This window comes from Streptomyces sp. NPDC006691 (assembly GCF_042869955.1).
Lineage (GTDB): Bacteria > Actinomycetota > Actinomycetes > Streptomycetales > Streptomycetaceae > Streptomyces.
Genome location: NZ_JBIAGW010000011.1, coordinates 57,672 through 113,258, shown reverse-complemented (window position 1 = coordinate 113,258; position 55,587 = coordinate 57,672). Strand labels below are relative to the sequence as shown.

Genomic DNA, 55,587 nt, shown 5'->3' with positions numbered 1-55,587 from the left:
GATGCCGGTCTGCACCTCGTCCAGGACGAGCAGCGTGCCGGTGGCACGGGTGATCTCGCGGGCCGCCTCCAGGTATCCCGGCGGCGGGACGACAACACCGATCTCGCCCTGGATGGGCTCGATGACGACGAGGGCGGTCTCCTCGGTGACGGCCGCCCGCAGCGCCTCGACGTCCCCGAACGGTACGTGGGTGACATCGCCGGGCAGCGGCAGGAACGGCGTCCGCTTGCCCTCCTGGCCGGTGAGGGCGAGCGCGCCCATCGTCCGGCCGTGGAAGCCGCCGTGGGTGGCGACCATGTGGGTGCGGCCGGTGAGGCGGCCGATCTTGAAGGCGGCCTCGTTGGCCTCGGCCCCGGAGTTGGAGAAGAAGACCCGGCCCGGCCGGTCGAAGAGCTGGACGAGCCGCTCGGCGAGCGCCACCGGCGGCTCCGCCACGAACAGGTTCGAGACGTGGCCGAGCGAGGCGATCTGCTGGGACACGGCCTGCACGACGGCCGGGTGGGCGTGTCCGAGCGCGTTGACCGCGACGCCGCCCACGAAGTCGGTGTACGCGGTGCCGTCCGCGTCCCACACCGTCGCGCCCGCGCCGCGCACCAACGACAGCTTCGGCGTGCCGTAGTTGTCCGTCATGACCTGCTGCCAGCGCTGTGCGAGCTCCTGGTTGGTCACCGCGCTCCCCCTTGTCCGTCGCTTGTGTCGGGTCCGTCGGGCACGACCATGGTGCCGATGCCTTCGTCGGTGAAGATTTCCAGCAGGATCGAGTGCGGGACCCGTCCGTCGATCACGCGCGCGGTGTTCACCCCGTTGCGCACGGCGAACAGGCAGCCCTCCATCTTGGGGACCATGCCGCTGGAGAGCTCGGGCAGCAGCGTCTCCAGCTGACTGGCCGTCAGTCGGCTGATCACGTCGTCGCTGTGGGGCCAGTCCTCGTACAGCCCCTCGACGTCGGTCAGGACCATCAGGGTCTCGGCACCCAGCGCAGCCGCAAGTGCCGCAGCCGCCGTATCAGCATTGACGTTGTAGACATGTCCGTCGTCCTGGGAGCGGGCGATCGAGGAGATGACCGGGATCCGGCCGTCGTCCAGGAGCGCCTTGATGGCGCCCGGATCGATCGCGGTGATCTGGCCGACCCGGCCGATGTCGACCAGTTCGCCGTCGATCTCGGGGCGGTGCTGGGTGGCGGTGATGGTGTGGGCGTCCTCGCCCGTCATGCCGACGGCGAGCGGCCCGTGCTGGTTGAGCAGCCCGACGAGTTCGCGCTGCACCTGCCCGGCGAGCACCATGCGGACCACGTCCATGGCCTCGGGCGTGGTGACCCGGAGCCCGGCCTTGAACTCGCTGACCAGGCCGTGCCGGTCGAGCTGCTTGCTGATCTGCGGTCCGCCGCCGTGCACGACGACGGGCTTGAGCCCGGACTGCCGCAGGAACACCACGTCCTGCGCGAACGCGGCCTTCAGGCCCTCGTCGACCATGGCGTTGCCGCCGAACTTGATGACGACGGTCCTGCCGTGGTGCCGGGTCAGCCAGGGCAGCGCCTCGATGAGGATCTGCGCCTTGGGCAGGGCGGTGTGCTTACGCGTGCTCATGAGCTGTACGCGCTGTTCTCGTGGACGTACTCGGCGGTGAGGTCGTTGGCCCAGATGACGACGGGCCCGGCGGTGCCGGCCGAGAGGTCGGCGGTGATCCTGACCTCGCGGTAGCGCATGTCGACGAGGTCGCGGTCCTCGCCGACGCAGCCGTTCTTGCAGACCCAGACGTCGTTGATGGCGACGTTGAGGCGGTCCGGGTCGAAGGCTGCCTTCGTGGTGCCGATGGCGGACAGGACCCGGCCCCAGTTGGGGTCCTCGCCGTGGATGGCGCACTTGAGGAGGTTGTTCCGGGCGATGGAACGTCCGACCTCGACGGCGTCGTCCTCGCTCGCGGCGTTCACGACCTCGATGCGGATGTCCTTGGAAGCGCCCTCGGCGTCCCCGATGAGCTGGCGTGCCAGGTCGTCGCAGACGGCCCGGACGGCCTCGGCGAACTCCCCCTGTTCCGGGGCCACTCGGGAGGCGCCGGAGGCGAGGAGCAGCACGGTGTCGTTGGTCGACATGCAGCCGTCGGAGTCGACCCGGTCGAAGGTCTGCCGCGTTGCGTCGCGCAGCGCCTTGTCGAGGGTGGCGGCGTCGAGGTCCGCGTCGGTGGTGAGCACGACGAGCATGGTGGCGAGCCCGGGGGCGAGCATTCCGGCACCCTTGGCCATGCCCCCCACGGTCCAGCCGTCCCGGGTGACCACGCTGGTCTTGTGCACGGTGTCGGTGGTCTTGATGGCGATGGCGGCCTTCTCGCCGCCGTGCGGGGAGAGTTCGGCCGCCGCCCGCTCGATGCCCGGAAGCAGCCTGTCCATCGGCAGGGTCACACCGATCAGACCGGTGGATGCCACGGCGACCTCGCCCGCGCTGTGCCCTTCGAGCACCTCGGCGACCTTCTCGGCCGTGGCGTGGGTGTCCTGGAAGCCCTGGGGGCCCGTACAGGCGTTGGCGCCACCGGAGTTGAGGACCACGGCGCTCACCTCGCCGCCCTTGAGGACCTGCTCGGACCACAGGACCGGCGCGGCCTTGACGCGGTTGGAGGTGAAGACGCCCGCGGCGGCGCGGCGGGGCCCGGTGTTGACCACGAGGGCCAGGTCCGGGTTGCCGTTCTGCTTGATCCCGGCGGCGATGCCCGCCGCCGTGAATCCCTTGGCTGCCGTCACACTCACGGCGCAACTCCCATCGTGGAAAGGCCCGTCGACTCGTCGAGTCCGAGGGCGATGTTCATGCTCTGCACCGCGCCGCCGGCGGTGCCCTTGGTGAGGTTGTCGATGGCGCTGACGGCGATGACGCGCCGCGCGCTCTCGTCGTAGGCCACCTGTACGTGAACGGAGTTGGACCCGTACACGGAGGCGGTGGCCGGCCACTGCCCGGCGGGGAGCAGATGGACGAACGGCTCGTCGGCGAAGGCCTTCTCGTAGGCGGCCCGCACGCTCTCGGCGCTCACGCCGGCCTTGGCCCTGGCGGAGCAGGTGGCGAGGATGCCTCGGGACATCGGCGCGAGGGTGGGCGTGAAGGACACGGTGACGTCCTCGCCGGCCACGGCGCTCAGGTTCTGGATCATCTCGGGGGTGTGCCGGTGCCCGCCGCCGACGCCGTACGGCGACATCGAGCCCATCACCTCGCTGCCCAGCAGATGCGGCTTGAGCGCCTTGCCCGCGCCGGAGGTGCCGGTGGCGGCGACGATCACGGCGTCCGGCTCGACGAGTCCGTCCCCGTACGCGGGGAAGAGCGCGAGGGAGACGGCCGTCGGGTAGCAGCCCGGCACCGCGATCCGCCGCGTCGACTCCAACGCGGCGCGCGCGCCCGGCAGTTCGGGCAGCCCGTAGGGCCAGGACCCGGCGTGCGCCGAGCCGTAGAACCGCTCCCAGTCGGCGGCGTCACGCAGCCGGAAGTCGGCCCCCATGTCGACGACCAGGACGTCGTCGCCGAGCTGCTCGGCGACGGCCGCGGACTGACCGTGCGGCAACGCGAGAAAGACGACGTCGTGCCCCGCGAGCACCTCGGCCGTGGTGGCCTCCAGCACCCGCCCGGCCAGCGGGACGAGATGCGGCTGAAGCGCCCCGAGCGGCTGCCCGGCGTTGGAGTTCGCGGTCAGCGCCCCGACCTCGACCCCCGGGTGCCCGAGCAGCAGACGCAGCAGCTCCCCGCCCGCATACCCACTGGCCCCCGCCACTGCCGCTCGTACCGCTGCCATCGTTCCTCCTCGGTGATGGCATGACTATACGCAGTCATGCAGTGTTATGCAAAGGGTTCCCTGGCCCGATCGCCTCGCGGCTGCGACTGGGCGCGTCGGCCGGCCCCGAGGGCTCCCCTCGCTCCGGCGGGTCATGACGGCGGTCCGGGCCGTTTTCCCGTCCTCCGCGGCGCGGCCGATGATTTCCCGGCTCCCGGCCGGTCCAAGCTCGTGACACCTCAGGAAGGGACACCGCCATGCCGGAGCTTCTCGTCGACTTCATCACCTCCCTCGACGGCTACGCGTCAGGGGAGGGGTGGCCCGGGTTCTGGGGCCTCGAAGGCCCGGAGTACCTCGCATGGCTCGGGGAGCAGCCCGAGGCCACCTATCTGATGGGAGCGAACACCTACCGCCTGATGTCGGGCTTCGCCGGAGGCGAAGTACCCAGTGGCCAGGACGAGTTCAGGCCCGAGGAGGAGGCGTCCGTCGACGAGCTCACACGAGCCTCCAAGATGGTGTTCTCCTCCTCCCTCAAGGAGCCACCGGCCTGGGCCAACACCACGATCGTCCGCGGCGACGCCGTCGAGGCGGTCCGTGCCCTGAAGTCGAGCGGCTCGGGGCTCCTCAGCACGATCGGCAGCCTCAGCCTCTGCCGGTCCCTGCTGCGAGCCGGACTCGTCGACCGCTTCCGGGTCGTGATGTTCCCGGTGATCACCGGGGCCACGGGGGAAGAGCGCATCTACGACGGCTATCCGGACGTCGCCCTGGAGATGATCGAGCACCGCACCTTCGACGGCCGCACCCAACTGGTCGAGTACAAGCCCCGCGTTCTGGACCACCCTCCGCTCGGCGCCCCCGCGTGACGGCGTCCCGCCCGTCGGACGCCACCAGGCCCGCACAGCGGCGGCGGGCCCCGGCCGGCGGCGACCGGCGTCAGGGTGCCCGAGGTGCGGGGCCGGCGGCGGGCTAGGATCCGGGCCATGGCGCTGACCGTGAACGACGTGGACCGGTTCGAGGCCGCCCGGCCCCGGCTCCAGGCCATCGGCTACCGGATGCTCGGGTCCGCGAGCGAGGCCGAGGACGTGGTGCAGGAGACGTTTCTGCGCTGGCAGGCGTCCGACGTGGAACGCATCGAGGTGCCCGAGGCCTGGCTGACCAAGGTGCTCACCCGGCTCTGCCTCAACCAGCTCACCTCGGCCCGCGCCCGCCGCGAGACCTACGTGGGCCAGTGGCTGCCCGAGCCGCTGCTCGACGGGGACCCGATGCTCGGCCCCGCCGACACCGCCGAACAGCGCGAATCGGTGTCGTACGCGGTGCTCACGCTGCTGGAGCGGCTCTCCCCCAACGAGCGGGCGGTGTACGTCCTGCGGGAGGCGTTCGGCTACGCGCACCGCGAGATCGCCGAGATGCTCGACCTCACCGCGGCCGCCAGTCAGCAGATCTTCCACCGGGCCAAGAAGCACGTGTCCGAGGGCACGGCCCGGACCGAGATCGACGAGGCCGCGGCGCGGCGGGTGGTCGAGGAGTTCCTGGCCGCCGCGGCCAGCGGACGGACCGAGCCGCTGGTGCGGCTGCTCACCGCGGACGCCACCTCGATCGGCGACGGCGGCGGCAAGGTCCCGGCCCGTACCCGCGCCTTCGAGGGGGCGCTCGCGGTCGCGACGTTCATGCGGGGCCTGTTCAAGCCCGGCAAGGCCAAGCGGGCCCTGGTCGGCGGCACGGCCGAGATCCACACCGCGAACGCCAACGGGGCGCCCGCCGTCGTGGCCGTCGTGGACGGACGGGTCGTCGGCGTCATGTCCCTGGAGATCGGCGCCGAGGGCATCGTGGCGTTCCGCAGCCAGGCCAACCCCGACAAGCTGGAGCGCGCGACCCGGCAGTGGGCGGCCACCGAGCACGGGGAGCCGTTGCTCCGCGCCTTCTGACCCGTGTGACCCGCTTCACATCCCGCGCCTGTCAGGAAACGGCGGGCCGCCCGGTTCAAGGGGCGACACCGCGCGAGACAGGAGCAGGGATATGCAGCACCGCATCATCGTCCTCGGAGCCGGATACGCCGGAGCCATCGCCGCCGGACGGCTCGCCGGGCGGCTGTACCGCGAAGACGTCGCCATCACCCTCGTCAACGCCGAACCCGACTTCGTCGAGCGCGTCCGGCTCCATCAGCTCGCGACCGGCCAGGAACTCAGGCCCCGCCCCCTCGGCGAGATGTTCGCGGGCACCGGAGTCACGGTGCGGCTCGCCAAGGTCACCGGCGTCGACGTCGACCGGAGGACCGTCAGCGTCGTGGACACGAACGGCGTGGACACGAACGGCGTGGATGAGAACGGCGCGGCCGAGGACCTCCCGTACGACACCCTCGTGTACGCCCTCGGCAGCGGCTGGACCGACCACGGCGTCCCCGGCGCGGCCGAGCACGCCCACGCGATCGCCGGTCGCGCCGGGGCGCTGCGGCTGCGCGACCGGCTCGCCCGCCTCGGGGCCGGTCAGCCGGTGGTCGTGGTCGGCGGCGGCCTCACCGGGGTGGAGGCGGTCACCGAGATCGCCGAGGCCCGCCCGGACCTCGATGTCGCCCTCGTCGCCCGCGGCGGCCTCGGCGACTGGCTCTCGCCCAAGGGCCGGGCCCATCTGCGCAAGGTCTTCGCCACCCTCGGCATCACCACCCACGAGAACGCGGCCGTCACCGGCGTCGCGGCAGACCAGGTCACCACCGCCGACGGCAGCACGATCCCGGCCGCGGCCACCGTGTGGACGACCGGCTTCGCCGTCCACGCCATCCCGGGGGCATCCGCCCTGGAGACCGGCGCCGACGGCCGGATCGCGGTCGACGCGACCATGCGCTCGCTCTCGCACCCCGACGTGTACGCCGTCGGCGACGCGGCGGTGGCAGCGGGCCCCGGCGGCAAGCCGCTGCGGATGTCGTGCGCGTCCGGTACCCCCATGGCCTGGCAGGCAGCCGACGCGATCGCGGCCCGTCTGACCGGCGGCAAGCTGCCGGACGTGCCGTTGCGCTACTTCAACCAGTGCGTCTCGCTGGGCCGCAGGGAGGGCCTGATCCAGTACGTGACCGCCGACGACCGGGCCGTGCGCGGGGTCCTGACCGGGCGGTTCGCCGCCCTGTACAAGGAGGTGGTCTGCAAGGGCGCGGCCTGGAGCGTCGCCAACCCGCTGCTCGGGATGCCGGCCCGGCGCCGCCATGTGGTGGCGCGGACGGCCGGGACAGCCCCCACGGCGGAGTCGGCGGGCGCCGCCACCAGGGCCTCGGTCTGAGCGGCGGGAGCCGTGGGCCGGCGCCCCTACCCCGCCCCCAGCTCCGCCAGCCTCCGCTCCAGGAACGCCTGTTCCGCAGCGTTTCCCGTCCGGGCGAGCGCCTCCTCGTAAGCACGTGCCGCCTCCTCGAACCGGCCGAGTCGGCGCAGCAGGTCCGCGCGGGTGGCGTGGAGGAGGTGGTACTGCGCGAGGTCGAGCGCGTCGACGAGGGCGAGGGCCTCGGCCGGGCCCTCGGTCTCGGCCACGGCGATCGCCCGGTTGAGGGCCACGACCGGCGTCGGCGCGAGGGCGAGCAGCTGGTCGTACAGCTGCCGGATCTGGTGCCAGTCCGTCTCGTCCGCCGTCGCGGCGTCGCTGTGCACGGCGTTGATCGCGGCCAGGATCTGGTACGGACCCGGCCGGCCGCCGCGCAGACAGCGACGCACCAACTCCTGCCCCCGCACGATGAGTTCGTGGTCCCAGCGGGTGCGGTCCTGGTCCGCGAGGAGGACCAGCTCGCCCGCCGGGCCCGACCTCGCGGCCCGGCGCGACGCGGTGAGCAGCATCAGCGCGAGGAGCCCGAGCGGCTCCGGCTCGTCCGGCATCAGCTCGACCAGCAGCCCGCCGAGCCGCAGGGCCTCCGCGCACAGGTCGTCACGTACGAGCAGGTCGCCCGAACTGGCCGCGTACCCCTCGTTGAAGATCAGGTGGACGACGGCGAGCACCGCGCGGAGCCGGTCCGGGAGATCCGCCTCGCGCGGGATCCGGTAGGGGATGCGGGCCTCGCGGATCTTGCCCTTGGCCCGCACCAGACGCTGGGCCATCGTCGGCTCGGGCACCAGGAAGGCCCGGGCGATCTCCGCGGTGCTCAGGCCGCCCAACAGCCGCAGCGTCAGGGCGACTTGGGCGGCGGGGGCGAGTGAGGGATGGCAGCAGGTGAAGACCAGGCGGAGCCGGTCGTCGTGCACGGGGCCCTCCTCGGCGGGCTCGTCGGTCGCGTACAGGCGCTCGCGCCGGGCGGCCTCGGCCTGCCGGTCCGCGCGGGTCGACTCCCGGCGCAGCCGGTCCACGGCCCGGTTGCGGGCGGTGGTGATGATCCAGCCGGCCGGGCTCGGCGGCACTCCGTCGGCGGCCCACCGCACCAGCGCGGTCGCGAACGCGTCCTGCACGGCCTCCTCGGCGAGGTCGATGTCCCCGAGCACCCGGGCCAGTACGGCGACCGCCCGGCCGTACTCGGCGCGAAAGACCCGCTCGACCTCGTCGCTCCCCGGTGCGCCCGGCCCCGTCCGCCTCACTCCTGGACTTCTCCGTAGAAGGGCCGCACCTCGATGGGCAGCGTCGTCGCGCGCACCGCCTTGCGGCCCCACTCCAGGGCCGCGTCCAGATCGGGCGCCTTCACGATGCACAGCCCGCCGAGGTACTCCTTGCTCTCGATGTACGGCCCGTCGGTGGTGAGCACATCGCCGTTCTGCTCGCGCAGCACCGTGGCCGTGGACGGTGCCGCGAGGCCGCCGGCGAAGACCCAGGCCCCGGCGTCCTTGAGCTCCTGGTGGAAAGCCTGGAGGTTGCCGGTGATCCTGGCCATCTCGTCGGCGTTCGGCGGGGTCCCCCCGCTCGGCGTGACCACGCTGAGCAGGTAGTGCGGGGCGTTCGTCATGACGTTCTCCTCGGACGGTGGCGGCCCCGGCGGGGCGGCCCTCACCATCTATACGAACGGGAACCGGCCGGATCGACACGGATCGCGGACGCGCGCCGAAGTTTTTCCGTCGCGCCCGGCGTCGGATGGCGTACGGTCCCGAGGACCGTGCGGTGGGACAGCGGAGCGGGGAGGACGTACGTGGGCGAGAACAAGCGCCTGATGCTGGCCGGCGAGTGGTACCTGCCCGACGACCCGGAGCTCCGCGCCGACTCCGAGCGCCGCGTCCGGCTGTGCGCGGCCTACGACGCGGCGGCCACCGCCCCGGCCGCCGAGCGGCACGCGATCCTCGCCGAGCTGCTCGGCAGGGTCGACGCGTCCGTCCATGTGCGGGCACCGTTCCGGTGCGACTTCGGCTACAACATCAGCATCGGCGCGGGAACGTTCGTGAACTTCGGCGCGGTCTTCCTCGACACCGGCGCCATCACCGTCGGGGCCGACGTCCAGATCGGTCCGAACGTCCAACTGCTCACGCCCACGCACGAGTTGGACGCCGAGCGGCGACGGGCGGGGTGGGAGAGGGCGCTCCCCGTGGCCATCGGGGACAACGTGTGGCTGGGCGGCGGGGTGATCGTCTGCCCCGGGGTGGGCATCGGCGCGAACACGGTGGTGGGCGCGGGTGCCGTCGTCACCCGGAACCTGCCGCCGGGCGTGCTCGCGGTCGGCAACCCGGCCCGGGTCGTCCGCGAGCTGACCTGAGCCGGGGCCGCGGCGCGGGGTCTACTGCACGCCGAGGGCCATCCACTTGTCCGCGGTCTCCAGGGTGCGGAAGCCGATCTTCTCGTAGACCCCGTGGGCGTCCGCGGTGGCGAGCAGGATCCTGCGCAGCCCGGCCGGCTCCAGGTGGTCGCGTACGGCGGTGACGAGGGCCGTGCCGAGACCCTTGCCGCGCACGGCGGGGTCCACGTACACATCGCAGAGCCAGGCGAAGGTGGCATGGTCGGTGACGATCCGCGCATAGGCCACCTGCTCGCCCGAACCGGCTTCGTAGGCACCGAAGTTGAGGGATCCGGCGATGGCGGCGTCCTGCTTCTCGCGGGTGCGGCCGAGCGCCCAGTACGCGTCCGTGGAGAGCCAGTGGTGGACCCGGGCGGCGTCGAGGCGGGCGGGGTCGCTGGAGATCGTGTAGTCGCGGAAGATCACTTCACTCATGCCGGGAGCCTCGCAGGCGGCGGGCCGGTTGTCAGTTACCCAGCACACCGTCCAGGGCGGTGCGCAGCCGGCGCACGGCCTCGGAGATCTCCGCACCGCCGGTCACGCCCGCGAAGCTGAGGCGCAGATGCGCGGCCGGGGGCTCGGCACTGAAGTAGGGGCGGCCCGGGGCGACGGCGACGCCCGCGCGCAGCGCGGCGGACACGACGGCGGTCTCGGAGGCGCCATCGGGCAGCCGGAGCCAGAGGTGGTAGCCGCCGGACGGGACGTGGGGCAGGGCGAGTTCGGGGAGCCCGTGCAGCACGGCGGCGGCGAGGGACTGCCGGCGCGCGGTCAACTCGGCCGACACGGCGCGCAGATGACGGCCCCAGGCCGGGGAGCCGACGAGTTCGAGGGCGGTCTCCTGGAGGGGGCGCGGCACGAAGAACGAGTCGACGACCTGGATGGCGCGCAGGCGTTCCAGGACCGGGCCGCGGGCGGCGAGCGCACCGACGCGCAGGCTCGGCGAGGTCGCCTTGGTGAGCGACGAGACGTGCACGACGACGCCGTCGGGGTCGTCGGCGGCGAGCGGGGCGGGCAGGGGGCCCGCGTCCTCGTGCGCGAGCCTGCGGGCGAAGTCGTCCTCGACGACGAACGCGCCGTGGGCGTGCGCGATGCGGACCACCTCGCGGCCCCGGTCCGGGGACAGGAGGGCGCCGGTCGGGTTCTGGAAGAGCGGCTGGCAGATGAGGACGCGGGCGCCGGTGGCGGCGAAGGCGCGGGAGAGGAGCTCGGGGCGGATGCCGTCGGGGTCGACCGGGACGGGGACGGGCCGCAGGCCCGAGGCCCGGGCGATGGCCAGCAGGCCGGGGTAGGTGGGCGACTCGACGAGCACGGGTGCCCCGGGCGCGGCGAGCGCGCGCAGGGCCGTGGTCAGGGCGGTCTGACCGCCCGCCGTGATCAGGACGTCGGCGGCGGTGACCGCGCCGCCGACCTCGCGGGCGAACCAGGCGCGCAGTTCGGTGAGCCCGTCGACGGGCGGCCGGCTCCACACACCGGGGCGGCGGCCGGCCCGGCCGAGCGCGGCGGCCATGGCCCGCTCGGGCTGGAGGCCGGCGTCGAGGTAGCCGCCGCTGAGGTCGATGACGCCGGTCGCCGGGATGCCGAGGGTGGCCATGACACCGCTCGCGTCGACGGCACGCGGGGCCGGCTCGGTGGCCCCGTCGGCGCTGAGCGACACCTCCTGCCAGGAGGTGTCGCCGGCGCGCGGGGTGACCTGACGCGGCTCGGCACGGTAGGCACCGGCGCCGGGCCGGGTGACCACGAGCCCCTCGGCGACGAGCTGGGCGAGCGCGCGCGAGACCGTCACCGGGGACACCCGGTACCGCTCGACGAGCACCCGGCTCGACGGCAACTTCCCACCCACCGAGTAGCGGTTGAGCTCGCTCCGCAGGGATTCCGCCAGTTCAGCCACACTGCTACGCTCATGCATGACAGCACAGGATAGCGCTACTCCACTCGGCTCGATAGCGGTCGGCACGGATGACGGCAACGGGGACGCGGCGGGAGTCGCGGGCGGGGCCGCCGCGGACGCCGGCAGGGGTGCGGACCTCGGGACCGTCGCCGTCGAGGTCCGGGACGCGGGGCAGAGCGGCACCCCCACCTCCCTCCCCCGCGGCGCGCTGCTCGCCGCGCTCGGCGTCGTCTCCTTCTCGCTCACCTTTCCCGGCACCGCCTGGGGACTTGAGAGTTTCGGGCCCTGGTCGCTCGTGTGCCTGCGGATCGCGCTGTCCGCGCTGATCGCGGGTGGGCTGCTCGCCGGGCGGCGGGTGCCGCTGCCCGCTCGGGCGCACTGGGCCGGGCTCGCCGTGGTCGCGGGTGGTTCCCTCGTCGGGTTCCCGCTGCTCACCACCCTCGCCCTGGAGACCTCGACGACCTCGCACGCCGCCGTGGTGATCGGGCTGCTTCCGCTGGCCACCGCGGCCCTCGGCGCGGTGCGCACCGGGCGCCGGCCCTCCCCCGCGTTCTGGGCGGCCTCGCTCGCCGGGGCCGCCGTGGTCGCCGTCTTCACCGTGCAGCAGAGCGGCGGGGCGCTGTCCTCGGGCGACATCTGTCTGTTCGCGGCGCTGCTCGTCTGCGCCGCCGCGTATGTGGAGGGCGGCCGGCTCGCCGCGGTGATGCCGGGCTGGCAGGTGGTCGCCTGGTCGCTGGTCCTGTGTCTGCCGTTGGCCCTGGCCGGCGCCGCGGTGGCGCTGGTCCACGAGCCCTGGCGGCTCACCGGGCACGGCGTGGCCGGTCTGCTGTGGCTGGCCGCCGGGTCCAACTGCTTCGGCCTGTACGTCTGGTACCGGGGACTCGCCGCGGTCGGCGTGCCCAGGGCCAGCCAGCTCCAGCTCGCCCAGCCGCTGCTCACCCTCGTCTGGTCGGTGCTACTGCTCGGCGAGCACCTCTCCCCGGCCGCCCCGCTCGCCGCGGGCGGGGTCCTGGTGTGCATCGCGGTGACCCAGCGGGCCCGCTCCTGAGGGAGCGCGGTTCCGGCCCGTTCGGCGGGTCGTGGCCGTTGAGCGGGCTCGGACCGGTGAGCGGGCCCGGGCCGTTCAGCGGACCCGGGCCGTTCAGCGGACCCGGGCCGGGTAGTGGTCGGCGACCACGCGGGCCATGGCCCCGATGCGGTCCTCGGCCACCTCCTTCGCGGCGAAGAAGCAGTGGCCGCGCACCGAGGGGTATCGCGCCGCCAGCGTCAGATGGCGGGACAGCTCGGCCGGGTCCTGCCAGGCGGGCGGCTGCGCCGGGTCCCCCGCCTTGTACAGGGCCTCGCCGATGTACAGGTCCACACCGGTGCCCCGGGCGACCTCGTCCCACCAGGGCACCAGGACCGCGTAGTCGGCGGCGGCGAACCCGATGTTCCAGTACAGCTGCGGACAGATGTAGTCGACGAGGCCCGCGCGGACCCAGGCACGCGTGTCGGCGTGCAGATCGTCGTAGGTCTGGGCGCCGGCCGTGGTCGCCGAGCCCCGGGGGTCGCTCGCCTTGTTGCGCCACACCCCGAACGGGCTGATGCCGAACCGGAGCCGGGGCCGCAGCTCCTTGATCCGGGCGGCCGTCTCCCGCACCAGGAGGTCGATGTTGTCGCGCCGCCAGGCATCGCGGTCGGGGAAGCCGGACCCGTACCGCGCGTACGCCTCGTCGTCGTCGAAGCTCTGGCCCGCCACCGGGTACGGGTAGAAGTAGTCGTCCCAGTGCACGCCGTCGATGGCGTAGCGGCGGACCGCGTCCAGCATCGCGTCCTCGACGAACCGGCGGACCTCGGGCAGTCCCGGGTTGTAGTAGAGCTTCCCGCCGTAGGGGACGACCCAGTCGGGGTGCAGCCGCGCGGGGTGGGTGGGCACCAGACGCGACAGGTCGGTGTCGTTGGCGACCCGGTACGGGTTGAACCAGGCGTGCAGCTCCAGGCCGCGCCGGTGGGCCTCGCGCACGGCGGTGCCCAGCGGATCCCAGCCGGGGTCCCGGCCCTGCGTCCCGGTGAGCCACTGCGACCACGGTTCGTAGGGGGACGGCCACAGCGCGTCGGCGGTCGGGCGGACCTGGAGGACCACCGCGTTCAGCCGCCGCTCGACCGCCTTGTCCAGATGGGCCAGCAGCTCCGCGCGCTGAGCGTCGGCGGTCAGCCCCGGCCGCGAGGGCCAGTCCCGGTTGGCGACGGTGGCCAGCCACACCCCGCGGAACTCGCGCCGGGGCCTCCTGCCCGCCACCTCCCGCACCGCCCGCTCCAGCGTCCCGTCCCGGTCGGCGGCCGTCGCGCCGCCCGCCGTGACCAGCCCGCTCACGGCTCCCGCCGTGCCCGCCACAAAGCTCCTGCGCGTGATTCGCCCCACGTCACACCCCTCGCTCGGATCCCGTCGGCCCAGGTGTACCGGACAGCATGCCCGCCCCGGCCCCACTGGCACACGCGCGTCCGGAGTAACGTCAGGGGCCGAAGGCGGGCGCCGGAATCACACGGGGGACCCGCCGGGGACGGCAGTAGAGCGAAGCGAAAGGCACGATGTGACCGACATCGAACGCGTCGGAATTGTGGGCTGTGGCCAGATGGGCGCGGGCATCGCGGAGGTGTGCGCCCGCAGCGGCCTGGACGTCATGGTCGCCGAGACCACCGGCGAGGCCCTGGAGATCGGCCGTACCCGGCTGCACAACTCCCTCTCGAAGGCCGCGGAGCGCGGCAAGATCACCGAGGAGGAGCGCGACGCGACGCTCGGCCGGCTCAGCTTCACCACCGACCTGGGCGAGTTCGCCGACCGCGATCTCGTGATCGAGGCGGTCGTGGAGAACGAGCAGGTCAAGACCGAGATCTTCCAGGTCCTCGACCAGGTGGTGACCCGTCCGGACGCGATCTTGGCGTCCAACACCTCCTCGATCCCGCTGGTCAAGCTCGCGGTCGCCACCTCGCGGCCCGACCAGGTCATCGGCATCCACTTCTTCAACCCGGCCCCGGTGCAGAAGCTGGTCGAGCTGATCCCCGCCCTCACCACGTCCGAGGGCACCATCAGCCGCGCCCAGGTCCTGGTCGAGAAGGTCCTCGGCAAGCACGCGATCCGTGCCCAGGACCGCTCGGGGTTCGTGGTCAACGCGCTGCTGATCCCGTATCTGCTCTCGGCGATCCGGATGTTCGAGTCGGGCATCGCCAGCCGTGAGGACATCGACAACGGCATGGAGCTCGGCTGCGCCCATCCGATGGGCCCGCTGAAGCTCTCCGACCTCATCGGCCTGGACACCGTCGCCTCCGTCGCGGACTCCATGTACGACGAGTTCAAGGAGCCCCTGTACGCCGCTCCCCCGCTGCTCCAGCGGATGGTCGACGCCGGGCGCCTCGGCCGGAAGACCGGGTCCGGTTTCTACTCGTACGCCTGAGTAAAACGGCGTACTTCTGTATACGCGGGTGTACGTCTGAAAGGCCTGAGCCGGGCTCGTACCGCGCACACCGGGTGTGCGGCACGAGCCCGCATATGCCCATCGCACACGCTCCCGCCCCTGGTGCACGGCGAGTTGACTCTGAGCCAGCACATCCATGGCACGTCCGCACAGGACTAAGGAGCCCCACCGTGTCCAGCCACCCGGGACATTCGACCACCGTCGACGAACTGGCGGAGTTACGCCGCCGCCTGGACGTCGGCATGGCCCACATGGACGGTCAGCTCGCGCTGCTCGCCCAGCGGGGCGAGCAGACGGAGCGTGAACTGACCGAGACGGTGGGACGGGTGGCGGCCCTGGAACACCTGAGGTGGCCGCTCCCCGCCCTCACCGCACTGGCCGCCCTGGGCGCCCTCTCGCTCGCCGTATGGCAGGCCCTCGGGCGTTAGGCGTGACTAGCCGTCGCCCAGCCGCAGATGGTGCAGGAGCAGGAGGCCGGCCGCCATGTTGGCGGCCGGGACCTCCCCCCGGGCGACCATGTCGGGCACCAGCTTGAGGGGGACCCACTCGCGGCGTGACGACTCGAAGTCGTCCTCGGGGTGGCCGATGTACTCGGCCGACTCGGACCAGAACAGATGGTGCCGGGCGTCGATGAGCCCGTTGGCGGGCTCGACGGTGAGCAGGGGTTTGAGCGGTCCCGGCCGCCAGCCGGTCTCCTCCTCCATTTCCCGGGCGGCGGCGAACGCGATGTCCTCGCCGTCCTCGACGACTCCGGCGGCCAGTTCCCAGCCCCAGCTGTCGGTGATGAAGCGGTGCCGCCACAGCAGCAGCACCTCGTTGGCCGCGTTGACGGCGGTCGCGACGGCGACCGGGCGCAGCCTGATCAGGAAGTGGTCCAGGTGTCGCCCGTCCGGAAGCGCTACGTCCGCGAGGTTGACCCGAAACCAGCGATTTTCATACACAGTTTGTTCGCTCAGGTTCGTCCACTGCACGTTTCTGCCACCTTCCGACAAGTAGATGGCAATATCGCAGCAGGCTGACGATTACAGGGGAACGCGAAGCGCCCCGTCGATCAGCTCGGCGGCCTCGGCGGCGCCCGCGCAACCGCTCTCGACCAGATGCTCGCGCACCAGGCGGAGGCGGTCACGCAATCGCTGCGACTCCATCCCCCGGGCCCGCTCCGCCATCTCGACCGCGGTGGCCACGGCCCGGTCAGCGTCGCCCTGTCGCAGCTCGATCTGAGCGAGCATCGCAAGGCGGTGCACCCTGCCCCTGTCGTGGGAGGGCTCGTCGGCCGCGAGGGCGGCCTGTTCGCGCGCCGCCGTCAGATCACCCAGGCTGAGCAGGGCCTCGGCCACCTGGACGTTGACCAGACCCGGCTGCACATAGCCGGTCTCGGCCGGCTCCTGGCCCGGCCGGATCCGCCCGGCCGCCGACTCCGCGCTCCTGATCGAGGACAGCGCGCTGTGCCCGTCGCCGAGATGCGCGTACGCCTTGGCCTGCATGGCGTGCAGATCGGACGCCAGCGCGGGGCTCAGGCTGCCGCCCGCCGCGCGCAGGGCCGCCTCCGCGAAGGCGACCGACTGGCGGTAGTCCCGCATGAACAGGGCCTGGTTGACGAGCAGCGCGATGACATAGGCCCCAAGTCCCCGGTCCCCGCTGGCCTTTGCGAGCCGGAGCGCCTGGTGGAAGTAGCGCTGGGCGAGGCCCTGGGCGTTGGAGTCGTAGGCGCAGATCCCCGCGACGGCCACCAACCCGCCCGTGGCGCGGTGCAGTTGACGACCGGTGGCGTCCGTGTAGCCGCCGCGCAGCAGGGGCGCCGTCTCGGCGTTGAGGAAGCCGACGATCCGCGAGCGGGTCGCGATGCCGCCGGCCTTGCGGTACATCAGCTCGTAGTGTTCGCGTGCCGAGCGCAGCATCTCGATGTCGGATTCGCCCACCGCGGTCTGGCCGTCGCGGGACACGTCGGTGTCCTCCGGCGGGTTCTCCCACTCCCATACGGGCATGACGGCCGGGGTTCCGGTGACGGCCGGGGCGTCGAGGATGTGGGTGCGCTGCTGTTCGTCCGAGCGCCACAGGGCGGTGGCCCGCTCGACGAAGCCGGCGAGCGGCGAGCCGTGCTGGGGGGCCGGTTCGCCCGGCACCCCGAGGCCGATGTCGTCGAGGGTGACCCGGCGGCGCAGCCGTCCCGCGAGCACCTCGCAGATCAGGTCGGGCACCTGGCCGCGCGGGCGCTGGCCCTTCAACCACCGTGCCACCGCGGTGTGTTCGTATCTGAGTGCGAGACCTCTGGCCCGTCCCGCCTGGTTCACCCGGGCCGCCAGACCCGCGTGCGAGATCCCCGCCTCGTCCACCAGGGCGTCGAGCAGGGTATTGGGCTGCATGGGCCCCTCCAACGGCTCGGTGTGGCCAGCGTAATCGAGCCCGGTTCACACGGGGTGCGAACCGAGTACCCGCATTTATGCGCCGCGCTCTCTGCCCACGGGCGCCCCCAGTCGGTTGACTCTGAACCGCCTCCCGTTGAGGCGGTCGGGCCGCCGGCTCCCCCTCGTACAGTGCGGCGGCCCGCTCCCGGCGCCGTCCGCCCTGTCCGCGCTGCCCGGCACTCCCGGCAGGGCGGCGGCGCCCCACCCTCAGCGGCGAACACCCGCCGCCCCGCCGGCCGTCTGCTGTGCGGGCACCCGGACCCGGTCGTTGCGCAGCACCAGGAGGGCCACATCGTCCGAGAGCCGGCCGCGGGTATGGGCCAGGAGCGCGCCCCGCACCCGCGCGACCACATCGGCCGGCGACACCGGCGCGGGACGGGAGGCCGCCGTGAGCGCCTCGCGCAGCGCGAAGAACCGCCCGGCGCCGTCCCGGGCGTCCTCGGCGCCGTCGGTGTAGAGGCAGAGCGCCTCGCCCGGCAGCAGCCGGGTGCAGCGCAGCGGGAGCAGTTCGGCCGGCAGCGGGAACGGCCCGAGCGGGGGCAGCGGGTCGCCGGGCGTGAGCGGCTCGGCGCCCCGGTCGAGCCGATAGGGCCAGGGGTGGCCGCAGTTGAGGGCGTACACCTCGCCGGACGGCCGGATCTCCAGGAGCAGTACGGTGACGAAGTCCTCACCGATCGGTCTCTCCGGTTCGGCGCCGCCGGACGCCGGGTGCTCGGCGCGGCAGCGCTCGCGCAGATGCCGGGCCAGAGCCCGGTCCAACCTCCTCAGTACGTCGGGCAGTTGGGGCTCGTCGTGGGCGGCCTCGCGGAAGCTGCCGAGCACGGCGGCGACCGCGCCGATCGCGCCGAGCCCGTGGCCGCGCACATCGCCCATGACCACGCGCACCCCGTACGGGGTCGACATCGCCTCATAGAGGTCGCCCCCGATCGACGCGCCCCGGCTCACCGAGAGCTGACCGGCGGCCAGCGCGATGCCGTCGAGCCGTGCGGGCAGCGGGCGCAGCAGCACCCGCTGGGCGACCTCGGCGACGTGCCGGATGCGCCGCAACTCCCGTTCCGCCATGCTCCGTACGCCCGCCGCCAGCCACCCCACGGCGATCAGGAAGGCCGCGCACGTGGCGATCCGCAGGCCCATGCCGTCCTCGCCGGCCAGCGGACGCGACAGCTCCCAGGCGATGACCAGGGCGAGCCAGCCGGACGGCAGAACGAGCGTGAGGGCCGCGGCCCGGCGGGAGCGCAGCGCCGTCGCACAGGCGGCGGTCCATCCCGGTGTACGGATCATGCCGTCGGCCCCCCTCGGCCTCTGCACCGGACCTGGCGCCGGACCCCGGGAACCGGAGCCGCACCGGCCTGCCCGGGCGCACCGATTCTTTCGACCGGCCGCGCCGTTCGGCGGGGATCATCCGCCCATCTCACCCGAACGAGTGAGGTGGGCGGGCAGGTTCGGCCGCGACGGACGAGAGGGGCGCACCGGCAGTGCCGGTGCGCCCCTCTCGGTGCCTGGTCGCGCGGGTCAGGCGCCGCGCAGCACCGCGCCCGTGGACTCGGCCGCCTGGGCCACCGCCGCGTCGCGGGCGGCCGAGGCCTCCTCGACGGTCAGGGTGCGGTCGGCGGCACGGAAGCGCAGCGCGTAGGCAAGGGACTTCTTGCCCGCGCCGGTCTGCTCGCCGCTGTAGACGTCGAACAGGCGGATGGACTCCAGGAGTTCACCGGCGCCGACGCGCAGCGCGTTCTCCACCGCGGCGGCCGGCACCTCGGCGTCGACGACGAGCGCCACGTCCTGGGTGGCCACCGGGAAGGTGGAGATCGACGGCGCCCGCACGGGGCCGTCGGCGGCCCGCTCCAGGACGTCGAGGTTCAGCTCCATCGCGCAGCTGCGGGCGGGCAGACCGAACGCCTTGACGACGCGCGGGTGCAGCTCACCGGCATACCCGACGAGGGTCTTGACGCCCTCGGGGAACACATACAGCTCGGCGCAGCGGCCCGGGTGCCAGGGGCCGTACTGGCCCTGGTCCACGGCCAGTTCGAGCCCCGCCTCACGGGCGACGGCACGCGCCGCCTCGACGGCGTCGGCCCAGTCGGCCGGACGGCCCTTGCCCCACCAGCCGGCCTGCTCGCGCGCACCGGCGAGCACGGCGCCCACGTGCCGCGGCTGCACGGGCAGCACGGCGTCCAGGGCGGCGATCTCCTCGTCGGTGGGGCGGCGGTCGACGGGCAGCCGGGCGGCGACGCCCGGGGTGGAGGACGGGTGGAAGACCAGGCCCGTCTCGAACAGCGCCAGGTCGTGGCTGCCGCGGCCGACGTTGCGGCGCAGCGTGGCCAGGAGGCCCGGCAGGAGCGTGGTGCGCAGCGCCGGCTCCTCGTCGCTGAGCGGGTTGACCAGCTTCACGACGTCGCGGTTCGCGTCCCCGGCGTCCAGACCCAGCTGGTCGAAGACCGACTCGGCGACGAACGGGTAGCTCGGCGCCTCGACGAACCCGGATCCGGCGAGCGCGCGGCCGACTCGGCGGTGCAGTCGCTGACGCTCCGTCAGACCCCGTCCGGCGGGCGGCTTCGGCAGCGTGGAGGGCAGGTTGGCGTAGCCCTCCAGGCGGATGACCTCTTCGGCCAGGTCGTTCGGCTCGGTGAGGTCGGGCCGCCAGGACGGCACGGTGACGACGAGCTCGTCCTGCCCGTACGCGTCGCAGCCGACCTGCTGGAGGCGGCGTACCACGGTCTCGCGGCCGTACTCGATGCCGGCGACGCGGTCCGGGTGGTCGGCGCGCATCGAGATGCTGCGCGGCGCGGACGGCGAGACGATCTCGGTGACGCCGGCCTCGGCCGTGCCGCCCGCGAGCAGCACGAGCAGGTCGACGGTCCGCTGGGCGGCGGCGGCCGCGGCCTGCGGGTCGACGCCGCGCTCGAAGCGCTTGGACGCCTCGGAGGTCAGCTTGTGGCGGCGCGCGGTGCGGGCGATGGCGACCGCGTCGAAGTGCGCGGCCTCGATGACGACCTCGGTGGTGCCCTTGACCTCGCCGGTCTCGGGGTCCGTGACGGAGTCGGCGATCTCGGTGTTGGCTCCGCCCATCACACCGGCCAGGCCGATGGGGCCCCGGTTGTCGGTGATGACGAGGTCGGCGGCGTCCAGCTTGCGCTGGGCGCCGTCGAGGGTGGTGAGCAGCTCGCCGGCCTCGGCGCGGCGCACGCCGATGGGACCGTCGACCAGGCTGCGGTCGTAGGCGTGCAGCGGCTGGCCGAGCTCGATCATCACGTAGTTGGTGATGTCGACCGCGAGCGAGATCGGACGCATCCCGGCCTTCTGCAGCCTGCGCTGGAGCCAGATCGGGGAACGGGCCTCGGGGTCGAGACCGGTCACGGTGCGCGCGGTGAAGCGGTCGCAGCCGATCGGGTCGGCGACCTTGACCGGGTAGCCGTAGGAGTTGGGCGCGGGCACGTCGAGCAGCGCCGGGTCGCGCAGCGGCAGACCGTAGGCGATGGCGGTCTCGCGGGCCACGCCGCGCATCGAAAGGCAGTCGCCGCGGTTGGCGGTCACCGCGATGTCCAGGACCTCGTCGACGAGTTCGAGCAGCGCGATCGCGTCGGTGCCGGCCTCGTGCTCCGGGGGCAGCACGATGATGCCGCCGGTGGTGTCCGGGCCCATGCCGAGCTCGTCGCTGGAGCAGATCATGCCGTGCGAGGTCCGGCCGTACGTCTTGCGCGCGGCGATCGCGAAGTCGCCGGGCAGCACCGCGCCGGGGAGGACCACGACGACCTTGTCGCCGACGGCGAAGTTGCGGGCGCCGCAGACGATCTCCTGCGGCTCACCCGTGCCGTTGGCCGCGCCGACGTCGACGGTGCAGAAGCGGATGGGCTTCTTGAAGCCCTCCAGCTCCTCGATGGTGAGGACCTTGCCGACCACGAGCGGGCCCTTGAGCCCGGCGCCGAGCTGCTCGACGGTCTCGACCTCAAGACCGGCGTCGACGAGCTTGGCCTGCACGTCGCGGCCGGTCTCGGTGGCGGGGAGGTCGACGTACTCCCGCAGCCAGGAAAGCGGGACCCGCATCAGATCTCCATCCCGAACGGCCGGGTGAACCGGATGTCACCCTCGACCATGTCTCGCATGTCTTCTACGTTGTGGCGGAACATCAGCATCCGTTCGATGCCGAAGCCGAAGGCGAATCCGCTGTACTTCTCGGCATCCACGCCGCAGGCGGTGAGCACCTTCGGGTTGACCATGCCGCAGCCGCCGAGCTCGATCCAGCCCTCGCTGGAGCAGGTGCGGCAGGGACGGTCCGGGTTGCCGACGGACTCGCCGCGGCAGACGTAGCAGACCATGTCCATCTCGGCGGACGGCTCGGTGAACGGGAAGAAGTTCGGCCGCAGGCGGGTCTCGATGCCCTCGCCGAAGAGCGCCTTGACCATGTGGTCGAGGGTGCCCTTCAGGTCGGCCATGGTGAGGCCCTCGTCCACGGCGAGCAGCTCGACCTGGCGGAACACCGGGCTGTGCGTGGCGTCCAGCTCGTCGGTGCGGTACACCCGGCCGGGGCAGATCACGTACACCGGCGGCTCGCGGTCGAGCATCGAGCGGATCTGCACGGGCGAGGTGTGGGTGCGCAGCACGACGCCGGAGTTCGCGGCGCCCTCGGGACCCTGCACGAAGAAGGTGTCGTGCTCGGTGCGGGCCGGGTGGTCCGGGCCGATGTTGAGCGCGTCGAAGGTGAACCACTCGGCCTCGACCTCGGGGCCCTCGGCCACCTCGTAGCCCATGGCCACGAAGATGTCCTCGATGCGCTCCGAGAGCGTGGTCAGGGGGTGGCGGGCGCCGGCCGGTACGCGGTCGTGGGGCAGTGTGACGTCCACCGCCTCCTCGACCAGGACCCGGGCGTCCCGCTCGTCCTCCAGCTCGGCCTGGCGCGCGGCCAGGGCCTTGTTCACGGCACCGCGGGCCATGCCCACGAGCTTGCCCGCCGCGGCCTTGGCCTGGGGCGGCAGCGCGCCGATCTCGCGGTTGGCGAGCGAGAGGGGCGAGGTGCCACCGGTGTGCGCGGTCTTCGCCTGGGCGAGCGCGTCGAGGTCCCCGGCGGCGGCGAAGGCGGCGAGCGCCTCGTCCCGCATCCGCTCGATCTCTTCCGGTTTCAGCGCCTCGACCTCAACAGGGTCGTACGACTTATTGGGTGCCGACATCTCTTCCCGTGCTTCCGATTGTCTTGGCTGGGGGTCCCCGCGACCGCGAAGCGATACCGCGATAGCGCGCGGACACAAACGCGCCAAAGGTCGAGTCTAACGGGGTGGGGGAACGCGGTTGTGCCCGTGGGCGGCTCGGGGGCGGTCTACTGGAGATACGCCGGAGCGCCGACGGGCAGGATAAATCGGAACTGGGCGCCGCCGCCGGGGCCGCGGCCCACGGTGATCGTGCCGCCGTGCGCCTCGACGATGCCCTTGACGATATACAGGCCGAGCCCGGTCCCGCCGCGCTTGCTCCCCCGCCAGAAGCGGGTGAAGACACGGCCCATCGACTCCTCGGGGATGCCGGGGCCTTCGTCGCTCACGGTGACCGCCGTTCCCTTCTCGTCGTGCTCGTCGATGCGGACGGGCGCTGGTGCCACCTCAATGGTGACGGTTCCCTCGCCGTGGCGCACCGCGTTTTCCAGCAGGTTGCCGAGCACCTGGTCGATCTTGTCCGGATCCGCCCACAGGTCGGGCAGCGGGCGCTGGATGCGGACCAGGAAGCGGTCGGGGGTCTGGCCGGAGGCGACGTGGGCCTGGAGGTGGCGGCCGACGGCGGCCGGGATGTCGACCGGCTGGCGGCGCACTTCGAGGCGCCCCGAGTCGATGCGCGAGATGTCGAGGAGCTCGGCGATGAGCCGGGTGACCCGGTTGGCGTCGGCGTCGACGGTCTCCAGCATCAGGCGCTTCTGGTCGTCCGTGAACCGCTCCCACTTCGCGAGCAGCGTCGCGGTGAAGCCCTTGACCGACGTCAGCGGCGAACGCAGCTCGTGGGCGACGGTGGCGATCAGCTCGGCGTGCGAACGCTCGGTGCGCCGCCGGGCCTCGGTGGAGCGCAGGCTGACCACGACCCGGCGGACCGGGCCGGTGGGGCGCTCGCGCACGTAACGGGCGGAGACCAGCACCTCGCGGCCGCCGGGCAGCAGCAGATTGCGTTCGGGCTGGCCGGCCCGGATGGCGAGGCCGCCGTAGGGGTCGGTGAGCTGCCACCAGCGGCGGCCCTTGAGGTCCTCCAGGGGCAGCGCCCGCTCCAGCGGGCGGCCGAGCGCCTCGTGCCGGGGGACCGCCGTGATCCGGACCGCGGCCGCGTTGAAGCAGATCACCCGGCCCTTGTCGTCGGCGACCACGATGCCGTCGGGCAGGTCGTCGGGGTCGAAGCCGAGGACATCAGGACCGCCGGACGGATACAGCGCGGTGCTGTTGCCGATGCCGCTCATGCCGACAGCCATCCCCGTATCCCACCTCTCCGAAGCGCTGAGTGGGCCCCCGAGCCCGCCACCCTACTAGTAGGAGGTGACGGAGCGGCACCCTCCGGCAGCACGCTGCGCACGGGCGGAGGCGTAGAGGCACACGGCGGCGGCGGTCGCGAGGTTGAGGCTCTCGGCCTTTCCGTGGATCGGCACGCGCACCACGGCGTCCGCGAGCGCGCGGGTCTCCTCGGGCAGGCCCCAGGCCTCGTTGCCGAAGATCCAAGCGGTCGGGCCGCCCATCGTCCCCGCGTCCAGCTCGGCGTCGAGGTCGTCCTCGCCGGCGCCGTCGGCCGCCAGGATGCGTACGCCCGCGTCCCGCAGGCCCTGGACGGCCTGCTCGACGGGGACGCCGACCGCGACCGGCAGATGGAACAGCGAACCGACCGACGCCCGAACGGACTTGGGGTTGTAGAGGTCGACGGAGGCGTCGGTGAGGACGACCGCGTCGGCACCCGCGGCGTCCGCGCAGCGCAGCACCGTGCCGGCGTTCCCGGGGTCGCGGACGTGCGCGAGCACGGCGACCAGCTTGGGCTCGGCCCCGAGGATCTCCTCGAACGGCGAGTCCAGGAAGCGGCAGACGCCGACCAGGCCCTGCGGGGTGACGGTCTGGGAGACCTCGGCGAGCACCTCGTCGTCGGCGTAGTGGACGCGGGCGCCCGCGTCCAGGGCGGCGGTCACGATGTCGGCGTAGCGCTCCGCGGCCTCGATGGTGGTGAACAGCTCGACGAGGGTGGGCTCACCGCCGCTGCGGTGCTCCACGGCCTCGCGGACGGCCTGCGGCCCCTCGGCGATGAACCGGCGTTCCTTGCCCCGGAAGTTGCGCCGGGCGAGCCGGCGGGCGGCGGCGACGCGCGGGGAACGCGGGGAGATCAGCTCGGGGGTGGGCATGTACTCGCGGTCTCTCTACGAGGGGTCGGGGGGCCTGGGGCGCGGCCCCGGGGAGGGGGTCCGGGGACATGGCCCCGGGACGACCCGTAACGCACCGGGACCCGCAGGCCAGCGGCCTGCGGGTCCGGTCCTGCTCGACAAGCCGTCGGGCGCTTACGCGGCCTTCGGGGCGTTGACGTCGCTCGGGAGGGCCTTCTGGGCCACCTCGACGAGCGCGGCGAACGCGTTGGCGTCGTTGACCGCGAGCTCGGCCAGGATCTTGCGGTCCACCTCGATGTTGGCGGCCTTCAGACCCTGGATGAGGCGGTTGTACGTCATGCCGTTCTGGCGGGCAGCGGCGTTGATGCGCTGGATCCACAGCTGACGGAAGTCGCCCTTGCGCTTCTTGCGGTCGTTGTAGTTGTAGACCAGCGAGTGGGTGACCTGCTCCTTGGCCTTGCGGTACAGGCGCGAACGCTGACCGCGGTAGCCGGAGGCCGCTTCGAGGATCGCCCGGCGCTTCTTGTGGGCGTTGACTGCCCGCTTGACGCGTGCCACTTGTTTAACTCCTTGTAGCGGGGCCGTGGTTGGACTCACACGGCCCGAAATCGAATGGGTCCCGGTCTCGACGTTCCGCCTCCGGAGCGCGGAGGCGGAGGAACGTCACTTGCCGAGAAGCTTCTTGATCTTCTTGGCGTCGGCCGGAGCCACGACGACCGTGCCCGTCAGCGAGCGGGTCTTCTTGGACGACTTGTGCTCAAGCAGGTGGCGCTTGCCGGCACGCTCACGGAGCACCTTGCCAGAGCCGGTGATCTTGAAGCGCTTGCTGGTACCGCTGTGCGACTTGTTCTTCGGCATAGCGCCGTTATCTCCTCGTCAGTGGCGCTCCCAGCCGGTCCGGGGACCGGCGCTCGGGAGCGTCATGTGTATCGGTTGACATCCGGAACGGGCTGTCCCGGAATCAGGCCTCGGCGGGTTCCTCGGCCGGCGCGGCCTCGGCGACGGGCGCCTCGGCAACCGCCTCGTCCTCGACGGACTCGTCCGCCTGGGCCGACTGACCCTGGCGCTCCGCCTTGCGGGCCGCCTGGGCCTCGCGGGCTTCGGCCATCGCCTCGGTCTTCTTCTTGTGCGGACCGAGAACCATGATCATGTTTCGGCCGTCCTGCTTCGGGCTGGACTCGACGAAGCCGAGCTCCTCCACGTCCGAAGCGAGGCGCTGGAGCAGTCGGTAGCCGAGCTCCGGCCGGGACTGCTCGCGACCACGGAACATGATCGTGATCTTGACCTTGTCGCCCTGCTTGAGGAACCGGACGACGTGACCCTTTTTGGTGTCGTAGTCGTGCGGGTCGATCTTCGGCCGGAGCTTCATCTCCTTGATGACCGTGTGCGCCTGGTTCTTGCGCGCCTCACGGGCCTTCATGGCCGACTCGTACTTGAACTTCCCGTAGTCCATGAGCTTGCACACGGGCGGACGGGCGGTCGCCGCGACCTCGACCAGGTCGAGGTCATACTCCTGGGCGAGCTCCAGGGCCTTGGCAAGCGGAACAATTCCGACCTGCTCGCCGCTGGGGCCGACAAGTCGCACCTCGGGAACGCGAATCCGGTCGTTGATGCGGGGCTCGGCGCTGATGGATCCTCCTCGGTAGCACCACACGACTGTCTGGCAGACAGCCGCGTACGTCTGGTGACGTGACCAACCGCCGCGAGGCACAAAAAATGCCCCGGACGGACACAGGCGGGGCTCCAAGAAAACCGGAACACCACCACGGTCTACCGCGGGGCGCACATCGGGCGGCTCCATCGTCCGTACGGAACGATGGTGGCCACCTGACCGGATGACCCGCCTCCCCGGAGGGCGGTCGGGTGGGAGATCGGAGCCTCCACTTGTGGGCCGGGCACACGTGCCTGGCCGGTCGTTACACAAGGTTAGCAGCAACCGGACGGGCGGGCTAATCGAGTGCGCGGGAGGAGGGCGTCCGGGCACCGCATATCGTGGGGGCATGAGTGAGACGCCCCCCAATCAGCCCGCAGACTTCGACACCATGGCCCGCGACATCGCGGAGGTCCCGGCGGTCGAGGTGATCGTGACGGTCGCCGTGAACCTGATGAGCGCCGCCGCCGTGAAGCTCGGTCTGACCGAGGAGGGCGACCAGTACAAGGACCTCGACGAGGCCCGCAAGCTGGTGCACGCCCTGGCCGGCCTGCTGGACGCCGGGGCCACCGAGATCTCGTCCTTCCACGCCGCCCCGCTGCGCGACGGCCTCAAGTCGCTCCAGCTCGCGTTCCGCGAGGCCTCGGTCGTGCCGGACGAGCCGGGCAAGGGCCCGGGCGAGAAGTACACGGGCGCCGTCTTCGGCTGAGCCTCCGCTCGCACCCCGCACGCCTTGCCCGTACGCGCCTGTACGACCCCGAGCGAGCCGCTCCTCCCCCTCAGCGGGTGAAGAGCGGCTCGTTCGGCTGTGGGGCCCCGGGCGGCAGCAGCGCCAGGTCCAGGCCCCGGACGAGCCGGGCCCGCAGGGTCTCGTCCGCGGCGATCAGCTCGGCCACCTCGCGGCCCGCGTCGGCCGGCGCCGCGCCGTCGGCGAGCACCAGGGCGAGCGTGCCGTCCGCGCTGCCGGGGCCGAGGTGGGCGCGCAGCACCGCGGGCACCGCGGCCACCGCCGAGCGCACCGCGTCGAGCACCGCGGGATCCTGGAGCGGGTCCGTGGTGCTGCGGCCCTCCGCGAGGGCGAGCAGGGCCGCGCCCTTCAGCTCGTACGCGACCGGGCCCGCCAGGTCGATGACGACGGTGTCCGCCTTCTCGTGCACGGCCGCCGCCAGGGCCTGGTGCAGCGGGACCGCGACCGGCCGGGCCGCCGGGTCCCACAGGGCCAGGGCCGCGATCGAGGTGAACGCGGGCAGTGCGGTGCGGTCGCCGGCCTTCAGGGTGGGAACGGCCATGTCGCTGGTCTTCTCGTGCTGGAGACCGTTCTCGTCGATCTCGCTCTCGCCCAGCACCGCGACCACGGGGACGAGCAGCCGCGCGGTGCGCAGCGCCGCGAGCACCCGGGGTTCGGCCGATCTGTCCCGCGCCCAGGCGGCCAGCGCCTCGGTCAGTTCGGGGGCGGCGGTGCCGTCGTCGTCGGAGAAGCCGGAATCCGGAATGTTCTTGAGCGCCACGCGACGAGCCTAACCGGGCCCGCTCCCGGGCCCGCCCACGGCCTCCCCGCTCAGAGCCACTCGCGCGGGGTCCTGACCCGGGTGGAGCGCCACAGGGCCACCCCGGCCCCGAGCAGCAGGACCCCGCCGCCCGCGGAGAGCGGGGCCAGCCAGTCGGCCGGGTCCTTGGCGGCGGCGGGCTTGTCCGGGCCGGCACCGAAGTACGTGCTGCCGTTCGCCGCGGACTGGGCGCGCAGGCCTGCGGGCTTGAGGCGGGCGGCGGCGGCCAGGGCGGCGGCCGGGTCGATCATTCCGTAGCCCCGGGCGTCGTCGCGGCCGCCGTCGGGGGCGTTGCGGGCGGTGTCCTCCAGGAGCTTCTTGATCTGCGCCGGGGTGAGGCCGTGGTTCACCGAGCGGACGAGGGCGACCGCGCCGGAGACGAACGCGGAGGCGGCGCTGGTGCCCCAGCCCTCGTAGTACTTGCGGTCCGGGTCCGCTATGACGACATCCACGCCGGGGGCGCTGACGGTGGCGTACCAGCGTCGGGTGGAGAAGGAGGCGTGGGTGCCGTTCTTGTCGACGGCGGCGACCGCTATGACACCGGGATAGGCGGCCGGGTAGGAGATGTGGTCGCCCTGGTCGCCGCCGTTGCCCGCGGAGGCCACCACGACCGCGCCCTTGCCGAGCGCGTACTGGATCGCCGCGTCCTCGGCGGGCTCGGGGTGGGCGGAGGCGCTGTCGTCGCCCAGCGAGAGGTTGATGACGTCGGCGCCGTTGTCGGCGGCCCAGCGGATGCCCGCGGCGAGCGCGCCGCCCTTGGTCTCGCGGGCCTGTTTGCGGGCCGGGTCGGTGGATTCCAGGATGACCCGCACCGGCAGGATCCTGGCCTCGGGCGCGATGCCGAGCACTCCGGCGCGGTCCCCGGCGCCATGGCCGTGGCCCGCGATGATGCCGGCCATCGCGGTGCCGTGCCGGGCCCAGTCGCGGCTGCCCGGCCCGGCGCCGAAGCCGACGAGGTCGTTGCCGGGCAGCACCTGTCCGGCGAGGTCGGGATGGCTGCCGTCGACACCGGTGTCCAGGACCGCGACGGTGATGCCCTTGCCCCGCGTCGTCTGCCACGCCTGCTCGGTGTGCATGGCGCCCAGCTCCCACTGGCGGTCCCGGATGCCGTCGGCGCGGGCCGGGGTGACGGAGACCAGCAGGGCGAGGAGCGCGGCCGTGGCGAGGGCGCCGGTGCGGCGCGGCCCGGTACGGGTCCTGCGGGGCGCGGCGGTGGCGGTCGGCGGCTCGGTCACGATGCGGGCTCCGGGCTTGCGGCGGCCTTCTTGCGCAGGCCGCGTTCGACGGTGTCGGCGACGCCCTTGGCGTCCTGGCCGAGGCCCGCCTCGGCCACCGGCCCGCTCGCGCCGTCGGCCGTGGCCCGCTCGGCGGACTGGGGGGCGTCGATGCGCCGGCCGTCGGCGAAGCCGGAGACGGCGGTGACGACCACGGGGGCGTCGGTGAGGACCCGCACCGTCCAGCTCGCGCGCTGCTTGTCGCCGAACGCGGCGGCGTCGGTCGCCCTGACCGGGTAGGCGCGCGGCATGAGATCGGAGCGCTCGGCGAGCTTCTCGGTGGTGAACCGGTTCGCCAGGGCGGTCATCGCGGCGGGCTCGGCCTGGGTGAACACGAGGCCGACGGTGATCACGCTGCTGGCGGTGGCGTCGGTGTAGGTGGCGCGCACCATACGGGCGCAGCCGACCGGTTCGAGGACCTTGAGCAGGAGGGGGTCGAGGGTGCCCGCGCAGCCGCTGTCCGGCGCGACCCCGACCCGGGTCCACTCGCGGTCGGCGCCCCCGGGTCCCGCGCCGGTGCCCCGGATGGTGGGCGGGAAGAGGGTGTCGACGGGCGTGCTGTGCCACAGGTCGCGGGCGGCGGTGAAGTTGCTGGGTGCGGCGGGTTCCGAGCCGCCGTCGAGCCAGGTGCCCGCGGCGGCCCCGCCGATGAGTCCGGCGCCGAGCACCACGCAGATCGCGGCGGCGGCCACCCGCCCGGGCCGCCGGGCCGGCACCGGCCTGAGCGGGCCCGGCTCGTCGGACAGCGGTTCCGGCGGGAGCAGCGGCTTCGGCGGCCCGACCGGCAGCGGAGGTATCTCCGGCGGCCGCGGGACGGAGGGCGCCGGCGGCAGGGGTGACGAGCGGGGCGGTATGGGGGCGTTCGGCAGGACGGGTCCCGGATCGACGAGGTCGAGCGCGGAGCGCAGCCGGGCCGCCGCGTCCCCCGGCGCGGGCTGCCGCGGGATGGGCGCGGACTTCGCCGCGGGCTCGGACTCCGGTGCGTGCGGCGGCCGTTGAGGGGTGCCCGGGGGTCGTGCGTCGGTGGTCATCCGCCCCCCTCGTGCCCCTCTTGCCGTCCAGCTCAGCCCGTTACCGCCAAGGCGTCACTCTACGGGTTGATCCTGTGCGGGTGCAGACCGGCCGGGCTCCTTCCACATCCGCACCCGCTCTCCCCTACCTTGTGGTAACCGGTTCTGGCAGGCTTCCGCCATGACACCCCGCGCCGCTGACCGCGCCCGGTACGACCGGGCGACCGCTCATCTCGACGCGCCCGTGGCGATCGTCGACCTGGAGGCGTTCGACGCCAACGCGGACGATCTGGTCCGCCGGGCGGCCGGCAAGCCGATCCGGGTCGCCAGCAAGTCGGTACGCTGCCGCGCCCTGCTGGAGCGGGTGCTGGCCCGCCCCGGGTTCGCCGGGATCATGTCGTTCACGCTCGCCGAGTCCCTGTGGCTGGCCCGGGCCGGGTTCGAGGACGTGCTGCTCGCCTATCCGTCCGCGGACCGGGCGGCCTTCGCCGAGCTGGCCTCGGACCCCAAACTGGCGGCGGCCGTCACCGTGATGGTGGACGACCCGGCGCAGCTCGATCTGGTGGACGCGGCCCGCGAGTCCCAGGACCTGGAGGTGCGGGTCTGTCTGGAACTGGACACCTCGCTCCAGCTGTTCGGCGGCCGGGTGCGCGTCGGCGCCCGCCGCTCCCCCTTGCGCACCCCGGCCCAACTCGCCGGTCTGGCCCGCTCGGTGGCCCGCCGCCCGGGGTTCCGTCTGGTGGGTCTGATGGCGTACGAGGGCCATGTGGCCGGGGTCGGGGACGCGGTGGCGGGACGCCCGGTGCGCTCGCGCGCGATCCGGCTGATGCAGTCGGCGGCCCGCAGGGAGCTGGCGGCGCGGCGGGCCGAGGTGGTGCGCGCGGTGCGGGCGGTCGCCCCGGACCTGGAGTTCGTCAACGGCGGCGGCACCGGCAGCGTGCAGCACACCGCGGCGGAGCCGGCGGTGACCGAGATCGCGGCGGGCTCGGGGCTCTATGTGCCGCGGCTCTTCGACAACTACACGTCGTTCAGCGGGCGTCCGGCGGCGCTGTTCGCCCAGCCCGTGGTGCGCCGGCCCGGTGTCGGCGTGGTGACCGTGCTCGGCGGCGGCTATCCGGCCTCCGGCGCACCGGGCGCGGACCGGCTGCCGGTGCCGTATCTCCCGGAGGGGCTGCGCTATGACGGGCAGGAGGGCGCGGGCGAGGTGCAGACGCCGCTGCTCGGCTCGGCCGCGGACGATCTCCTGATCGGCGACAAGGTGTGGTTCCGGCACGCCAAGGCGGGCGAACTGTGCGAGCGCTTCGAGGAGTTGCGGCTCGTCGAGGGCGACCGGGTGACGGCGACCGTACCGACCTACCGCGGCGAGGGCCGCACCTTCCTGTAGCTCAGGGCGCCCCCCTCCGGCTCGGGGCGACTTCTCCCGGCTCGGGGCGACTCGCCCGGCCCGGGCCGGACAGCTCACGGCGGACAGCTCACGGCGACGGCGGGGCCAGGCTGGTGCCGACCCCGCCGTTCTGTCCGCCGCCGATGGGCGCGATGCCCCGGGTGACGGTGTCGATCAGGGCGAGCGGCGGCCCGTCCGGGCCCGCGTCGAAGGCGAAGCGGGCGATGACCATGGACTGGCTGCCCACCGTGGAGGGGAAGGCGAGCGACTCGACGCAACCGCCGGGCCCGGCGCCGGTCCTGACCTGCCAGCGCACCAGGTATCCGGTGCGCCCGTTGACCACCACGGGGCCGGACTTCACCTCCCGGTGCGAGGTGAGGCCGTTGTAGGGGCGGGAGCCGACCGGGTCGTGGTCGTAGGCGTCGTTGGCGGCGTCGGTGATGTCGTGCTTGGCGACGGCCTCGGCGGTCGTGAGGTCGGTCATGGTGGCCGTCGACGTGGTGACCGTGCCGTGATGGCAGAAACCGGCGTCACCGGGGCAGTCGTAGGTGTCCTTCGTCGCCATGGTGACGAGCCCGGACACCGGGTCGTCGGTCTTCTCCCAGCCGTCGGGGATGGGCAGCGTGATGCCGTTGAGCTGGTCGACGAGGGTGTGCGGATCACTAGAAGGCGCCGAACTCGGCTTGCTGGAGGGCGAGTTGACCACAGTCGACGCCGTGGGGCCCTGGTCGGCGGCCGGGGCCGACGACGCGCTGCCGTCGTGCCCGAGGAGGACGACCGCGCCGGTGACCGCGGCCACCAGCACCACGGCCGCCGCGCCGATCATCAGCGGGCGCCGCCGCCGGCCGGGCGGCGCGACGACCACGGTGACGGGCTCCGGCGGCCCGAAGACCTGCCCGCCCGGCGCCCTGGTGTGGGCGGTCCAGGCGGTGCCGTCCCACCAGCGTTCGGTGCCGGGCACTCCCGGGTCCGGGTACCAGCCGGGCGGCGTCGTCGTGGTCATGCGCCCACCCTAGGACGTGTGTTCAGCCGGCGTACACCGAGTCCCGCTGGTCCGGGACGACCGAGCCGTCGGCGCGGCGCACGGGGGCCGGGGTTCCGTCGTGCTCGGTGTAGCCGGTGCTGGCGCAGGGGTAGGGTGCCGCCTTCTGCCCCTTGGGCTCGATGAACATGGGGTTCACGATCCAGCGGCCGTCGCTGTCGTCGTACGCCCGGCACATCAGCTCGTTCTTGTTGCGGTTCAGGACGAGCCGCAGCCCGGTCGCGTCCCGGAGGAAGGACACATCGGTGTCGGAGTCACCGGCCGCGAACACCTGGCGCCTCTCGGCCGGCTGCACCTTCTCGGCCGCGGCGCCGCGCACCCCGAAGATCTCCTGGTTGATCCAGCAGCGCTTGCCGTCGATGTACGTGATCATCGAGTCGTCGCCGTCCTTGGCCGAGCCGCAGCCCTTGAGGTGCGAGGTGATGCGGCCGTGCTCGGTGGTGGAGCGGATGCCGATGGCGTGGTCCGGGTCGACGCCGGCGCCGCGCGCCCATACGTCGACGACGGGCTCGGGCGAGGCCGAGGTGATCCAGACGTCGAAGCCGGCCTTCTGGAGCGTGCGGATCAGATCGCGCTGCTGGTCGTAGTAGCGCACCCAGGCCGTCGCCCGGGTGTTGCTGCCCACCGTCTGGACGGCGTCGGCGGGCGCCTTGAGGTTCTCGGCGCGGGCCGCGCTCGCGAAGGCCTTGACCTGGGCGGGGGTCCAGCCGTGCAGGAGCTGGGCGAGCCAGGCGTACGAGGGCTCGATGGTGCGGCGGTCGTAGCCGGCGAAGGCGGGGGCGCCCTTGCCGGTGGTGCCCCCGCCGTAGACCGCGAGGATCTCGTCCGCGCAGGCGGTGTCGGTGGCGGTCGGCAGCGTCGTGGACCGGCCCGAAGGGCAGGCGGATGCAAGGGACTTGGCCGCGGCGTCGGTCAGATAGCGGCTGGTGGTGTGCCAGTCGCCGCGCACGGGGCGCTGGATCTTGGCGTTGCGCAGCAGCCAGTACATGGTGGCGTCGCCCACGTCGTTCTTGACGACGGTGTTGTCCCAGTCGAAGACGGCGACCGGCTTCTTGCCGTGCCGCGCGCCCGCGCCGCACCGGCCGTAGCTGTCGATCAGATCCTGGATCCGGTCCTGGTTGTCACCGAACCAGCCTGCGGAGACGGTCAGTTGGGGGCAGCGGGCCGGGTGCGCCTCGGCGGGCTGGGCGGCGACCAGGCCGGCGGCGGCCATGGAAAGGGCCGCGGCGAGGACCGGAAGGCGCCGGACGGCGGGGGACTTGGACACGCTGGAGGACTCCTGTCGTCGGGACGATCATCGCGGACGTTAGACAGGACAGCCGGGCGTCGTGCGACGCCCGGCTGCCGGGTGCGTGGCCCCCGGGTGAACAGCGGGGGTTGGCGGGGTTTAGAGGGGGGTGACGTACGCCCCGGAGATGCCGCCGTCGACCAGGAAGTCGGTGGCGTTGATGAAGGAGGAGTCGTCGCTGGCGAGGAAGGCGACGGCGGCGGCGATCTCGTCGGCCTCGGCGAACCGGCCGGCCGGGATGTGCACCAGGCGGCGCGCGGCCCGCTCGGGGTCCTTGGCGAACAGCTCCTGGAGCAGCGGGGTGTTGACCGGCCCCGGGCACAGCGCGTTGACGCGGATGCCCTCGCGGGCGAACTGCACGCCGAGCTCACGCGACATCGCCAGCACGCCGCCCTTGGAGGCGGTGTAGGAGATCTGCGAGGTCGCGGCGCCCATGACGGCCACGAACGAGGCGGTGTTGATGATGGAGCCCCGGCCCTGGCGCTGCATGTAGGGCAGCGCGGCCTTGCAGCACAGGTAGACGGAGGTGAGGTTGACCTCCTGGACGCGGCGCCAGGCGTCGAGCCCGGTGGTGAGGATGGAGTCGTCGTCGGGCGGCGAGATGCCCGCGTTGTTGAACGCGATGTCGACGCTGCCGTAGGTGTCGAAGGCCGTCTTGAAGAGCGCTTCGACCTGCTCCTGGTCGGTGACGTCGACCTTCACGAAGGTGCCGCCGACGGCTTCGGCGGCGGCCTTGCCGGCCGTCTCGTCGATGTCGCCGCACACCACGTGGGCGCCCTCGGCGGCCAGCCGCCTGGCGGTGGCGAGGCCGATGCCGCTGCCGGCTCCGGTGATGACGGCGGTGCGGCCGACCAGGCGGCGGCAGATGATGTCGTCGGTCATGTGTGCTCAGGCCTCCGTGCTGATGAAGACGTTCTTGGTTTCGGTGAATGCGGTGAGGGCGTCGGGGCCCAGCTCGCGGCCGAGGCCGGACTGCTTGTAGCCGCCGAAGGGGGTCGAATACCGCACGCTGGAATGGGAGTTGACGGAGAGGTTGCCCGCCTCGACGGCCCGCGAGACGCGCAGCGCCCGGCCGATGTCCCGGGTCCAGATCGAGCCGGACAGTCCGTAGTCGGTGGCGTTGGCGAGCCGGACGGCGTCCGCCTCGTCCTCGAAGGGCAGGACGACGGCGACGGGGCCGAAGACCTCCTCGACGGCGGCGGGCGCGTCCGGGTCCAGGCCGGTCAGGACGGTCGGCGGGAACCAGAACCCGGGCCCCTCGGGGGCGCTGCCGCGCAGGCCGGGCGCGTCGTCGGCGACGTAACCCCGGACCCGGTCCAGCTGTACGCGGGAGATCAGCGGGCCCATCTGGGTCTTCTCGTCGGCCGGGTCGCCGACCACGATCTCCTCGATCGCGGGGCCGAGCAGCTCCATGAAGCGGTCGTACGCCGTGCGCTGGACCAGGATGCGGGTGCGGGCGCAGCAGTCCTGGCCGGAGTTGTCGAGGAAGGACATGGGGGTGGCGGCGGCCGCGGCCTCGATGTCGGCGTCCGCGAAGACGATGTTGGGACTCTTGCCGCCGAGTTCGAGGGTCACCCGCTTCACACGGTCGGCGCACTTGCCCATGATCTGCTTGCCGACCCGGGTCGACCCGGTGAAGACGATCTTCGCGACGCCGGGGTGCTCGACGAGTTCGTTCCCGGCGATCGCGCCCGCACCCGGCAGAACCTGGAACAGGCCCTCGGGAAGCCCTGCCTCCAGGGCGAGTTCGGCCAGCCGCAGCGCGGTGAGCGGGGTCGTCTCGGCGGGCTTGAGGATCACCGCGTTGCCGGCCGCGAGTGCGGGGGCGGTGGCCCAGGCGGCGATCGGCATCGGGAAGTTCCAGGGGGCGATGACGCCGATCACGCCGAGCGGTTCGAGCAGGGTGATGTCGAGGCCGCCCGCCACCGGAATCTGACGACCACTCAGGCGCTCCACTCCCCCGGCGGAGTAGTCCAGCAGATCACGGACGTTGCCCGCCTCCCAGCGGGCGTTGCCGATGGTGTGGCCGGCCTCCCGGACCTCCAACCGGGCCAGTTCCTCGATGTGTTCGTCGACCACGGCCGCGAAGCGGCGCAGCAGGCGGGCCCGGTCGGCGGGGGCCGCGGCGGCCCAGCCCTGCTGGGCGGCCCGGGCCCGTACGACCGCGGCGTCGACATCGGCGGAGGTCGCTCCGCGGACGGTCGCGATCACCTCCTCGGTGGCCGGGTTGAGCACCTGAAGCTCGTATGCGCTGGACAAGTCGTTCCTCACAGGCGTTCGAAGGAGCGGCGGAGCTCCCAGTCGGTCACCGCGGCGTCGAACGCGTCGAGCTCGACCCGCGCCATGTTGCGGTAGTGCGCGACGACCTCGTCCCCGAACGCGGCCTTGGCGATGGGGCTGTTCTCCCACAGTTCGGCGGCCTCGCGCAGGGTGGTCGGGACGTGCGCGTAGTCGCCGACGTAGGCGTTGGACGTGCAGGCCTCGGGCAGCTCCAGCTTGTTCTCGATGCCGTACAGGCCGGCCGCGACGAGTCCGGCGACGGCCAGGTGCGGGTTGACGTCGCCGCCCGGCAGCCGGTTCTCGAAGCGGGTGCCGGCGCCGTGGCCGACGACGCGCAGCGCGCAGGTGCGGTTGTCGTGGCCCCAGGCGACCGCGGTGGGCGCGAAGGAGCCCGGCTGGAAGCGCTTGTAGGAGTTGATGTTCGGCGCGTACAGGAGGGAGAAGTCGCGCAGCGCGGCGAGCTGTCCCGCCAGGAAGTGGCGCATCAGGGGCGACATGTGGTCGGGCCCGTCGCCCGCCATCACGTTGTGGCCGTCCTCGTCGGTGAGCGAGAGGTGGATGTGACAGGAGTTGCCCTCGCGCTGGTCGTACTTGGCCATGAAGGTGAGCGAGACGCCCTCCTGGGCCGCGATCTCCTTGGCGCCGGTCTTGTAGATGGCGTGCTGGTCGCAGGTGACCAGCGCCTCGTCGTAGCGGAAGACGATCTCGTGCTGGCCGGGATTGCACTCGCCCTTGGCGGACTCGACGGTCAGCCCGGCCGCCTGCATCTCGTTGCGGATGCGCCGCAGGAGCGGCTCGATGCGGCCGGTGCCGAGCACCGAGTAGTCGATGTTGTACTGGTTGGCCGGGGTGAGGCCCTTGTATCCGGCGTCCCAGGCCTGCTCGTAGCTGTCCTTGAACACGATGAATTCGAGTTCGGTGCCGACCTGGGCGGTGTAGCCGAGCTCGGCGAGCCGTTCCAGCTGGCGGCGCAGGATCTGGCGCGGGGCCGCGACCACCGGCGAGCCGTCGGCCCAGCCGAGGTCGGCGATGAGCATCGCGGTGCCGTCGTTCCACGGGACGCGGCGCAGGGTCGCCGGGTCCGCGCGCATCGCGAAGTCGCCGTAGCCGCGCTCCCAGGACGACATCGCGTAGCCGTCGACGGTGTTCATCTCGGTGTCGACGGCGAGCAGGTAGTTGCAGCCTTCGGTGCCGTGCGCCAGAACCTCGTCGAGGAAGAACCCGGCGGCGAAGCGCTTGCCCTGCAACCGCCCTTGCATATCGGGGAAGGCGAGGACGACAGTGTCGATCTCACCGCTCGCGACCAGAGCGCGCAGCTCCTCGATCGCGAGCGGGGGTGTGCGGTCTGCCACGGGAAGCTCCTCCTTGGGTCAGCCGAGAGCCATAAGGTATGGGGTAGGACCATTGATTGGGAAGGGGAATCCACGACGTGGCGAAGAAGATCGACTCGGCGGACCGCGCCGAGGGCCGGACCCTCGGCCGCACGGAGGGCCGGGCACCCGACACGCTCGTCCCCGTCCTGAGGACCGTACGGGCCGGGAACGGCTTCGAGGAAGCGCTGGAGCAGATCCTCCAGCTGCTGCGCCTGGGTCTGGTCCCCTCCGGTGAACGGCTGCCGTCCGAGCGGGAGTTGGCCGAACGGATGGGGATCAGCCGGGTCACCCTGCGCGAGGTGCTCAAGGTGCTCCAGGACCAGGGCCTGGTGGAGAGCAGACGCGGCCGCTACGGCGGCACCTTCGTGCTGCCCCGGGCCGCCGAGGGCGGCGAGGACGAACTGCGCCGGCGGGTCGCGTCGGTGGACGTCGAGGACATCCTGCGCTTCCGGGAGGTCCTGGAGGTCGGCGCGGCCGGGCTCTGCGCGGCGCACGGGCTGACCGGCGAGGGCGCCGAGCGGCTGCGCGCCGCGCTCACCGCGACCCACGACGCCCCCCTCACCGACTATCGCCGCCAGGACACCCTGCTCCACCTCACCCTGGCCGAACTCTCCGGATCGCCCACGCTCACCGCCCAGTACGCCGCGGTGCGGGCCACGGTGAACGACCTGCTCGACTGCATCCCGCTCCTGGTGCGCAACCTGGAGCACTCCCAGCACCAGCACAGCGCCCTGGTCGAGGCGGTCCTGGACGGCGACGCGGACGGCGCGCGCGAGGTGATGCGCGAGCACTGCGGGGGCACGGCGGCGCTGCTGCGCGGCTTCTTGACCTGAGCGGGCATGCCGACCCGAGCGGGCCCCCGACCCGAGCGGGCCGGGCCCGAGTGTCCAACGCCCCCCGTCCGGCCACCCGTTCACCGGCGCTTTCCGTAACCGCGGTTTTACGTCCACCCCTTGCGCATCACCCTGCCCTCCGGCAAAGGTATGCAGCCGAACCATTGACCTGATCTTCCCTTGACGATCATCTGGAGCGGCTCATGGCCGAGGGCACCGATCTGCGCACCCCACCGTCCGCCTCCGCCGAGGACGACTATCTGCACCGGCGCACCCTGCGGCGCGGCAGCGCCGGGTGGCTGCTGCTCACCGGGCTCGGCGTCGCCTATGTGGTCTCGGGCGACTTCTCCGGCTGGAACATCGGCCTGTCCAAGGGGGGCTTCGGAGGCCTCGCCGCCGCCACCGTCCTGATGGGCGTCATGTACGCCTGTCTGGTGTTCTCGCTGGCCGAGCTGTCGGCCATCCTGCCCACCGCGGGCGGCGGTTACGGCTTCGCCCGCCGGGCGCTCGGCACCTGGGGCGGCTTCCTGACCGGCACCGCGATCCTCATCGAGTACATCCTGGCGCCCGCCGCGATCTCGCTCTTCATCGGCGACTACGTCGAATCGCTCGGCCTGTTCGGCCTGACCTCGGGCTGGCCCGTCTACCTCGCCTGCTTCGCCATCTTCATCGGCATCCATCTGTGGGGCGTGGGCGAGGCGCTGCGCTTCAGCCTCGTGGTGACCGCGATCGCCGTGGCCGCCCTGCTGGTCTTCGCCGTCGGCGCCTTCACCGATTTCGACGCCTCCCGCCTCAACGACATCCCGGTGGACGCCTCCGCGCTCGGCTCCACCTCCTGGCTGCCGTTCGGGGTGCTCGGCATCTGGGCCGCGTTCCCGTTCGGCATGTGGTTCTTCCTCGGCGTCGAGGGGGTGCCGCTGGCGGCCGAGGAGGCCAAGGACCCGGTGCGGTCCATGCCGCGCGCGCTCGCCATCTCCCTGTCGGTCCTCGTGCTGCTCGCCGTCGTGACCTTCTTCGCCGCGACCGGGGCGCACGGCTCGGCCGCCCTCAAGGACGCGGGCAACCCGCTGGTCGTGGCACTCCAGGGCGACGGCGGCCCGACCGCCCTGAGCCGCTTCGTCAACTACGCGGGCCTGGCCGGCCTGGTGGCCTCCTTCTTCTCGCTGATCTTCGCGGGCTCGCGCCAGCTCTTCGCCCTGTCCCGGGCCGGCTATCTGCCCCGCTTCCTGTCCCTGACCAGCCGCCGCAAGTCGCCCTACCTCGGCCTGCTGATCCCCGGCGCGCTCGGCTTCGCGCTCGCCGCCTGGAGCGGCAACGGCGGCCGGATGCTGAACGTCGCGGTGTTCGGCGCCACCATCTCCTACGCCCTGATGGCCCTCTCGCACGTGGTCCTGCGCCGCCGCGAGCCGGGCCTTGAGCGGCCCTACCGCACCCCCGGCGGGATCCTGACGTCCTCCGTCGCCCTCGTACTCGCGCTCTTCGCCCTGGTCGCCACCTTCCTGGTGGACAAGGACGCGGCGTTCATCGCGCTCGGCGTCTACGCGATCGCGCTGGCCTACTTCGCCTTCTACAGTCGCCACCGTCTGGTCGCCCACGCGCCCGAGGAGGAGTTCGCCGCCCTGGCCGCCGCCGAGGCCGAGCTCACCCGGGACTGAACCCCTACGAACGGAGACCTCCGCCGTGTCCAAGCCGCTCATCGGCATCAGTACGTATCTGGAGCCCGCCCGGTGGGGCGTGTGGGACCTGCCCGCCGCCCTGCTGCCCGCCGGATACCCCCGGCTCGTCCGGGCGTCCGGGGGCCTGGCCGCGATGCTGCCGCCGGACGACACCCCGGCGGCCGCCGCCGAGGTAGTGGCGCGCCTGGACGGCCTGGTCATCGCGGGCGGGGCGGACGTGGAGCCGGTCAGGTACGGGGCCGAGCCGTCACCGCTGACCGGTCCCCCGGCCCGCGAGCGGGACGCCTGGGAGCTGGCGTTGATCGACGCGGCCCTGGCCTCGGGCACTCCCCTGCTCGGCGTCTGCCGGGGTCTCCAGCTCCTCAACGTGGCCCTCGGCGGCACGCTGGTCCAGCACCTGGACGGGCACACCGGCGGCCGGGGCGTCTTCGGCGAGCACACCGTGAAGCCGGTGCCGGGCACCCGCTACGCCTCGCTCGTCCCCGAGGCGGCGGACGTGCCGACCTACCACCACCAGTGCGTGGACCGCCTCGCCCCGGGCCTGGTGGCCTCGGCCTACGCGGAGGACGGCACCGTCGAGGCAGCCGAACTGCCCGGCGCCGCCTGGGTCCTGGGCGTCCAGTGGCACCCCGAGATGGGGCGGGACACCCGGGTCACCGAGGGCCTGGTGCGGGCCGCTTCCCCGCGCTGAAACCCCGCATCGCCCCGGTGACGGCGGCCCGGGACCAGGCGTGGTCCCGGGCCGTACGACACGCCCGGGAACCCGCGCCCCCGCGAGGGGGTGACGATTCGGCGATCATCCGGGTATCTTCCTCTCGCCGCCCCTCACCGGGCGGATTCCCCGAGACTCCTCGCCTTCACCTGGCCGCTCGTTCCTCTTCGCGCTCTCGTTCCTTCCCTGGCCATTTCACGGACACATCCTGACCATGTGTTCCTCCGTGTCCCCGCTCGCCCCGCCCACAGGCGGGGAAGCTCCGCCACGCCCCGAAGGACCGAAGGCCCCGTGCCCGCACCCGTCATCCTGTCGGGCCGTTCCGTACGGCTCGAACCGCTCAGCCCCTCCCACGCCCCGGCCCTGGCCGCCGCCGCAGCGGCCGACCGGACCTCGTACGCCTTCACGCCGGTGCCCCACGGCCTGGACGCGGCGTACGCCTACGTCCACAGCGCGCTGGCCGACCAGGAGGCCGGCCGCAGCCTGGCGTTCGCGACCGTACGGGCCGCGGACGGCCTGGTCGTGGGCTCCACCCGGTTCTGCGAACTCGACTACTGGGACGGGCCCGTCGTGTGGCCGCCCGCGCCGCGCGGCCCGCTGACCGGCGCCGCGGACGCGGTCCCGGACGCGGCCGAGATCGGCGCCACCTGGCTCTCCGCACACGCCCAGGGCACCGGCATCAACACCGAGGCCAAGCTCCTGATGTTCCAGCACGCCTTCGACACCTGGCGGGTGCGCCGGATCTCGCTGCGCGCCGACGCGCGCAACGCCCGCTCGCGGGCCGCGATCGAACGGCTCGGTGCGGTCTGCGAGGGCGTGCGCCGGGTGCACACCCGGGGCCTGGACGGTCTGGTGCGCGGGACGGCGTTCTACTCGGTCCTCGACGAGGAGTGGCCGACGGTCCGCCGCACCATCGAGCAGCGCCTGATCCACACCCGCGCGAACGCCAACGGCTGCCGCCTGGTATCCGCCTGACGGTGCGTCAGGCACGAACCGGCGAGCCCGTCAGGCCGGCCGGGCCAGCGAGAGCAGATCGCGCGCGGGCCCGGCGGGCAGCGGCCCCCGGCGCCACACGGCACGCAGATCACGCCGCAGCCGTACGCCCTCGACCGGGATCCGCACCAGCCGGCGGGCGGCCAGCTCTTCGCCCAGCGCGAGCTCGCTGAGCACGGTCGGCCCGGCTCCGCTGACGACGGCGGCCTTCACCGCGGTGGTGGAGGCGAGTTCGATGAGGGGCTCGGCGAGGCCGCCGTGCGCGGCGAGGGCCGCGTCCAGGACCTGACGGGTGCCCGAGCCGTGCTCGCGCGAGATGAGCGGGGTCGCGGCCAGCTCCGCGGGCAGCAGCGGCCCCCGCCGGCGGGCCCAGGGGTGGCCGGGGGCCGTGACCACGACGAGCCGGTCGTGGCCGATGACCGCCGAGTCCAGGCCCACGGGCACACCGAGCCCCTCGACGAAGCCGAGGTCGGCCTCGTCGGCGAGCAGCCGCTCCGCGACCACCGCCGAGTTCCCGGCGCTGAGCGAGACGGCGGTGCCGGGGCGTTCCGCGCGCAGCGCGATCAGCCAGCCCGGCAGCAGGTACTCCGCGATCGTCATGCTCGCGGCGACCCGCAGCCGTGAGTCCCGGCGGCCGCGCAGCGCCTGCGCGCCCGCGTCGAACGCCTCGGCCGCCTCCACGACCCGCCGCGCCCAGTCCGTCACCAGGACGCCCTCGGCGGTGAGCCTTGAGCCGCGCGGGGAGCGGTCGACGAGGGCGACGCCGAGGAGGCGTTCCATCGAGCGGACCCGGCTGCTCGCGGCGGGCTGGGTGATGCCGAGGTCACGGGCCGCCCGCCCGAGGCTGCCGTGCCGGGCGACCGCGAGCAGCAGCTCCATCGCCCCGAGGTCGGGGATCCGGTGGGTGAGGGGGGCGGTGTCCTCGGAGGCGTTGCTGCTCATAAACCCAGCTTATGGGCTCATAGCTCCAGCGGGCGTGGCGGGGCCGGACCGGCGGGCAGAAGCTGGACGCATGGCCACCATCGCGCAGTCGCGCCCCCGCACCCGACCCGCCGTCGCCGCCCGGCGCCGCCCCGCCCTTCGTCACCTCGGTCCGAACTGGTACGCCGCGGTGATGGGCACCGCGATCATCGCGAACGCGGGCGCGGGGCTGCCGTTCCACATCCCGGGCCTCCCGGTGGTCTGGGCGCTCTCGCTGGCCATGCTCGTCGTCCTGCTCGTGGCCCGCGCCGGGCACTGGCTGCACCACCGCGACCAGGCCCGCGCCCATCTTCTGGACCCCACCGTCGCGCCCTTCTACGGCTGTCTGTCGATGGCGTTGCTGGCCGTCGGCATCGGCACCCTGTCCGTCGGCGCCGGCGTGATCGGCGAGGCCGCGGCCGTACCGCTGGCGTGGGTCCTGTACGGCGTCGGCACCCTGATCGGCCTGGTCGCCGCGGTGGCGGTGCCGTATCTGATGGTCGCGCGGCACGACGTGGCGCCCGGCAGCGCCTCCCCCGTGTGGCTGCTGCCCGTGGTCGCCCCCATGGTCTCGGCGACCCTGGGCCCGCTGCTCGTGCCCCATCTGCCCGCCGGCCAGGCCCGCGAGGCCATGCTGCTCGGCTCGTACGCGATGTTCGGCATGAGCCTGCTCGCCACTCTGGTGATCCTGCCCGTGGTGTTCTCGCGCCTGATCCACCGGGGCGCGCTGCCTCTGTTCCTCACCCCCACCCTGTTCCTGGTGCTCGGCCCCCTGGGCCAGTCCACCACCGCCGTGAACAAGCTGGCCGATGTGGCGGGCGGCTCCATCGACGCCACCTACGCGCACGGCATGGCCGCCTTCGCGGTCCTGTACGGGGTGCCCGTGATGGGCTTCGCCCTGATGTGGCTGGCGCTCGCGGTGGCCATGGCGGTCCGGGCGGCCCGGCACGGCATGGGCTTCGCGATGACCTGGTGGGCCTTCACCTTCCCCGTGGGCACCTGTGTCACCGGCGCCGAGGGCCTCGCCCGGCACACCGGACTGCACGCCTTCGACTGGCTGGCGGTCGCCCTGTACGCGCTGCTGGTGACGGCCTGGCTGGTGGCCGGGTTCCACACCGTACGGGGGCTGGCCGACGGCAGGCTGCTCGCGGCGCCCGTGAAGAAGTAGCCGCGCCGACGCGGCCGCCCCGGCCGGACGGCCCGCTCAGGTCCCGACCCGGAGCGCCGCGCCGAGTACGAGCGGCGCTTCGGCCAACGACGGGCCGTACCAAGTGAGTTGACGCCCGTCGACAAGGGCGGCGGGCAGCGCGGGAAAGGCCTCGGGGCCGTCGTCGGGAGTGAAGCGGTACGGCTCGTCGGGCAGCACGACGAGGTCGGCGCCCGCCGCGTTCAGCTCGTCGATGCCGATGCGCGGGTAGCGCTCGGCATGGTCGGCGTAGACGTTGTGCACGCCGAGCCGGGCGAGCAGATCTCCCGCGAAGGTGTCGCGGCCGAGGACCATCCACGGCCGCCGCCAGATGGGCACGACCGCGCGCCGGTCCGGGCCCGGGCGTACCGCGTCCCATGCCCGCTCGGCCTCGTCCAGCCACTCGGGGCGGGCGAGCCCGCAGCCCTCCACCAGGACGCGCTCCAGTTCGGTGAAGGCCTCCGGGAGCGTGCGCACCTCGGTGACCAGGACGTCGAGCCCGGCCGCGGTGAGGGCGGCCAGATCGGCGGGGCGGTTCTCCTCCTCGTTGGCGACGACCAGATCCGGGGCGAGCGCGACGACGCGCTCCACGTCCGGGTTCTTGGTGCCGCCGACCCGTACCGCGTCGAGCCCGGCGGGATGGCTGCACCAGTCGGTGACGCCGGCCAGGAGGCCGGGGCCGCTGACCGCGATGGCCTCCGTCAACGAGGGGACGAGGGAGACCACCCGCATCAGTGGCGGGTCTCCTCGATGGCCTCGATGTGATCGGCGACCGCCACGACCAGGATGCGGGTGCCCGGCAGCGCCGCCCGCCAGCGGTGGCGCACCCCGCCGGACAGGCACAGCGTGTCGCCGCGCTCCAGGCGGTAGGCGCGGCCCTCGGCCTCGACCTCGGCGGCGCCGTCGGCCACGTACATCAACTCGTCGTTGCGGTGCTGGAATTCACGTCCGGTGTCCTGCTCGCCGGTGAACTCCATGGCGTGCAGCTGGTGGTGTCCGCGCAGCAGTTCACGTACACCGTGCCCGCCGACCTCACCCTCGGGTTCGGCCCGTACGACGTCGACGGTACGGGTGCAGTCGGCGGCGTCGTACAGCTCGGCGACCGTCGTGTTCAGGGCGCCCGCGACGCGCTGGAGGGAGCGGGCGCTGGGGCGGGCGCGTTCGTTCTCGACCTGGCTGAGGAAGGGCACCGAGAGCCCGCTGCGCTCGGCGACCACCGCGAGGGTGAGGCCGAGGCTGCGCCGCAGGCGCCGGACCGCCACTCCCACCCGAAGAGTTTCCTTGTCGTCCATCTCCCGGGCTCCCTCCCCGTTCACTCGGTCCGCGTACGCACCGGCTGCGTGCAGGTCACCCTACGCAGCTTCGCGGCCCGAGGGGACCGTCCCGCCAAGATCGCGGAGGCCTGCGCCCCGGATCAGGCCGGATCACGACGTTCCGCAGCCGCGGCCGGAGGACCGGCCGCGGCTGCGGAAGGGGGAGGTGGGAGGGGGTTTCCCAGGTGGTGGCTAGGAGCCGACCGGGGTCCACTTGTCGGCCAGGCCCGGGTTCTCCTTCAGCCAGGCGCGCACCGCGTCCTGCTCCTTGCCCTTGCCGGTGGACTGGATCTTCGCCTCAAGACTGGTGAGCTGCTTCTCGTCCATCTTGAAGTTCTTCAGCCACGTGCCGACCTCGGCGTTGTCGGAGGCGAAGCCCTTGCGGGCCAGGGTGTGCACCCCGTCGCCCTTGCCCCAGACGCCCTTGGGGTCCTTGAGCTTCTTCAGGTCGTAGGTGTTGTACGCCCAGTGCGGCGACCAGAGCGGAACCACGATGGGCTCCTTCTTGGCGTACGCGCGCTTCAGCTCGGCGAGCATGCCGGGCGTGGAACCGTCGACGACCTTGTACTCGCCGTCGAGGCCGTACTCCTTGAGGATCTTGTCCTTCAGGATGCCCGTCTCACCGGCGCTCGGCTCGATGCCGACGATGCGGTTCTGGAACTCGGAGCCCTTGCCCTTGAGGTCGTCCAGGGAGTTGACGTCCTTGACGTAGGATGGCACGGAGAGCTCCAGGGACGTGGGGCCGTACCAGGAGCCCATGTCCTCCAGCTTGTCCTTGTACTTCGCCCAGTACTGGGCGTGCGTGGTGGGCAGCCAGGAGTCCGTCTCGAAGTCGATCTGACCGCCGGCCATGCCGGTGTAGAGCGCGCCGGCCTCGTACTGGCGGGCGTCCACGGTGAAGCCGCGGCGCTCCAGGAGTTCCTTCCACAGGAAGGTGGAGGCGACGCCCTCGTCCCACGGGATGTAGCCGAGCGAGATCTTCTTGCCCTTGCCCACGTCCTTGGCGCCGGTGACGGCGTCCGAGCCGGAGGAGCCGAACAGGTTCATGCTGCCCGCGACGACGGCGAGGACGACCACGCCGACGATCGCGACGACGGGCTGCGGACGGTAGTTCCAGATCTTGAGACCGCCGGTGGCGGCCTTCGCCTTGGCGAGCGCACGCCGGCCGAGCGGCGAGACCTGGCGGCTGAGCGCACCGGTCATCCGGTCCAGGTACATGGCCAGGACGACGATGGAGATGCCGGCCTCGAAGCCGAGGCCGATGTCGACGTTGCCGATGGCGCGGTAGACGGCACCGCCGAGGCCGCCGCCGCCCGCCATGCCGGCGATGACGACCATCGACAGGCTGAGCATGATCACCTGGTTGATGCCCGCCATGATGGTGGGCAGCGCGAGCGGCAGCTGGACCCGCATCAGCGTGTTGCGCGGGGTGGTGCCGAACGCCTCGGCCGCCTCGACGAGCTCGCCGTCGACCTGGCGGATGCCGAGTTCCGTCATGCGCACGCCCGGGGGCAGCGAGAAGACGATGGTGGCGATGATGCCGGGCACGACACCGACGCCGAAGAAGATGATGCCGGGGATCAGGTAGACCATCGCCGGCATGGTCTGCATGAAGTCGAGGACCGGCCGCAGGACGGCGCTGACCGTCTTGGAGCGGGCGGCCCAGATGCCGAGCGGAAGGGCGACGACGAGCGTCACGATCGCGGCGACGAGCACCAGCGACAGCGTCGACATGGTGTCGTCCCACAGCTGGATCGAGTCGATCAGCGCGAACCCGACGAAGGCCAGGACGCCCGCGGACAGACCGCGCAGCCACCAGGCGATCACGGCGAGGATGCCCGCGAAGAGCAACGGCTGCGGTGCGTCGAGCACCGTGTTGATGCCGTCGTACATGCCGTTGACGAGGTGGGTGATGGCGTCGAACAGCCAGGAGAGGTGGCTCTGGAGGAAGTTGACGGCGCTGTCGACCCAGCCGCCGAGGTTCAGCCTAGGCATGCGTCGCCACCTCCTTCATCGAGCATGCGACCGGGCCCTGCTTGTCGTCCCCCAGGAAGGCGATGAGCCGCTCCTGCGGCACGACGCCGAGCACGGCGCCGTCGGTGTCCTTGACGGTGACCGCGTGCGGGACGCGGGCGGCGACCGTGCACACGTCCGCGACGCAGGTGTCGGGCAGCACGGTCTCGCAGGCGCACTCGCCCACGTCCGGGCGGTCCGGCGTGGTCATCACGGACAGCGCGGTGAGCACCCGGGAGCGGTCGACGTCCTGGATGAACGAGGCCACGTAGTCGTTGGCCGGTGTGAGCAGGATGTCCTCGGCGGTGCCGAGCTGGACTATGCGCCCGTCGCGCATGACGGCGATGTTGTCGCCGAGCCGCATGGCCTCGTTGAGGTCGTGCGTGATGAAGACGATCGTCTTCTTGAGGCGCTTCTGCAGTTCGAGGAGCTGGTCCTGCATGTCGCGCCGGATCAGCGGGTCGAGCGCGCTGAAGGACTCGTCCATGAGGAGCAGGTCGGCGTCGGTGGCCAGGGCGCGGGCCAGGCCCACACGCTGCTGCATGCCGCCGGACAGCTCGTCGGGCCAGGAGTCGCCCCAGCCGGCCAGGCCGGTGAGCTCCAGGGCCTCGGCGGCACGTTTCTCGCGCTCGGCGCGGGGTACGCCCTGGACTTCAAGGCCGTACGCCGCGTTCTCCAGGACGCTGCGGTGCGGGAACAACGCGAAGTGCTGGAAGACCATGCTGATCTTGCTGGAGCGGACCGTACGCAGCTCACGGGCGGGCAGGCTCGTCAGGTCCTGGCCATCGAACAGGACACGGCCCGAGGTGGGCTCCAGGAGCCCGTTGAGCATGCGCAGCAGGGTCGACTTTCCGGAGCCGGAGAGACCCATGACAACGAAGATCTGACCGGGTTCCACCGTGAACGAGGCGTCGATCACCGCCGCGGTCGTCCCGTCCGCCCGCAGCTCGTCGCGGTCGCCGCCGCCTTCGAGCGTGCGGACGGCTTCCTCGGGTCGTCTGCCGAACACCTTGTAGAGCTGCTCGGCTTGCAGCCTGGACACATACACCTCACGGGTTGAACCGAAAACGGCCCGCATCCCCCGCGGGCGGGCCGTGGAGCGGCGCGGATTCGGTCCGCAGCCCGAGAAATGGTTGAAAACCATACTTGGGTCCGCTCCGGCGACGCGCCTGCCCGGTCCGACCGGAAGCAAACGCAACAGTGATCCAGTTCACTTGTTCACGAGCGGGGTGCTCGCGGGCAGGGCGGAGCGAGCGGTACCTGCGAGCGTCGGCGCGGGCGGCCCCGGCCTGCGCGGGTGGCCCCGGGCGCCCACCGCAGAGCGGCGCGAGCGGTGGGACCGGGTGGCAGGGCCGGGAGGCGGGTGGCGCACGGGTGACTGTCAGTGGGGTGCGGCATCATCGGGGTGTGACGCGACGCCTGATGCTCCTCGACACCTCGTCCCTCTTCTACCGCGCCTATTTCGGGGTCCCGGACACCGTCAGGGCGCCGGACGGCACACCGGTCAACGCCGTGCGCGGTCTGCTCGACTTCATCTCCCGCCTGGTCCACGACCACCGCCCGGACGATCTGGTGGCGTGCATGGACGCGGACTGGCGGCCGCAGTGGCGGGTCGACCTGATCCCCTCCTACAAGGCGCACCGGGTGGCCGAGGAGACTCCGGCCGGTCAGCCCGACGAGGAGGAAACCCCGGACACGCTGGCCCCCCAGATTCCGGTGATCGACGACATGCTGGACGCGCTGGGCATCGCCCGCGTCGGCGTCGCCGGCTACGAGGCGGACGACGTGATCGGCACCCTGTCGGGCCTCGCACCCGGACCGGTGGACATCGTCACGGGCGACCGCGACCTGTTCCAGCTGGTCGACGACGAGCGGGGGGTGCGGGTGCTCTACCCGCGCAAGGGCGTGGGCGACTGCGACCTGGTGGACGACGAGCTGATCCGTACGAAGTACGGGGTGCGGCCCGATCAGTACGCGGACTTCGCGGCACTGCGCGGCGACACCAGCGACGGGCTGCCCGGCGTCAAGGGCATCGGCGAGAAGACGGCGGCCCAGCTGATCACCGAGTACGGGGATCTGGCGGGCGTCCGCGCCGCCGCCGCCGACCGCTTCTCCAAGCTGACCCCGGCCAAGCGGCGGGGAATCCTGGAGGCGGCCGACTATCTGGACGTCGCGCCCAAGGTGGTACGGGTCGCGATGGACGTGCCACTGCCGAAGTTCGTCCCGACGCTGCCCACCGAGCCGCTCGATCCGGCCACCCTCGAAGAGCTGGTGGCCCAGTGGGGTCTGGCCGGAGCGACGGGCCGGCTGCTCACCACGTTGCGCGCCTGAGAGGACCGGCCCGGGACGCGGAAGCCGTGCGGAGACGCGCCCCTCCTCGTCCGGACCCCACCCGGTCCCCACCCGGTCCCCACCTGACCCTCTCGGGCTCCACCCGGATTTCTCCCGGACTCCACCCGGTTCCGCCCGGGCTTTCCGCCACCGAAGGTGTTAACTTAGGTAATCCTAACTAATGGTGGATCAGGGGAGCGCACAGTGGCAGAACGCCCGTCTCGCAAGGCACCGAAGATCAACGAGGCGCGAGTGGTGCGCACCGAGCGCATCACGCCGCACATGGTGCGCGTCGTTCTCGGCGGTGAGTCGCTGGCCGGCTTCGGCGTCGGCGAGTACACCGACCACTACATCAAGCTGCTGTTCCCGGCGCAGGGCGTGAGCTACCCGGAGCCCTTCGACATGGAGCGGATCCGCGCCGAGTTCCCGCGCGCCGAGTGGCCCAGCACCCGCGCCTACACGGTGCGCGACTGGGACGCCGAACTGGGCGAGCTGACGGTCGACTTCGTGGTGCACGGCGACGAGGGCCTCGCGGGCCCGTGGGCCCTGCGGGTGCAGCCCGGCGAGACGGTCCGCTTCCTCGGCCCCGGCGGCGGTTACGCCCCGGACCCGGCGGCCGACTGGCATCTGCTCGCCGGCGACGAGAGCGCGCTGCCCGCGATCGCGGCGGCCCTGGAGCGGATGCCGGCGGGTGCGCTGGTGCACGCCTTCGTCGAGGTGGCCGGCCCCGAGGAGGAGCAGAAGCTCAGCACCCCGGACGGCGTCACGGTGACCTGGCTGCACCGGGGCGAGGGCGCGGTGGGCTCCCAACTGGTCGGCGCGGTCAAGGACTTGGAGTTCCCGGCGGGCGATGTGCACGCCTTCGTGCACGGCGAGGCGGGCTTCGTGAAGGAGCTGCGCGCACTGCTCCGGGTCGAGCGCGAGGTACCGCGTGAGCGCCTGTCGATCTCGGGCTACTGGCGCCTGGGCCAGGACGACGACGCCTGGCGCGCGGTGAAGCGCGAGTGGAACGAGCAGGTGGAGCGCGAGCAGGAGGCGCCGGCCGCCTGATCCGCTCCCCCACTCACGAAACCCCCCGGCGTCTGCCCCGCCGGGGGGTTTCCTCGTTCAGCACCGGAGTTCCGCCGTTCGGCGAGGGCCCGGGCCGCCAGGGCCCCGACCGGCCTCGCCCACGAGGGGGTCGGCCCGGGTTGGCCCTACACGGACTTCTGGTACGAGCGGAACGTACGGGTCGACAGCCACACCGCGACGATCGCCAGGCCGAACAGGGCGCCGCCCCGGCCGAGCACGAGGGACCAGTCCGGGTCGGCCGCCATGGCCGAACGGCCCGCAACCATGCCCCAGTTGAGCGGGTTGAAGTCGGCGATGTGCCGCATCCAGGAGGGCATCTGGGACGGCGCCATGAAGGCGGAGGACAGGAAGGTCAGCGGCAGCAGCAGGAAGGTGTTGATGCCGATGATCGACTCGCGCTGGCGCACCAGCATGCCCAGCGCGTTGGAGAAGGCGCCGAAGACCGTGCCGAGCAGGATCGCGGCGACGGCCAGGAGGACCAGACCGCCGAAGCCACCCGGGTAATGGGCGCCGCCGAGCTTGCCGAGCAGCAGGATGATCACGGTCTGGACGGTGATGCTGATGCCGTTCTGCACGACGTTGGCGTTCATCAGGGCGCCCCGGCTGACGGGCGTGGTGAGGAAGCGGTTGAGCGTGCCGCGCTCGATCTCCTCCAGGGTTCCCATGCCGGCCCACATGCTGGAGCCGAGCGCGCTCATCAGGACGATGCCGGGCACGAGGTAGTCCAGATAGGACGTGGTGCCGAAACCGCCGAGCTGGACGACCTTCTTGAAGAGGTTGCCGAACAGGAACAGCCAGATCACCGGCTGCACCAGGGTGATCAGGAGATAGGCGGGCTGCCGGAAGATCGCCGTCAGCTGACGCTGTGTCATGTACCAGGTCTGGGCGAGGGCGTTGGAGCGCAGCGGCGCGGGCGCGGCGGCGGTGCTGGTCATCGGGTGCCTCCGGCGGTGGCGAGGGCGGGGGCTTCGGCGGCTGCCTCGGCCTCGGAGTATCGGCGTCCGGCATAGCGCAGGTAGACGTCGTCGAGGGAGGGGCGGGCCACGGTCGCGGCGGCGACGGAGGCTCCGGCCCGCTCCAGGGCGCCGAGCAGCACGGGCACGGCGGCCGCGCCGTCGTCGGCGCGCGCGCTGACCCGGCGGCCGTCCAGCAGCACCTCGTGCACACCGGGCAGTCCGGTGAGGGCCTCGCGCAGCAAGGAGCGTTCAGCGACGGCTTCGCGGAGCTCCACGTGGACGGCGTCACCGCGGAGTTCGCCCTTCAGCTCGTCGGGGGTGCCTTCGACGACGACCCGGCCGCGGTCCACGATCGCGATCCGCTCGGCAAGCCGGTCGGCCTCTTCGAGGTAGTGCGTGGTGAGCACGATGGTGAGCCCCTCGTCCCCGGCGAGCCGCGCGATCTCGTCCCACATCGCGGTGCGGGCCTCGGGGTCGAGTCCGGTGGTCGGCTCGTCGAGGAAGAGCACCTCGGGCCGGTGCACCAGGCCGAGCGCCACGTCGAGGCGGCGCTGCATGCCGCCCGAGTATCCCTTCACGACGCGCTTGCCCGCGTCCGCGAGGTCGAAGCGTTCGAGCAGCTCGTCCACGCGGCGCTTGAGAGCCGCGCCGGTCAGCCCGTAGAGGCGCCCCTGGAGCTGGAGGTTCTCGCGGCCGGTGGCCACGGGGTCGGCGCCGGACTTCTGCGCCACGACACCGATCGCGCGGCGGACCCGGTCGGGATGGCGCAGCACGTCGTGCCCGGCGACGGCCGCGGTCCCGCTGTCGGGGCGCGCGAGGGTGGTGAGGATCTTGACGGTGGTGGACTTGCCAGCACCGTTGGGGCCGAGCAGTCCGAAGACCGTGCCGGCCTCCACGGTGATGCCCATGCCGTTGAGGGCGGTGACCTCTCCGGGATACGTCTTGATCAGGTTGTGCGCCTCGACTGCGGGCGCCCGGGTACTCATGACGGAGCTCTCCTGGGGTGAGCGGGGATGGTCGATGTGACGGACCGATCCGCGTGAGGAGCGCCGGGCTATCCTTGGCGTGCCGCACCTTCGATCGCCTGGCCTGCCGCGCGCGGGTCGGGTCCGGGGTCGCGACCCCGGCGGGGGCTGCTGCAACAGCCCGTGCCGGGGTTCTCCATGTACTGCGTACTCGTACTGCGTATCGCGGGTCCTGCGCACTGCCGGTCCTTCGTACCGCCAGTCCTGCGCACAGCGGTTCCCGCGTGTCCCCCGCGTGGCGTGCACGCCGTGCGCGTCCGGAGGCCATCTGCCTCCCGCTCTCCGGCGTGCTACCCGCGGGAGTGGTCCTCGCCCTCCAAGTGCTTCCATTCCTCGGGCACTTCACCCGTGGCGTGCCAACTGCGCCATCCGTCGATGCCGCTGAGGGTGCCGTCCGCGATCTCCTTGAGGAGGCCGCGCACCCACTCCGCCTCGGCGTCGATCATGTGGAGCTGGTACTCGGTCTCCATGAGGAAGAACCGGGGCAGCGTCTCGCACAGCTTCCGCAGCGCTCCCCGCAGCCCGGCGGCCCGCACCTCCAGCGTATTGACGCGCTGCGCGAGCAGCGCGGTGACCTCGTCGGGCGGCAGCACGCCGACGAGGGAGAGGGCCGTCTCGAAGACCGGGAACTCGTGCACCGGCACCGAGACGATGTCCGCCATCCAGTCCAGCATCTCCTCGCGGCCCGTCGGGGTGAGGGCGTAGAGGGTGCGCTCGGGGCGGTTGCCCTGTCGCTGGACGTCGGCGACCTCCACGAAGCCGTGCTTCTCCAGGTTCTGGACGACGGTGTAGAGCGAGCCGTAATTGATCTTGATGCTGTACTCCTTGCCGCGCCGGCGCAGAGTCTGGGCGATCTCGTACGGATGCATCGAGGGGCGCTCGGCGAGCAGGACCAGGACGGCCAGCGCCAAAGGGTTGCGGAGCTTGCGCCGCCCTGCTGCCATCGCCGTCACCTCACACCCCTCGTTCACGAATACTCGTAGCCGAACATATCGCGACTATCGCGAGTCGGTCAACCACGATGTATCGCGAATACGAGGGTGCCTCGCCCGGCCCGGCCGACGCGGACCAACCTTGCCGCTGCCGTGCCATCTCCTCCCGGCTGCCCTTGCACCCCTGGTGGGCGACCGTCCGCGATTCCAGCCTCGGGCGCGCGGAGCCGAACGGCGAGCCGGCCGCACTCCACGGGACCGCGGGCAACACGGCCGTGGCGGAGGGGATCCAGCGCCAGGACGTGCCCGGCGCCAACGAGTCGGCGCGGAAGAACGCCCTCGATCCGACCGGCCACGGGGAGTGGAGCACGCCCACTCCGAACGGGCGCACAAGGAGATGAGCGACCGGCTCGCCGCCAACGGGCAACCCCCGCCAGGGAGTTGCCCGTTGGCGGCGCCCTCACTCCTTCGACGGGAGACCTCAGCGCGCGCTCCGGCCCCCGTCGCCGCCGCGGTCAGTACGCGCGGACCCGCTCCGACGCCCTTTCCGGTATGGCTCTCGTGCCGTCCGCGGGACGAGCGTCCTCGGGCGCTCCGGGGCGGACCGGCCACCACAGGGCGCGCCCCAGGAGAGCCGCGAGGGCGGGGACCAGGACGAGGGAGAGGACGAGCGCGGACAGCAGGATGCCGAGGGCCATCGCGAAGGCCATCTGTTCGTTGCCCGGAGAGGTGGCCAGGGTGGCGAAGGACCCGGCGAGGACCAGCCCTGCCGAGGCGATGGCCGGAGTCGTGTGCCGCACCGCGCGGGCGACGGCGGCACGGGCCGGTCCCGGCCGCCGCATCTCCTCGCGGATGCGGTCGGTGATCAGGATGTTGTAGTCGGTGCCGAGCGCCACCACGAAGAGGAACAGCACCAGCGGGAGCGTGAAGTTGACGCCCGGCTCGCCGAGCCCGTGCTGGAAGAGCAGGGTGGCCGCGCCGAGGGTGGCCGCGAAACCGAGCCCGACGGAGAGCATCAGGACGACCGGCGCGAGCAGACTGCGCAGGAGCAGCAGGAGGATCAGGGCGATCAGCGCGGCGGCGACCGGAAACACCACCTTCAGGTCGTGGTCGACGGCCGTAGCGATGTCGGCGAAGATCGCGGCCGTCCCGCCCACGTGGGCCGTCGTCCCGTCGGGCGTGTGCCGGGCGACCACGTCCCGCACCGGCCCCGACGCCAGATCACGGGCCTGCGGGCTCTGCGGGTCGGCGGTCGGGTACAGGTCGATGCGGGCGGCGCGGCGGTCCTGGTTCAGGACGGTCGGGGCCACCTTGCCCACGCCCTTGACCCGGGTGAGCGCCTGCGCGAGGCCGTCGAGCCTGCCGGTGGTGAGGGGATCGCCGTCCTTGGTCGTGACGAAGACACTCGTCGGGTCGGACACACCGGCGGGCAGCGCCCGTGAGATCTCGGTGGCGGTGGCCGCGGCGGCGGTCCCGTTGTCGGGGTCTCCCTGGCCGTAGTCCATGCGCATGCCGGTCAGTCCGGCGGCCAGCGCGGCGAGCAGGGCGAGCGAGGCGGCCAGCATCATGACGGGCCGGCGTGCCACCAACACCCCGAGCCGTGCGGCCCGGCCCTCGCGCGGCTCGCGGCGCAGTGCCTTCTTCGAGGGCCAGAACATCTTGCGTCCGGCGGCCGCGAGCAGCGCCGGCATGAGCGTGAGGCTGCCGAGCAGCATCACCAGCACCGCGGCGGCGATGGCGGGGCCCAGCGAGCGGAACTGTCCGAAGGTGGCGAGCCCCAGGGTGGCGAACGCGGCGACGATCGTCAGCGCGGCCGAGGTGATGGCGCTGCCCACCCGGGCGCAGACCTGGCCCGCGGCCTCACGGGCCAACTGGTCCGGCCGCTCCCGCAGTTGTTCGCGGTAGCGGAACAGCAGGAACAGCAGGTAGTCGACGCCGATGCCGAGCAGGACCACGTTGAGCAACGCCGGAGTGCTCGCGTCGAGCTTGAGCCCGGTGAGCATCGCGGCCCCGGCGACCGCTCCCGCCGCCACGAAACCGATCAGGGCGACGGCGAGCAGCGGCAGCAGAGCCGCGAGCACGCTGCGGAACACCAGCACGTTGAGCAGGACGATCAGCGCGGTGACGAGCGCGCCGCCGATCTTCGTGGCCAGTTCGTGGGCATCGGCCGTGTCGACCGTGCGGGCGAGGGATCCGGTGAATCCGGTACGCATCCCGGCCTCGGCGAACCGCTCCCGTGCGTCGTCGCGGAACGACCGGTAGACG

At 72.6% G+C, this 55,587-nt stretch carries 52 protein-coding genes (2 of these 52 running past the window's edge); 16 read left to right on the top strand and 36 right to left on the bottom strand.

The features are described 5' to 3' along the window. The 4 genes in view from ACFYNP_RS23725 to argC are tightly spaced (at most 35 nt apart) and all read right to left on the bottom strand, a layout consistent with a single transcriptional unit that may run on beyond the window. Positions 1–630, bottom strand: partial view of an acetylornithine transaminase gene (locus tag ACFYNP_RS23725; protein WP_388788065.1) — the 5' portion only. The gene continues 528 nt to the left of window position 1, outside the view; 630 of the gene's 1,158 nt are visible here — the first part of the coding sequence; it begins with the start codon at positions 628–630; its stop codon lies off the left edge, out of view. A 35-nt stretch (positions 631–665) separates the two neighbouring features. Then, the gene (gene argB, locus ACFYNP_RS23720; RefSeq protein ID WP_388411489.1) at positions 666–1,586 is read right to left on the bottom strand and encodes an acetylglutamate kinase; all 921 of its coding nucleotides are present in this window, start codon (positions 1,584–1,586) and stop codon (positions 666–668) included. Next, the gene (gene argJ, locus ACFYNP_RS23715; RefSeq protein ID WP_388787892.1) at positions 1,583–2,740 is read right to left on the bottom strand and encodes a bifunctional glutamate N-acetyltransferase/amino-acid acetyltransferase ArgJ; all 1,158 of its coding nucleotides are present in this window, start codon (positions 2,738–2,740) and stop codon (positions 1,583–1,585) included. The genes argB and argJ overlap by 4 nt, the downstream gene beginning before the upstream one ends. After that, positions 2,737–3,768, bottom strand: coding sequence for an N-acetyl-gamma-glutamyl-phosphate reductase (argC, locus tag ACFYNP_RS23710; RefSeq protein ID WP_388787890.1), 1,032 nt, complete (start codon positions 3,766–3,768; stop codon positions 2,737–2,739). The genes argJ and argC overlap by 4 nt, the downstream gene beginning before the upstream one ends. A gap of 236 nt (positions 3,769–4,004) precedes the next feature. On the opposite strand from argC, the gene ACFYNP_RS23705 reads away from it, so the two are divergent. From ACFYNP_RS23705 to ACFYNP_RS23695, 3 genes are all read left to right on the top strand, one after another. After that, positions 4,005–4,610: a dihydrofolate reductase family protein gene (locus ACFYNP_RS23705; RefSeq protein ID WP_388411473.1), complete on the top strand. Its 606-nt coding sequence runs from the start codon at positions 4,005–4,007 to the stop codon at positions 4,608–4,610. A gap of 117 nt (positions 4,611–4,727) precedes the next feature. After that, positions 4,728–5,672 (top strand): RNA polymerase sigma factor SigJ, encoded by a 945-nt coding sequence (gene sigJ, locus ACFYNP_RS23700; protein ID WP_388411470.1) that lies wholly within the window; start codon positions 4,728–4,730, stop codon positions 5,670–5,672. 91 nt (positions 5,673–5,763) lie between these two features. After that, positions 5,764–7,014: an NAD(P)/FAD-dependent oxidoreductase gene (locus ACFYNP_RS23695; RefSeq protein WP_388787888.1), complete on the top strand. Its 1,251-nt coding sequence runs from the start codon at positions 5,764–5,766 to the stop codon at positions 7,012–7,014. A gap of 26 nt (positions 7,015–7,040) precedes the next feature. On the opposite strand, the gene ACFYNP_RS23690 is transcribed toward ACFYNP_RS23695, so the two are convergent. Together ACFYNP_RS23690 and ACFYNP_RS23685 are read right to left on the bottom strand one after the other, a co-directional pair. Then, positions 7,041–8,288, bottom strand: coding sequence for an RNA polymerase sigma factor (locus ACFYNP_RS23690; protein ID WP_388787885.1), 1,248 nt, complete (start codon positions 8,286–8,288; stop codon positions 7,041–7,043). After that, on the bottom strand, positions 8,285–8,650 hold the full coding sequence (locus ACFYNP_RS23685; RefSeq protein WP_388411462.1) for a YciI family protein: 366 nt from the start codon (positions 8,648–8,650) through the stop codon (positions 8,285–8,287). Before ACFYNP_RS23685 ends, ACFYNP_RS23690 begins: the two co-directional genes overlap by 4 nt. Before the next feature lie 180 nt (positions 8,651–8,830). Here ACFYNP_RS23685 and ACFYNP_RS23680 point away from each other — a divergent pair, with 180 nt between their 5' ends. Then, complete coding sequence (locus ACFYNP_RS23680; protein WP_388787882.1) at positions 8,831–9,388, top strand: sugar O-acetyltransferase; 558 nt, start codon at positions 8,831–8,833, stop codon at positions 9,386–9,388. Positions 9,389–9,409: 21 nt separating this feature from the next. Here the strand turns inward: ACFYNP_RS23680 and ACFYNP_RS23675 are convergent, their stop codons facing one another. Both ACFYNP_RS23675 and ACFYNP_RS23670 read right to left on the bottom strand, forming a co-directional pair. Further along, complete coding sequence (locus tag ACFYNP_RS23675) at positions 9,410–9,841, bottom strand: GNAT family N-acetyltransferase (RefSeq protein WP_388411457.1); 432 nt, start codon at positions 9,839–9,841, stop codon at positions 9,410–9,412. A 31-nt stretch (positions 9,842–9,872) separates the two neighbouring features. Further along, complete coding sequence (locus tag ACFYNP_RS23670; RefSeq protein ID WP_388787880.1) at positions 9,873–11,312, bottom strand: PLP-dependent aminotransferase family protein; 1,440 nt, start codon at positions 11,310–11,312, stop codon at positions 9,873–9,875. Here ACFYNP_RS23670 and ACFYNP_RS23665 point away from each other — a divergent pair. Next, on the top strand, positions 11,311–12,342 hold the full coding sequence (locus ACFYNP_RS23665) for a DMT family transporter (RefSeq protein WP_388787878.1): 1,032 nt from the start codon (positions 11,311–11,313) through the stop codon (positions 12,340–12,342). The two genes, ACFYNP_RS23670 and ACFYNP_RS23665, sit on opposite strands and share 2 nt — an antisense overlap. 93 nt (positions 12,343–12,435) lie before the next feature. On the opposite strand, the gene ACFYNP_RS23660 is transcribed toward ACFYNP_RS23665, so the two are convergent. After that, entirely contained in the window at positions 12,436–13,695 is a 1,260-nt protein-coding gene (locus ACFYNP_RS23660) for a glycoside hydrolase family 10 protein (RefSeq protein ID WP_388411449.1), read from the bottom strand. A 169-nt stretch (positions 13,696–13,864) separates the two neighbouring features. Between ACFYNP_RS23660 and ACFYNP_RS23655 the strand changes: the two genes are divergently transcribed. Further along, positions 13,865–14,725 carry a 3-hydroxybutyryl-CoA dehydrogenase gene (locus ACFYNP_RS23655; protein ID WP_100577214.1) on the top strand — a complete coding sequence of 287 codons (861 nt, stop codon included), beginning with the start codon at positions 13,865–13,867 and terminating at the stop codon, positions 14,723–14,725. 191 nt (positions 14,726–14,916) lie between these two features. Further along, positions 14,917–15,174 carry a hypothetical protein gene (locus tag ACFYNP_RS23650; RefSeq protein ID WP_388411446.1) on the top strand — a complete coding sequence of 86 codons (258 nt, stop codon included), beginning with the start codon at positions 14,917–14,919 and terminating at the stop codon, positions 15,172–15,174. A 6-nt stretch (positions 15,175–15,180) separates the two neighbouring features. Here ACFYNP_RS23650 and ACFYNP_RS23645 read toward each other — a convergent pair whose 3' ends face one another. The 10 genes from ACFYNP_RS23645 to infC form a co-directional block, all read right to left on the bottom strand. After that, complete coding sequence (locus tag ACFYNP_RS23645; RefSeq protein ID WP_388411443.1) at positions 15,181–15,717, bottom strand: NUDIX hydrolase; 537 nt, start codon at positions 15,715–15,717, stop codon at positions 15,181–15,183. 51 nt (positions 15,718–15,768) lie between these two features. Continuing rightward, a complete protein-coding gene (locus tag ACFYNP_RS23640; RefSeq protein WP_345258672.1) occupies positions 15,769–17,109 on the bottom strand; it encodes a transcriptional regulator in 1,341 nt (446 codons plus the stop codon). Between the two features lie 249 nt (positions 17,110–17,358). After that, positions 17,359–18,432, bottom strand: a complete 1,074-nt coding sequence (locus ACFYNP_RS23635) for a PP2C family protein-serine/threonine phosphatase (protein WP_388411440.1) — start codon at positions 18,430–18,432, stop codon at positions 17,359–17,361. 231 nt (positions 18,433–18,663) lie between these two features. Next, positions 18,664–21,192, bottom strand: a complete 2,529-nt coding sequence (gene pheT, locus ACFYNP_RS23630; RefSeq protein ID WP_388411437.1) for a phenylalanine--tRNA ligase subunit beta — start codon at positions 21,190–21,192, stop codon at positions 18,664–18,666. After that, complete coding sequence (pheS, locus tag ACFYNP_RS23625; protein ID WP_161245171.1) at positions 21,192–22,313, bottom strand: phenylalanine--tRNA ligase subunit alpha; 1,122 nt, start codon at positions 22,311–22,313, stop codon at positions 21,192–21,194. Before pheS ends, pheT begins: the two co-directional genes overlap by 1 nt. A 146-nt stretch (positions 22,314–22,459) precedes the next feature. After that, on the bottom strand, positions 22,460–23,584 hold the full coding sequence (locus ACFYNP_RS23620) for an ATP-binding protein (RefSeq protein WP_388411434.1): 1,125 nt from the start codon (positions 23,582–23,584) through the stop codon (positions 22,460–22,462). A gap of 54 nt (positions 23,585–23,638) precedes the next feature. Beyond that, positions 23,639–24,493 carry a TrmH family RNA methyltransferase gene (locus ACFYNP_RS23615; protein WP_388411431.1) on the bottom strand — a complete coding sequence of 285 codons (855 nt, stop codon included), beginning with the start codon at positions 24,491–24,493 and terminating at the stop codon, positions 23,639–23,641. A gap of 153 nt (positions 24,494–24,646) precedes the next feature. Next, entirely contained in the window at positions 24,647–25,030 is a 384-nt protein-coding gene (gene rplT / locus ACFYNP_RS23610; protein WP_003970214.1) for a 50S ribosomal protein L20, read from the bottom strand. A gap of 105 nt (positions 25,031–25,135) precedes the next feature. Beyond that, positions 25,136–25,330: a 50S ribosomal protein L35 gene (rpmI, locus tag ACFYNP_RS23605; RefSeq protein ID WP_100577122.1), complete on the bottom strand. Its 195-nt coding sequence runs from the start codon at positions 25,328–25,330 to the stop codon at positions 25,136–25,138. 103 nt (positions 25,331–25,433) lie between these two features. After that, positions 25,434–26,126, bottom strand: coding sequence for a translation initiation factor IF-3 (infC, locus tag ACFYNP_RS23600; RefSeq protein ID WP_167154753.1), 693 nt, complete (start codon positions 26,124–26,126; stop codon positions 25,434–25,436). A 346-nt stretch (positions 26,127–26,472) separates the two neighbouring features. Here infC and ACFYNP_RS23595 point away from each other — a divergent pair, with 346 nt between their 5' ends. Next, positions 26,473–26,832, top strand: a complete 360-nt coding sequence (locus ACFYNP_RS23595) for a DUF1844 domain-containing protein (protein ID WP_100577120.1) — start codon at positions 26,473–26,475, stop codon at positions 26,830–26,832. Positions 26,833–26,902: 70 nt separating this feature from the next. Here the strand turns inward: ACFYNP_RS23595 and ACFYNP_RS23590 are convergent, their stop codons facing one another. From ACFYNP_RS23590 to ACFYNP_RS23580, 3 genes are read right to left on the bottom strand one after another with little or no spacing between them, the layout of a single operon-like run. Further along, positions 26,903–27,631: an SseB family protein gene (locus tag ACFYNP_RS23590; RefSeq protein ID WP_388787875.1), complete on the bottom strand. Its 729-nt coding sequence runs from the start codon at positions 27,629–27,631 to the stop codon at positions 26,903–26,905. Between the two features lie 50 nt (positions 27,632–27,681). Next, complete coding sequence (gene mycP / locus ACFYNP_RS23585; RefSeq protein WP_388787873.1) at positions 27,682–28,905, bottom strand: type VII secretion-associated serine protease mycosin; 1,224 nt, start codon at positions 28,903–28,905, stop codon at positions 27,682–27,684. Then, complete coding sequence (locus tag ACFYNP_RS23580) at positions 28,902–29,975, bottom strand: hypothetical protein (RefSeq protein ID WP_388787870.1); 1,074 nt, start codon at positions 29,973–29,975, stop codon at positions 28,902–28,904. The genes mycP and ACFYNP_RS23580 overlap by 4 nt, the downstream gene beginning before the upstream one ends. 160 nt (positions 29,976–30,135) lie before the next feature. Between ACFYNP_RS23580 and ACFYNP_RS23575 the strand changes: the two genes are divergently transcribed. Further along, positions 30,136–31,338 carry an amino acid deaminase/aldolase gene (locus ACFYNP_RS23575; RefSeq protein WP_388411418.1) on the top strand — a complete coding sequence of 401 codons (1,203 nt, stop codon included), beginning with the start codon at positions 30,136–30,138 and terminating at the stop codon, positions 31,336–31,338. An 88-nt stretch (positions 31,339–31,426) separates the two neighbouring features. Here ACFYNP_RS23575 and ACFYNP_RS23570 read toward each other — a convergent pair whose 3' ends face one another. The 5 genes from ACFYNP_RS23570 to ACFYNP_RS23550 all read right to left on the bottom strand — a co-directional run bounded on the left by ACFYNP_RS23570 (position 31,427) and on the right by ACFYNP_RS23550 (position 37,300). Continuing rightward, positions 31,427–32,341, bottom strand: coding sequence for a DUF2510 domain-containing protein (locus ACFYNP_RS23570; protein WP_388411417.1), 915 nt, complete (start codon positions 32,339–32,341; stop codon positions 31,427–31,429). Between the two features lie 22 nt (positions 32,342–32,363). After that, positions 32,364–33,647, bottom strand: a complete 1,284-nt coding sequence (locus ACFYNP_RS23565; RefSeq protein ID WP_388787867.1) for a haloacid dehalogenase-like hydrolase — start codon at positions 33,645–33,647, stop codon at positions 32,364–32,366. 120 nt (positions 33,648–33,767) lie between these two features. Beyond that, a complete protein-coding gene (locus tag ACFYNP_RS23560) occupies positions 33,768–34,550 on the bottom strand; it encodes a 3-oxoacyl-ACP reductase (RefSeq protein WP_388411413.1) in 783 nt (260 codons plus the stop codon). A 6-nt stretch (positions 34,551–34,556) separates the two neighbouring features. Next, a complete protein-coding gene (locus tag ACFYNP_RS23555) occupies positions 34,557–35,927 on the bottom strand; it encodes an aldehyde dehydrogenase family protein (protein WP_388787864.1) in 1,371 nt (456 codons plus the stop codon). 8 nt (positions 35,928–35,935) lie between these two features. Then, complete coding sequence (locus ACFYNP_RS23550) at positions 35,936–37,300, bottom strand: glutamine synthetase family protein (RefSeq protein ID WP_388787861.1); 1,365 nt, start codon at positions 37,298–37,300, stop codon at positions 35,936–35,938. Between the two features lie 89 nt (positions 37,301–37,389). Here ACFYNP_RS23550 and ACFYNP_RS23545 point away from each other — a divergent pair, with 89 nt between their 5' ends. From ACFYNP_RS23545 to ACFYNP_RS23530, 4 genes are all read left to right on the top strand, one after another. Then, the gene (locus ACFYNP_RS23545; protein ID WP_388788062.1) at positions 37,390–38,154 is read left to right on the top strand and encodes a FadR/GntR family transcriptional regulator; all 765 of its coding nucleotides are present in this window, start codon (positions 37,390–37,392) and stop codon (positions 38,152–38,154) included. Positions 38,155–38,357: 203 nt separating this feature from the next. After that, entirely contained in the window at positions 38,358–39,809 is a 1,452-nt protein-coding gene (gene eat / locus ACFYNP_RS23540) for an ethanolamine permease (protein WP_388787859.1), read from the top strand. A 25-nt stretch (positions 39,810–39,834) separates the two neighbouring features. Beyond that, positions 39,835–40,521, top strand: coding sequence for a gamma-glutamyl-gamma-aminobutyrate hydrolase family protein (locus tag ACFYNP_RS23535; RefSeq protein ID WP_388787856.1), 687 nt, complete (start codon positions 39,835–39,837; stop codon positions 40,519–40,521). A 312-nt stretch (positions 40,522–40,833) separates the two neighbouring features. Further along, the gene (locus tag ACFYNP_RS23530) at positions 40,834–41,517 is read left to right on the top strand and encodes a GNAT family N-acetyltransferase (protein WP_388411401.1); all 684 of its coding nucleotides are present in this window, start codon (positions 40,834–40,836) and stop codon (positions 41,515–41,517) included. Between the two features lie 30 nt (positions 41,518–41,547). Here ACFYNP_RS23530 and ACFYNP_RS23525 read toward each other — a convergent pair whose 3' ends face one another. Beyond that, positions 41,548–42,477 (bottom strand): LysR family transcriptional regulator, encoded by a 930-nt coding sequence (locus ACFYNP_RS23525; RefSeq protein ID WP_388787854.1) that lies wholly within the window; start codon positions 42,475–42,477, stop codon positions 41,548–41,550. Positions 42,478–42,547: 70 nt separating this feature from the next. On the opposite strand from ACFYNP_RS23525, the gene ACFYNP_RS23520 reads away from it, so the two are divergent. Then, positions 42,548–43,663: a TDT family transporter gene (locus ACFYNP_RS23520; RefSeq protein WP_388787851.1), complete on the top strand. Its 1,116-nt coding sequence runs from the start codon at positions 42,548–42,550 to the stop codon at positions 43,661–43,663. A gap of 36 nt (positions 43,664–43,699) precedes the next feature. Here the strand turns inward: ACFYNP_RS23520 and ACFYNP_RS23515 are convergent, their stop codons facing one another. The 4 genes from ACFYNP_RS23515 to ACFYNP_RS23500 form a co-directional block, all read right to left on the bottom strand. Continuing rightward, positions 43,700–44,413, bottom strand: a complete 714-nt coding sequence (locus tag ACFYNP_RS23515) for a helical backbone metal receptor (protein ID WP_388787848.1) — start codon at positions 44,411–44,413, stop codon at positions 43,700–43,702. Further along, positions 44,413–44,973 (bottom strand): helix-turn-helix domain-containing protein, encoded by a 561-nt coding sequence (locus ACFYNP_RS23510; RefSeq protein ID WP_388411390.1) that lies wholly within the window; start codon positions 44,971–44,973, stop codon positions 44,413–44,415. Before ACFYNP_RS23510 ends, ACFYNP_RS23515 begins: the two co-directional genes overlap by 1 nt. A 213-nt stretch (positions 44,974–45,186) precedes the next feature. Continuing rightward, entirely contained in the window at positions 45,187–46,989 is a 1,803-nt protein-coding gene (locus ACFYNP_RS23505; RefSeq protein ID WP_388411387.1) for an ABC transporter permease/substrate binding protein, read from the bottom strand. Beyond that, positions 46,982–48,085, bottom strand: a complete 1,104-nt coding sequence (locus tag ACFYNP_RS23500; protein ID WP_388411797.1) for a glycine betaine/L-proline ABC transporter ATP-binding protein — start codon at positions 48,083–48,085, stop codon at positions 46,982–46,984. The genes ACFYNP_RS23505 and ACFYNP_RS23500 overlap by 8 nt, the downstream gene beginning before the upstream one ends. A gap of 344 nt (positions 48,086–48,429) precedes the next feature. Between ACFYNP_RS23500 and ACFYNP_RS23495 the strand changes: the two genes are divergently transcribed. Both ACFYNP_RS23495 and ACFYNP_RS23490 read left to right on the top strand, forming a co-directional pair. Continuing rightward, positions 48,430–49,338, top strand: a complete 909-nt coding sequence (locus ACFYNP_RS23495; RefSeq protein WP_388411795.1) for a 5'-3' exonuclease H3TH domain-containing protein — start codon at positions 48,430–48,432, stop codon at positions 49,336–49,338. Between the two features lie 204 nt (positions 49,339–49,542). Then, complete coding sequence (locus ACFYNP_RS23490; RefSeq protein WP_388787845.1) at positions 49,543–50,388, top strand: siderophore-interacting protein; 846 nt, start codon at positions 49,543–49,545, stop codon at positions 50,386–50,388. Positions 50,389–50,534: 146 nt separating this feature from the next. Here the strand turns inward: ACFYNP_RS23490 and ACFYNP_RS23485 are convergent, their stop codons facing one another. The 4 genes from ACFYNP_RS23485 to ACFYNP_RS23470 form a co-directional block, all read right to left on the bottom strand. After that, a complete protein-coding gene (locus ACFYNP_RS23485; protein ID WP_388787842.1) occupies positions 50,535–51,344 on the bottom strand; it encodes an ABC transporter permease in 810 nt (269 codons plus the stop codon). Further along, on the bottom strand, positions 51,341–52,351 hold the full coding sequence (locus ACFYNP_RS23480; RefSeq protein ID WP_388787839.1) for an ATP-binding cassette domain-containing protein: 1,011 nt from the start codon (positions 52,349–52,351) through the stop codon (positions 51,341–51,343). The genes ACFYNP_RS23485 and ACFYNP_RS23480 overlap by 4 nt, the downstream gene beginning before the upstream one ends. 329 nt (positions 52,352–52,680) lie before the next feature. Continuing rightward, positions 52,681–53,334: a PadR family transcriptional regulator gene (locus ACFYNP_RS23475; RefSeq protein ID WP_388787836.1), complete on the bottom strand. Its 654-nt coding sequence runs from the start codon at positions 53,332–53,334 to the stop codon at positions 52,681–52,683. Between the two features lie 503 nt (positions 53,335–53,837). Then, positions 53,838–55,587, bottom strand: partial view of an MMPL family transporter gene (locus tag ACFYNP_RS23470; RefSeq protein WP_388787833.1) — the 3' portion only. It continues 467 nt past the right edge of the window; only the last 1,750 of its 2,217 coding nucleotides appear in the window; the start codon falls outside the window, past its right edge; the stop codon is at positions 53,838–53,840.

Excerpts from the sequence above, each read along its gene's own strand:
- argB (WP_388411489.1), bottom strand. The coding sequence starts at position 1,586 with ATGAGCACGCGTAAGCACACCGCCCTGCCCAAGGCGCAGATCCTCATC.
- argC (WP_388787890.1), bottom strand. The coding sequence starts at position 3,768 with ATGGCAGCGGTACGAGCGGCAGTGGCGGGGGCCAGTGGGTATGCGGGC.
- ACFYNP_RS23705 (WP_388411473.1), top strand. The coding sequence starts at position 4,005 with ATGCCGGAGCTTCTCGTCGACTTCATCACCTCCCTCGACGGCTACGCG.
- sigJ (WP_388411470.1), top strand. The coding sequence starts at position 4,728 with ATGGCGCTGACCGTGAACGACGTGGACCGGTTCGAGGCCGCCCGGCCC.
- ACFYNP_RS23695 (WP_388787888.1), top strand. The coding sequence starts at position 5,764 with ATGCAGCACCGCATCATCGTCCTCGGAGCCGGATACGCCGGAGCCATC.
- ACFYNP_RS23685 (WP_388411462.1), bottom strand. The coding sequence starts at position 8,650 with ATGACGAACGCCCCGCACTACCTGCTCAGCGTGGTCACGCCGAGCGGG.
- ACFYNP_RS23675 (WP_388411457.1), bottom strand. The coding sequence starts at position 9,841 with ATGAGTGAAGTGATCTTCCGCGACTACACGATCTCCAGCGACCCCGCC.
- ACFYNP_RS23665 (WP_388787878.1), top strand. The coding sequence starts at position 11,311 with ATGACAGCACAGGATAGCGCTACTCCACTCGGCTCGATAGCGGTCGGC.
- ACFYNP_RS23670 (WP_388787880.1), bottom strand. The coding sequence starts at position 11,312 with ATGCATGAGCGTAGCAGTGTGGCTGAACTGGCGGAATCCCTGCGGAGC.
- ACFYNP_RS23640 (WP_345258672.1), bottom strand. The coding sequence starts at position 17,109 with ATGCAGCCCAATACCCTGCTCGACGCCCTGGTGGACGAGGCGGGGATC.
- ACFYNP_RS23635 (WP_388411440.1), bottom strand. The coding sequence starts at position 18,432 with ATGATCCGTACACCGGGATGGACCGCCGCCTGTGCGACGGCGCTGCGC.
- pheT (WP_388411437.1), bottom strand. The coding sequence starts at position 21,192 with ATGCGGGTCCCGCTTTCCTGGCTGCGGGAGTACGTCGACCTCCCCGCC.
- pheS (WP_161245171.1), bottom strand. The coding sequence starts at position 22,313 with ATGTCGGCACCCAATAAGTCGTACGACCCTGTTGAGGTCGAGGCGCTG.
- ACFYNP_RS23620 (WP_388411434.1), bottom strand. The coding sequence starts at position 23,584 with ATGGCTGTCGGCATGAGCGGCATCGGCAACAGCACCGCGCTGTATCCG.
- ACFYNP_RS23615 (WP_388411431.1), bottom strand. The coding sequence starts at position 24,493 with ATGCCCACCCCCGAGCTGATCTCCCCGCGTTCCCCGCGCGTCGCCGCC.
- rpmI (WP_100577122.1), bottom strand. The coding sequence starts at position 25,330 with ATGCCGAAGAACAAGTCGCACAGCGGTACCAGCAAGCGCTTCAAGATC.
- ACFYNP_RS23595 (WP_100577120.1), top strand. The coding sequence starts at position 26,473 with ATGAGTGAGACGCCCCCCAATCAGCCCGCAGACTTCGACACCATGGCC.
- ACFYNP_RS23580 (WP_388787870.1), bottom strand. The coding sequence starts at position 29,975 with ATGACCACCGACGCACGACCCCCGGGCACCCCTCAACGGCCGCCGCAC.
- ACFYNP_RS23575 (WP_388411418.1), top strand. The coding sequence starts at position 30,136 with ATGACACCCCGCGCCGCTGACCGCGCCCGGTACGACCGGGCGACCGCT.
- ACFYNP_RS23570 (WP_388411417.1), bottom strand. The coding sequence starts at position 32,341 with ATGACCACGACGACGCCGCCCGGCTGGTACCCGGACCCGGGAGTGCCC.
- ACFYNP_RS23560 (WP_388411413.1), bottom strand. The coding sequence starts at position 34,550 with ATGACCGACGACATCATCTGCCGCCGCCTGGTCGGCCGCACCGCCGTC.
- eat (WP_388787859.1), top strand. The coding sequence starts at position 38,358 with ATGGCCGAGGGCACCGATCTGCGCACCCCACCGTCCGCCTCCGCCGAG.
- ACFYNP_RS23525 (WP_388787854.1), bottom strand. The coding sequence starts at position 42,477 with ATGAGCAGCAACGCCTCCGAGGACACCGCCCCCCTCACCCACCGGATC.
- ACFYNP_RS23520 (WP_388787851.1), top strand. The coding sequence starts at position 42,548 with ATGGCCACCATCGCGCAGTCGCGCCCCCGCACCCGACCCGCCGTCGCC.
- ACFYNP_RS23515 (WP_388787848.1), bottom strand. The coding sequence starts at position 44,413 with ATGCGGGTGGTCTCCCTCGTCCCCTCGTTGACGGAGGCCATCGCGGTC.
- ACFYNP_RS23510 (WP_388411390.1), bottom strand. The coding sequence starts at position 44,973 with ATGGACGACAAGGAAACTCTTCGGGTGGGAGTGGCGGTCCGGCGCCTG.
- ACFYNP_RS23505 (WP_388411387.1), bottom strand. The coding sequence starts at position 46,989 with ATGCCTAGGCTGAACCTCGGCGGCTGGGTCGACAGCGCCGTCAACTTC.
- ACFYNP_RS23500 (WP_388411797.1), bottom strand. The coding sequence starts at position 48,085 with ATGCGGGCCGTTTTCGGTTCAACCCGTGAGGTGTATGTGTCCAGGCTG.
- ACFYNP_RS23495 (WP_388411795.1), top strand. The coding sequence starts at position 48,430 with ATGCTCCTCGACACCTCGTCCCTCTTCTACCGCGCCTATTTCGGGGTC.
- ACFYNP_RS23485 (WP_388787842.1), bottom strand. The coding sequence starts at position 51,344 with ATGACCAGCACCGCCGCCGCGCCCGCGCCGCTGCGCTCCAACGCCCTC.
- ACFYNP_RS23480 (WP_388787839.1), bottom strand. The coding sequence starts at position 52,351 with ATGAGTACCCGGGCGCCCGCAGTCGAGGCGCACAACCTGATCAAGACG.
- ACFYNP_RS23475 (WP_388787836.1), bottom strand. The coding sequence starts at position 53,334 with ATGGCAGCAGGGCGGCGCAAGCTCCGCAACCCTTTGGCGCTGGCCGTC.